The sequence below is a fragment of the Pseudomonas sp. BE134 genome (genome assembly GCF_031456105.1).
Lineage (GTDB): Bacteria > Pseudomonadota > Gammaproteobacteria > Pseudomonadales > Pseudomonadaceae > Aquipseudomonas.
Window position 1 is genome coordinate 112,589 of the sequence record NZ_JAVDUA010000003.1, and the last position, 56,499, is coordinate 169,087.

Sequence of the window (56,499 nt, forward strand, 5' to 3'; positions counted from 1 at the left end):
ATTTTCCGTGAACACCAGGTAGAGCCTGCTGATATCGCCGCGCTTTCTCGATTGCACTGGCATAGTGATATCGGTAACCCTATACGCATGCCGGCATGAATAAGCGATTCGCCGGACTCGATTGAAGATGACGAATCGGGCTTACCAGCCTTGCATTACGTCAAGCTTGTTGTTTGAACGAGTCCACGCGAAGCTCGCGGTACCGGCACCATTCATAAGTTTGGAGAAGAAATGCGTTTATCTGCTCTTGCGCTCGCAGGCGTTGTCACTGTTTCCGTTATTTGTCAGGCCGTTGCCGCTGATATGGAGACCCAAGGCTATTACCAGGTCAACTCAAAGGAAGGTCACATTGAAGTCACCCTTACCGAAGCCGCGGCGAAAGAAAAAGGCCCGTTTATTGGTGACATTCTGATAGTGGATGGTCCGAAGATCACCGCCACTTTCGGTAAAGATTGCGTGCTGAGCTTCCGACCCTCGACACTGGGCGTTCTGACGGTTGAGGACACTACAGCTGGCTCAGGAACCTGCCCACTTTCACCTATACCAAGGGCGCTTCACGTTAAACAGTGACATTGACGAGGAGGCGCGGTTTTCGCGTCCTCAGTTGAAAAGGAGTGTCGATTATGACAACAGAAGACCCAGCTCAGTTGGTAAAACGGTTGGAGCAGTTGTGCCAGCAACTTGAGAATAACTTGGCGGTGAGTGAGGGAGTACCGATGCCGCTTGCAGAAAAAGCGGCTGTATATGTGCTCGGTTACGTCAATGGAATGAAGGCGGCTAAGCCAGATGTCATTCCTGAAACCCTCTACGAGAAGTTGATGAGCTCGATCGGCAAGCAAGCAGGTTTGGATGCGGAGCTTGATTGGTTATTGCTGCCGTAGCAGGCCTTGGCCTAGTAGTCATGGATACTCCCGCCAGGCGCACCACAAGCCCAGCCGGGCGCCCATTTATCCGATGCTCACCACCGGCCCTTGATTGGGCCTTTGCTTCTCCAACTGTGTTGGAGCACTTAAGGACTATCGTGAAAAAGAAGCTTTTGATCACCGTCGGCGCTGGCGCCTCTCTTGATTTCGGACTTCCCTCAGTAGGTGCCGTGGACAAGCTGCTCGATGACCACGCAAAGCAGTTGTTTCCACTTGCCCATAATCCCGAGCGCAACCTCTACAGCCATATCCGCGATGAGCTCAATGCGTATTACGCCAAAAACCCCAAGGAGGGTCTGCGCAAGTGGGCAAACTTCGAGGATGTGATCTATCAGGTGAACGTGCTGGCATCTTTGTTTTCTGACAGTGGGTTTGAGAACGGTGCTAATGCACTCTTGCGCGCGGAGGAGTTACCTGATGTTCTTCTATACGGCCGGGAAGTTTCCGCAGTTAACTCTAGCGTTCTCATCGACCTTGCAGGAAGAATGCAGGACATCATCGTTGAGCACTTCATTGAGGTATGCGCGGCCCTTCCTGACACCCAGCGGGAGAATATCGCTCATCTCAAATCAATGCTCGATGCCCTAAGCGCCGAGTTCGACATTGGTGTCGTGACTCTGAACTACGACAACGTTTTCAGCTTGGCGCGCCCAGACTTGTACACCGGATTCAACGACGTGACGGGCGCATTTGAGCCCCTTGCTGTGCTCAATCGTACCGAGTGGAATTTTCTGTATCACGCCCACGGCTCTATCCATTACGCGATGGATATGACTCCGTCCGACATGCACCGCATCGAATGGCGCAAAACGCCCCAGAAAGGGCACGCCAGCCAAGCCAGCGGGCGTAATGGGCAGAGCACGACGGAGAGCCTGCGGTTTCCTACATCAGTCATCATTGCCGGATATGGCAAGACTCAACAAATGCTCCGGCAGCCCTTTCGAACCTTCTTCGCCCAGATGAATAAACTGGTTCTGGAGTCCGACGCACTTCTCTTCATCGGTTACGGGTTTGGCGACCTGCACCTCAATGCGACGTTCTCTGAGGCGACCGACAGGCGTCGACCAGCTGCGGTGATCACATGGGGGGACGCAAAGGACGATCCGTTTCAGTTCCGCGCGGATGCTTGGTCTACGAACCTTCAAGCTACAGTGCCGACGCGTACAAGATCAATGAGCGGTCCGGGGTCTACATCGCCATGGAGTATTGGCAAACTGAAAACAGCTGCTGAGTTTGAGGTCTCAAACGACGAAGACTTCAAGCTTGCGATTTGGTATGACGGCCTGATGTCCAAGAATCTGGATGTTACGAAACTCATTTCGCACCTTCGCCTTTCTCCGCTGGAGACGTCTCCAGCCTAAGGGTACAGCCCTTCATGACGGACAGAAATCGGCCATAAAGCAGCCGGCACTCTGTCTTGGCTTTCTGGCATCAACTCTAGGCATAAGCACGTGTGACTATTGCCCTATCGCGGCGACTCCAAAGGAGCACGAAATGGTAGATGTATTCCATGACCATGAAGAAGATTCGGCGAAACCGGGAGGGCAATAATGGAGCAGCAAAACGACGAACTGCAGATCTGTCACCAGTGTGTGGGTGAGCAGTTTCTTTCCCGCGAGATCAAGACTACTGGCAAAGCGGCCAAGTGCAACTACTGCGAATCCGAAAGCTTTTGCTGGACCATTGAGGCTCTTGCCGATCGGATCGAGCAAGCATTCGCGGAGCACTTCATTCGCACATCTCCTGAACCGGATAATTGGGAGCAGAGCCTTCTAGAAAACTGGGCGCCAGATTACACATGGGAGCGACATGGGGAACCTGTCCTTTGGGTTATCGGCAATACGGCCGAGATACCTGACCAGGCAGGCGAGGACGTGCTAGACATGCTCAGTCGTCGGCACGATGATTTTGAAATGAAGACAATGGGAGAAGAATCGGAATTTGCTCCCACTTCTCACTACGAGCCGAAGGATCTGAACGCCTACGTCTGGCAACAAGAATGGCGGAACTTTGAAAGGACATTGCGAACCGAAGCCCGATACTTCGGGCGAGCAGCTACAGCTCATCTTGCAGCGGTTTTCGGGGGGATAGATCGGCTCTCTACTTCGGACGGCAAATCTCTGGTAGTGAGTGCGGGGCCCGGCACTTCGATCGAGGCGCTATTCAGGGCAAGGGTTTTCCAGGCAGACAAGCCCCTGAAAGAAGCACTTTGTCGACCAGATCAACACCTTAGCTCACCTCCTGCGCGGATGGCGTCAGCAGGTCGAATGAATGCTCGCGGCATATCGGTATTCTATGGAGCTACTGCCAAAGTCGTTGCACTCGCAGAGGTCAGGCCCCCGGTCGGCAGCTACGTCGTGCTAGCTAGCTTCAAGGTCATCCGACCTCTCCGTCTCTTAAATTTATCTGCCCTTGAAAATACACATGATGATGGCAGCCTCTTCGATCCAGCATTACTCCCGCGGCTTGAGCGAGTAGCCTTCCTACGCACTCTTGGAAGAAAAATGACCCGCCCAGTGATGCCCGATGATCAGGAGTTTGACTACTTGGCGACCCAGGCAGTCGCTGATTTTCTGGCAACTGAAAATGCCCCTCTCCTGGACGGCATCATCTTCGAGTCAACGCAATCAGATGAGGGAGCAAACATCGTACTGTTCCATAGCGCATCTCGTGTGGCGATCATGGACCTGCCAGAAGGCACAGATATTAGTGCCAGTACGGTCAGTCATGACGAAGATGGGGCCTACCCAGACTATTGGGTCAGGGAAGAGGTCCCTCCAGCGAAAGAGGAAGAACCCGCTCCCAAGCCAGGTATTTGGCCTCTGATTGGCATGCTTGCAGATCCCCAGGTGGATCATGATGCACGACAGGAAACGCTTGATATCTTGCCGGACACAATTGAGGTGCATCACATCAAAAAGGTGAGGGTTGAGAGTGACGCTTACACTGTGGTGCGCCACCGCTACCAAAAGCGAGAAAACGCGCACTTTTAGAGAACATGCCGGCGCTGATTGAGCATCCACTCGGTTAGCTATGGGTCGGTTGTATCCCTTGGTGACAGGCAGAGATCGGCCAGAAGCGGACGCTTGAGATCCGAAAATGCTCGACCAGAAGCGAATACTCACTCGCGGTGTCCCTTAGAAGTCCGCCCATCGTTTGTGCGACGGCCAGGCAAGGCTGTTCAACGACTCGTAACTGGAGGTAATGTCGATGTTCATGGCCTACGCGCCCACTCGTCACATCTCTTTCAAATTACGGGTGTTCATCGACTGAATCGTCGAGTTGATGACAGAGGGGGCATCGACGATGCCCCCCCGATCCGCGCTACGCTTTCGGCTGGCAGATGTAGTTGCCGCTTCGCAGGAAGGTTTCATGCTTGTTCGGCGAGTAGACGCTCAAGGTGCCCTGCTCGTTGGCCGCGAAGTGCTTCCAATTGCCTTCTTCGAGTACCAGTTCCGCAAAGTTTTCTCCTGTCTGGCTCACGTAGAGCGCCTCTCGCCCCCAGCGTGTCGTAAACAGACTGACATCTCGCAGATGGGCGCTGGCATTGATGCGAATGTCTTTGGATTGAAGCTTCCACTCATAGCCTTTGTCGGACGTCATGACACGATCCGAGTAGAAACACATCACAGTCTGTCCCATACGCGTGATGAGCGGTGCATCGTAGCTGTCGTCTTCGCTCGCCCAGGTGCAGGTTCGCCAGCCTTTACCGGCAACGTAATAGCTGACGAACGAGGCCGCGTTGTTCTTCTTCTTCAGTGACTTGAATACCCAGTTGTACTTGCAGAATGCAAGTAAGCTGCTTCCATCGGGCAGCGGCTGGATGCTTTCTACTTCGATTCCCTCCGAGAAGTTCGGTGCGTCTTCCCAGCGCAGCCATGGGCCGTCGAGGTCGGCGGTGCAGAAGATGGCGACCTCGTCGTAGCTGCCGGTCTTTGTAGAGTCGAAAATCAGCCCTTTTTCGACGTAGGAGTACTCCTTGCGCTCCTTGAATCTCCATAGCCACAGGCCGTTGAACCGGATGACCTCTTCAGTTCGGGTGAACTCCCAGCCCTGCGCATCCGGGAAACGGCTCTGTTTCCAGTTCTGCGCATCGCGGGAGTAATAGAACCCGTCGTTGTAACCCGCTATGGCAATCCATATTCCACCCACGAAATACAGCTGGGAGATGGCGGGTGCGTTGTCGGTGGCGCTGAGACGCACGTTCTGCCAGTGCTCTCGATCCAGGCTGCGATACACCCGGTTGTCGTGGTCGACGATCAACCACGTGATGCCATCGGTCTTGATGTACTGGATTTTCTCGGGGTCGCAGGGAGGGTGCTGTACCTGACCCCACTCGATGCTGAACAAATGATCCCGGTCATCTTTTTCGATGACGACCGACTGTTTGGCCAGCTTTTCCTGCTGTTCCTGATGAAGTCGCTCGGCACGCTGCTTTGCTTTGCGCTCAACCACGGAGTCGTCGAATCGACCTTCCATGAATTGCGCGAGCTGTTCGGCTACGTCCGCACAGGCATTTGAAAAGGCACTGAGTGTGTCGTCGAGCTGGCGTTCGAAGTGATTGAACTGGTCGTACCAGTCTCCGTTAGCTGCGGAGTTGTCCAGCTCGAAATCGGCATAGCCGGATTCGTCCTTGAAGGAGATCGTGGGCAGGCCCCAGCGCGCCAGCATGCGATTACCCTGGTTCAGCGTGCTGGAATGTCCGGAGATGAACTCGCTGATTTTCTTGCGCATCTCGTTCAGCGAGGACAGGCAGGAACCACGGCCAAGAGTGTAAGCCGTTCCCTCCACTTTGCTGCTGACCTTGCTCAGGAACGAGTCGTCCCATGCTTCCATGAAGAACGAATAATCAGAGGCTTTCAGGGTCGCTTTCGTCAGATCGAACGAAAGACTGCTGGCCTCATGACCGACCGTGCGCAGTCTGGCGCGAGCCTCGGTGAAGGTCTGCTCAAAACGCAGCTCGCGGTAGCGAACGATGTTTTTCCAGCCGCTGGTCTGCTGCTGCAACTTCTCGGCAGCCGCAAGCACGTGCTCTTCATCCTGTTCGGTACTGATCACCAGCCCACGGGCGAAGTTTTCCTTGAACTGTGCGGGCTTGAGCGCGTTCAGGATACGCAGCACATGAGGACCTTCGATCTGTTTCTGGCACAGCGTCAGCAGGTAGAACGCATCGAGCAGCCAGGTGTAGGTCCTGTCGTCGCCTTTGAGCAGATCCTGCAGGATCGGCAAGTAGTCCTGAACCTTGCGGGGGTTGTCCGCCAGTACTGCGATTTCAATTGGCGCCTGCGGGCACCCGGCCTTGTGCGCCAGCAACTCGAGAAACTCCCGGCCCTGTCTGTTCAATGACGCCGAGTTCTCGATGCACAGAGCGAACAGCAACAGGTAGTTGTGTCGGGCGTCAAGATCGTCAGTGGTGTCGAAGAAGGTGTGGGAGTGGATGTCCGGCAACGACGACACCAGTGCAACCGGCTCGGCTTGGGCATCTTCGGCGGGTTCGTCGGGCAAGGCGTTAAGACCGTGCTGATCCTTGTAAACCTCCAGAGTCAGCAGGCTGCCGCCGATGATTTCCTCTATCAGGTCGCGCATCCGGTACTGGGTATAAAGGCCGGAAAACGCCTTGCCAAAGAATCTGGAAATGATTCGCTCGCGCTTCTCGTCGCTGTCACAGACCTCGCCGTCCGAGATCATGTCGATGATGCGGTCGTACTCGTCGGAGAGGTAATACAGCGAGTTGAACGCCAAACCCGAGATGTTTTTCTGGACGAAGTACGAATCGACGACGTGCTCTTCGAACGATAGCTCGATGACCGAGCGGTAGCGTTCGATGCTGGTGGTTTCGATCTGATCGATCAGGTCGATGATGAAACTCAACAGCTGGACTTCTTCGTCACAGTCCACGTCCAGCTTTTCCAGCGTGACGATCAGGTGGTTGATGTCTTGCGTGGTCAGCATGACGCCGGGGTGGCTGCGCATGAAGTCATACGCCAGGTTGAGCACCAGCAGCCCCTTGGGCATCGATTTGTAGCGACGTTTGTTCGCTTCGATGTTCAGCGACCATTGGTGAAAATTGGTGTTGTTCTCAACCCGGATCAGGCGGCGATTGATCTTGTCGACCGCCACCAAGACGAAATTACGGGTTTCGATGATGTATTCGTTCATCGTGCCCAGGTTGTTGCGGATCACCGCAATACTCTGGGCGTTGATCAGGTTCTGCTGCTGCAGTTGCTTGAGGTAGTGCCATGCGAATTTCTGCATGTGCAGCGCGTCAACCTGGTTCTGCAACTGGTTCTGGCGATTCTTGCCGCTGAATGCACCGGCAAACCGCTTGAAGAATCCGCTCTCGGCTTGTTGTTTCAGGCGTTCCTCGCTGCACGTGACCAGCCGTGAAGCATCCACTGCCAGTTGCTGGGTCAGCGCTGCGTTGTTCTGGTGCTGGGCAACGAGTGCCTCAACCGCTTCCTGCTCCGAGGCGTTCAGCGGTTGATTGAAGATTTCCTGGGGTGCTGCTTCGACCGTTTCGCTCATTGAAAATATGCCTTAAAGATTATCGATCAGGTTCTTCAACTGTGTGCTTTGGGCTGCCATGGTCTTGACCTGGCCAGCAAAGTGGCGCTCGGACAAGTAGAGGCCCTTGTGAAATTCGGCATAGAACGACTGCGACATCTGCAGGTATTCCAGCGAGTCATGCATGATCATTGCGTTACCCACCACGTGTTCGGTGGCGGTCAGCGTCAACCGGAAACTTTTCTCGATTTGGTTGTCGATAGCGATGCTCATGGCCATCGTGGTGATCAGGCCGCCGATAATGCCGCCCACCAGCGCACCGATCGGTCCACCGAGAGCGCCCACTGCAGCGCCCACCGAGCTGCCGACGACAGCTGCACCAGTCTGCAGTAAATTGTGGCCCGTTCGGGTTTCCAGCTCTTCGCTTGTGATCTTGCCCGCGGCAAACAGCACCACGTTCTGCACCACGTCCACGGCACATACCGCAGCAGCAGCCACACCATTGTTGGCGAAGGTGCGCTTGAACGCCGAGCCCGCGAATAGGGCAGGCAAGTTGCGTGCTGTGATGCTGACCGTCGCAGTCGCGATGCCTGCCTTCAGCGCGCTGTCACCGGCGGCGATTGCGGTGTTTTGGAGAATCTGGAAAGTCGCTTGCTCCACCGTGATTTCGCCGTCGCGGACTTGTTTGATCGACTGGAAAGTATTGATACTGCCCGCGATCACCGTAGTGATGACAGCTGCCGAACCTGCCGCGTGAAGGCTTTGTTGAACGGTGGCCTTGTTCAGGTAACCGTTCTGCATCTTTTCATGCAATTGCTTGCCTGCCTCGGTGCCGCTGCCCAGATGCTCGGCGTCCCGTTTGCCCAGAGGCGTTGACTGAACGCCCTCGACATCGAGGTTGCCCGTCGTCTTCTCCCGAACCTTTTCGGCGGCATTGGCCACTTCCGGCCGCGTTTGCTGGTTTCTCTGCATGTCTCGTTTGGCCGCTTCCTTGATCTGTTCGATCTGATCTGCAGGCCCGATGAATGCATCACTGTCCTGATACTGATGAATGCCGTCTTTGGTGGATCTGAATGCCTTCTGCGTGGCATCGCCATTCTTGAAATATTTCAATTGCGCTCCGAGCAGTTGCTCGTCGCCCTTCATGACCACGATATCGTGGGTGGTGTGATTCTTCGCTAACGGGGTGTTGGTGAAGTTGTCAGTGAAGGCGCGGACTTCCTTGTCCTTGAGGATCGCGTCCAGGTTGAATGATTCGGCGTGCCATGTCTCTGCGGCGAACCCACCTTTGATCGCGCTGTTTTGCGCGGTTCCGGCAATCTTGTCGATGATGGCGTTTGCGTGATTGATTTCGCCCAGCATGTGGCCAATCTTTTCCGACGCCTGGGTGGGCCAGATCGGGCAGAGGCTGACTGAGCTGTTCAATGCCTTTTTACGTTGGTTGTCCATGGAGCTTCCTTGGCATCATCTAGATACAGAGCGTTGATCGGCGCGCTGTCGGGCATCAGGTGCTTGTTGAGACGGCGTCGCAATAGAGGGTTCGCAAGTTGTTCAGCTTCTGGCTGATCTCATCGACCCAGACCTGTGGCGCATGGACCCGAATGTTGTCGTTGAGCCCAAAAATCCACCAAAGCGTGTCCCGGTCTAGCGACACTTGAGCGTGCAAGCGTTTCCAGCTGTGGTCAGGGAGGTCGCTGAGGCTCTGCACGCTGCTCAGCGGTGTCTCACTGAGCAGGGCGGCGATCTGCGGGTGAACGTCGGCGACCAGTTCGACCTGCGCATCGGCTTGTCGATGGTTGAAAATCCCTGTGTCGATGTAGTCGTCGACGTCGAACGTGGCGTGCAGCTCCGCCACTTCATCCAGCACCCTGACCTCGCGAATGCGATGCAGGGCGAACTGGCGAAGATCGTCGTAGCCGTCAACCGATGCCACCAAGTAGCTGATGGCGTGTCGCGACACCAGTCCGGCGGGGTGCAGACGGAACTGCTTGAGTTCGCTTTTGCTGCGGCTCTGATACGTCACTTCCAGTTTCCGGCGCTCCAGCAAGCCGGTTGAAACCTCACTCCAAACGTGGGGTGCAATGCTGGCAGGCAGCAAGGTTTTGCCGTTGGGAACCGTTCGGACCCGCTTTGCCCAATCCGCCAGGCCGTTGTTACCCAGATCGCCCAGAAAGTTTCGGGCGCGCCTGAATTGGGGGCCGAGTTGGTCCAGCACCGCTTGCGGGAGCAGGGTGGTCAGATGTCGTTCGGAGAGGTAGAGCGCCAGCGCTGTCGGGGTGTCCATGTCTTCCAGTTTCAGCGGCGCGTCGCGAGTGAAACTCCAGCGAAAGGGAGTTTCACTGTCGTTGCACTGCAGCGAGAAGGGAATGGACAACCGGCTCAGATCGCGCTGAACGGAGCGCAGCGTTACGGAAAAACCCTTGTCCCGGAGCTTTTCCAGCAGTGTCGATGTAGCAATGCGCTGCGGCTCCGTGGGTATCAGACGCAGCAATGCGAACAGCCGCAGCAGCGTATCCTTCGCTTGAGACATGGCAATTACCTTGTAAGCCTATTCAATGGATGGTCGCCATTTTGGCGCCAACTTGGCATCGATGCTACGAGATTGGATGGCTTAGTGCCATCTTTCTGTATTCCATAAAACTAAAGTCTAGACATGTGCAATTGTCTGCGCCTGCTCAACCGGGGGCACGCCGGCTCTGGGCATCGCGTTTGAGATCGCTGTATTCGCGATAGAACGCGTAGCCTTTCTGCAGAACGACAAATAATCCGATCACTGCAAGCAGGTTTTTCATAAGTGGCTCCTTGATTTGCAGTCATTGTCTTCAGTGGGGCGACAAGGTATGTCGCGCTCTATCTTGTTCAGGACCAGAAATTCTTCCAGCCGCGCCTTGAGCACCTCTTTGTGGGTCGCCTCCCGGTATCCGAGCGGCAAGTCATGGCAAGCCGGGCAGCTTATGGGAGGCGGCAAAACGCTCGGTCTTGAATCACAACAAGGCAAGACGGTCGTTTTCCAGAAGCATTCGGGACAGACAAAGGTGAGAGGGAGTGACATGAGCATGGCGACCACGTGCAATCTTCGGTGCTGCAAGATTGCTTTGCGGGAGCGACAGCACATGTCGCTCATCTGCAGGCGCTGAGTAGGAAAGGAGACGGAACGGACTATCTATATTGGGTCGTTCACTGCCGGCCAGGTTTACTAAGGGGGGGCAAATCTGGCGCAGATGGCTGGTCAGGTCGAATGCAAATGGGTGGTCAAGTCAGTGTAATTGCCCAAGCGTCAGCGGATGTGGAGAAGTGGCTCGAGCCAGCGGCGAGATCAGCTAGTCTTCTCGCACCAGTTACTCAAGGACGATACCCATGTCAGATAACTCTGAAGCCAACATAGCCACAGCAGACGCGCTCACACTGCTCCTACACAACCAGCACGCCATATGTGCCGCCATTGAGGAGGTGACCAAGTGGCTTTCTGAGAATGGAGTGGGGAACGTTGCCGCTAACGCAATTGCGGCCATGGAAACGCTGGACCGGAATGCTCAAGACATCACAGGCGCCATCATGCGACTACGGCAGTTATAGGTATGCCTTAGCTGATACGCGCACATTTAAATTTATTTGCCCTTTCCGCTTGATAAGTGACACTCATAGTGCAACAGTATTAGTGGAGCACCCTAACTGATACGGAAGGCATATCATGTTCGTCCGCGCATATCTCCGAGCATCCACCGAAGAACAAGACGCCAGTCGCGCCCAAGCCTCGCTTGACCAGTTCGCCAGCGAACATAACAAGGTCATCGCGAGCGTGTATTTGGAGAATGCCAGCGGCGCCTCCGCAGACCGGCCCGAGTTGCTGCGTCTGCTCAAAGATGCGCGCAAGGGTGACGTGCTGCTGGTGGAGTCGATAGACCGCCTTTCCCGCTTGCCGGTGGAGGACTGGCAGAAGCTCAAGGCCACGATTGATTCCAAGGGCCTGCGCATCGTCGCGCTCGATCTGCCGACCAGTCACCAGGGAATGCAGGACACGAAGGGCGACGAGTTCACCGGGCGGATGCTTGGCGCTATCAACTCGATGCTGGTGGAAATGATGGCCGCCATTGCGCGCAAGGATTACGAGCAACGCCGCGAGCGTCAGGCCCAGGGTATCGAGAAGGCCAAAGCTGCCGGTAAGTATCAGGGCCGGCCGATTGATGAAGATCTGCACAAGCGCGTTACGGAACTGCTCGGTGCAGGCCTTGGCATCCGCGCAACAGCCAGGCACGCCAACTGCTCAACCACCACCGTCCTCAGGATCAGGGACTTGGCCAGCGCCTGAATGCGAATCCACGGTCGATTTCTGCCTGTAGCCGCTGTCAGCTATGGGGCGTTCTCTCGCCCCTCGTAACAGGCAGAAATCGGCCAATCTCTGCCCTTCACGAAGGGCTGCTTTGGGTCCAGGCCGTGTGAAAACGTTTTTGGTCGTCACTGCGAACCCGAATCGATTGAAAAATCGCGTTCCTACGCAAATTTACGGTCCTCTGAACTGCTGACCGTCAATAGATTTCGCGTAGCAACGCAGACTTCAAAACGGCGTATGCGTTTTCACACAGCCTGGGTCGTTTTCTGCCTCTTGCGACTGGCAGAAAACGGCCATTATAGGTGGCGATGCATAACAATTTCAGCAGCGGCTTTTGTCTACCCGCAATACCAAGAAATATGGTAGGTTTAGACCCAAGTTGAATTTCGGACTTTTTATTAACATACGGGCTTATAGTCAGATTGCTGGCGAACACCTTATAAATCCTTTGGCGAGAAGGTCACTCTGCGCTCTTTGTACTTCTGAGCGTATTTCTTAGGGTCGATTTGTAAAACCTCACAAATCACTACCGCTTCTTTCACCGCATTGGTCGTTGATAGATCGAATGCAGTATCTCCGCTCGAATTTATTACGCTTACATCCAAGATTTTTCCGTCAGGTAAAATCTTGACTAACAGTTCTGCCTGCATCCCGTTACGGGCAGAAGGCGGCCTTACCCAGAGTCTACTAACTTTTTCAATAAAGGCAGCGTCCGCGTCATCAGTTGAAATATAATGGCCATCCCGACGAGGCTTGCCTGATAACTCGGACGAGCATCCACCCGCTACAGAAACATCCTTCATTAATTGGCGCTTGTTTTCTATTACATTTTCGGAGCCTGGGTTGACCTTGGTAGTTTGATCACGGGATGCACCAAACACAAAAAACACAACAGCAATAAGTACAACGACAATGCCTGCTATCAGTTCCGGGGTAAATACAACTATTGAAATATTCCTTTCGCCGCAATTCGGGCACTTTAAGGAGCGCTGCTTACCTCGTGGATACCATGTATAAAAACAGTCTTCACATTTATTTTGGGGTCTTTTCGTAGACATTTTTTTGCTTCTACCGTTTTTAATACTTCAGCTGTCTGGGCATCATATGTCTCGTTTACAAACTTCGACATTATAATTCATGGCGCCTGAATGTTGGCTCATCAGGAAGGGACATCGTGCCTTGATCAGGCTACGAAGCCGGACAGCCACTCAGCCTTGAAAATCGAAACGGGATCTAGCGTTTTTACACACTCTGGGCCAAGAGCTGCCTTTCGGCAGCTTCTTTTTTAACAAGGTATGGCTAGGTCAACTACTCGACAAACTTAATAAAGTCGCCGTTGATCGAGTAATCCGCCACTTCGGTCTGAATCACGGTGCCACCAAAGCCATTCTTTCCGCGGAACTTACAATACACACGGATGTAGCTGCCTTTGTCGGTGTAACGTGTTTCGATGTGATCGTAGCTTGAAGGATCGTTCATATTCTTTTTGATCAGTCGCTCAAACTGGCGATGTGCGCCGTCCCAGCTACTGAACTGATCTTCAATTTTCTTCTGGTGATTGGCCTTGGCTTCACTTTCACGTTGGGCTTTTTCAGCCTTGGCCACTCGCGTTTCTTCGGCCTTGGTGAAACGATCCATTGTCTGCTTATACCCTTTGTTCGAGGGATCAAGGCTCGACAACTCGGTATAGATGGCAATGGCCTGCCCGTAATCGGTTGCCCCCAGCGTTTTAGTATTAGCCAGCAGTTCCGAGATACGGTCTTTCCGAGCCTGTTCCTTCTTCTCCTGTTCAACCTGCACCTTCAAGACTTGAAGGCGACTATCGATGGCGGCTAACTCAGGATCTTGCGCAAACTGGGCGTACTGTTGCTGCATCTGATCGGCTTTTGAGACATCCCTGGCGTCGATGGCGGCGGAAAACTCAGCGAGCACTTCATCACGATGTTCTGCGAAGTAGGCTTTAAGGGCGGCAGTTTGCTCCTCTGCTTCGCGTACGCGTTTTTCTTCAGCTATGCGAGCGTTTTCCTGTGCCTGGAGTTTTTGTTCCTCAGCGGCCTCTTGGAGACGCTGCGTCACCTGGTCGTTGAACACATACGTCGAGCCCGCTAACGCGAATAGGACGATCAGAACCCTCAAATGCAGAGAGTCGCCCGACTTCATGTACGCCAGCACTCGGCTGTAGCAGTAGGGGCTGATCAGTGCGGTGGCGGCCAGAAGCATCAAGCCGGCCTTCCAGCCCTCTGTGAGGACGTAGACGCCTAACAGGCCTAGCGCAATGGTCACAACCCACCACAGGTTGTTTACATCGCTATCAGTGATGCCCGTCGATTTGCTCATGCTGTGTTACTCCTTGTTGTCGAGGGTGGCGATACCGCAGTTCAGCTCAAAGCCTTTACCCGTTTTCCAAACCGATTTGGTCAGAAACACGTGATAGCCTTCAAACAGCGCTTCGAACGGTTTGCCTTTCGCGACCTTGTCCTCGAAGTCTGAGGGTTTAGAACCCGTCAGCGCCTTCACCATTTTCCCGCACACCGAAGCCAGCTCTTTGGTGTCTTGAGTGGCTCGGCTTTTTACGTTGACGTTCAACATGATTTTGACCCGCGTAACCTGATCACGGGTGCCTCGGCCATACATGGCGAGGTTGTTCGGAAGGTCTTGGGAACCCAGCATTTTGTAGGGCGTCCCACACGAATAAGTGTCGGTTTCAAGCTCGGTATAGCCGCTGGCGTTGGGCTGGAAGCCGTCTTCATCGATCAACGCATTGCAGGCCTCCAGCGGGGTAAACGCCTCGCCATTGCTCGCATAGGTGTGATCCGACACGGAGAACGTGCCCAGGGTCAGTAGTACCAGTGCAAAGCGGGTGAGCACGACCTTTCCAGGGACAAATCTATACTGCGTTGAAAGGAAGGACACGGCGTCCCCATCGCCCTCAATGACGCGGATGGCCTGCTTGAGGTCATAGGTCTTCGGCATCGTCGGGTTGGCGACAAGCGCACGGACAAAATGCCAGGTAAAGGTCGAAAAACAACGACTAACCGGCAGGTGATCCTTGATGCGCTGGCGCGTGCTCTGATCCAGACGTGGGGTCACAACGTTGGTGATAAAGGTTTCGAGCGTTTGTCTCCAGGCGGAGTCGTCGGTTATTTTGAAGCCCTTGTCCACGACCTGGCTGACGCTCTTTTCCTTCAGCTCTGCGAAGTGCTCGCCGACAGACGCGAACGCGGCTTTGGCGAAGGCGGCGTAATCCTGGTGGCGGACATGCCGGGTATGCAGCGCCCTATAGAAAAAGATGGCAAAAACTGCCCATGCAAGAGTGATACAAACCAACAGCTTCATCATAATTACCCTGCTCCCATCCTTAAGTTAGCCCAGCTATCGCGAGTTAATCGTTGTGTCTTCCAGGTATTTTGACGCTCGACCAGCTGTGGCCAAGGCGATTCTGGGCCCCGCCATGGCCCTTTTCGGCGGTGTTGCGGTACCAAGTCACTGCCAGCTGGTAGCCTTGTGCAATGCCTTGGCCCTTGGTGTAGCTGTCAAGACTGCCAGTGAGTTGTTCTACGCGCACTGAAGGTTATTCGGCCCGGCATTGCACCGGCCGGACGAACCGGCGGATAGCAGAGCTTGCCGCATATCGGAGGAGGAGTTTATAGACGGTAGAACTGCCGACCTTTCATTTAGCGACAGCGCTTTATCACTTCATGACAATCCATGACCTTTGATCTGGGTTTTCCCATAACGTTGACCGTCCGCTTCTACGTTCTTTGGTGGCGAACGCTGCTCGCGATTTCGCCCTCGGAACAGAATTACTTGCGGGCTGCATTCTTGCCTCGCTGAACGACTGCAAAGGGTCATTCTTTGCTGGTCAGGACCACGAAGAGTGCTGGTCAAGTCAAATGCAAATGGCCGATTGCAGTCAATCCGGCGCCATCATCACCGCGAGCGTCATCCTGATGAATTCCTCATTCTTGTCGATGATTTCCAAGGCACCGCGCATTGTCGGCGACACTCTGCCGAACGTGAGGAGTCCTTTTGGCATAAAACAAGCGCGGGAGCCAACCCAGCAGTGAAGCGAGGTGCCGGTCAAAAAGTATCTGCCGCCAGCTCCAATAAACAGAGAAGCTGTGACCAAAGCTGTGACCATATCGGGCATGAAACCCCAGAAACAAAAAAGGCCCACCTTTCGGTGAACCTAAGTTGTTGATCTATATGGTGCCGGCACCAGGAGTCGAACCCGGGACCTACTGATTACAAGTCAGTTGCTCTACCAACTGAGCTATACCGGCGTGTTGGGCGACGATTATAGCGATTGGATTGGTTCTGTAAACCCCTGAATTCAGACTATTTTTGCGCAGGCTTCTGGTCAGGCGCGAAGCAGGGTTTTCTTGAGTTTCTGAATGGCTTGCCAGGTCCGGCTGTTTTGCATTGCGCGCAGCTGTGCTTCGGCCTGTTCAGCGCGTTGCAGGGCGGCGGCCAGCTGTGGCTCGGCATCGCCGACGGGGTGGCTGAAGTTGTGGCCTTTGCAGAACTGAAATTCGTCCAGGTTGCACGGCGGGATGTCGAAGGCGGGTTTGAGGTTCAGGTGTTCTTCGGCGAGGTAGTAGGTATTGATGCCGTCGAACAGGATGGAATGGTAGCCGGCGCCGGTGACGAGGGTTTCCCAGGTCTGGTCGCGCGCCCAAGGAGTCTCTATGAGGATGATCCATGGTCGCCATTGGCTGAAGTCCATACCGCGCAGGACGGTTTCTTCGTGGCCTTCGACGTCGATTTTCAGGAAGTGTATAGGGCGGCCCTGGACGTGTTCTTCGCAGACGGACGTCAGGGTGCGCGATTGCACGGTTTGGCTGCGCACGTCCATGCCGGCGGCTTTGTGCAATTGCGCCATGGCCGGGTCGGCGGTCGAGAGGCCGGTGCCGGCAATGCCGTAGAAGGTCAGGCTATCGGCGCTTTCACCGGCCACGCATTGCAGATTGGTGTCTTTGGGGCGTTGCTGGCACAGGGCTTCATAATAATTGGGCATCGGCTCGACGTTGATGCCGCTCCAGCCGTGGTCGTAGAACGCTTTGGTGACGGAGTCATGGGTGGGATCGTTGGCCCCGACGTCAATATAGAAGCCGTTTTCGACGGTTTTGAGGGCGCGCCAAAGGCGTATGTCTTCGAAATTCTGTGCGTAAGAAATGAACGTCACTGTCGCATCCTGTCGGTCGAATTTTCTTGTTCGTGGCCGCGCTGTCGGCGCCCTTGCGTGTTTGTATAACAAGAGTCGGGAAACGGTGCAATTTTCCCTCTGAGACGTCCGGATTTAGGCGCTTATGTCCTTTGTGTTAAATGCTTATGCACAACGGAGCTGGTGCAATGCCTCGTTCATTACTGTTTTTGTGGGCCCGTTCTCATTTGTTCGCAAATCGCTGTTTTTCCAGTTTTTTTTGCAGGTGTACAAAAATTGAACAGTGTCGTTTCACCCATGAAACAGGCGCGGGCATTGGATCCACGAAAATTCCATCAACAGAGTTATCCACAGGCTGTGGCTTTTATGGACGTTCCGCTAAAAGCAGGAAATTACGGGGCGTGAGCGGGGTTTCGCAGAAGGTGCCGAGGCGAACGGTGTAACCCTGATCTGCAAGGAAAAGTGCCCGGTCGAGTACCAGCCATAGCTCCAACGGGCGTCGGAAAAGTCCGCGTAGTAGCTCCAGATTTCGTACTTGCGCCAATCGTTGCCAACCGGCTGCTTCGAGTGCGGGCCAGTCTTGCAGGCCGACTGTGGATAACTCTTTCAGTGCGGCCAGATGATGGCAGTAATCGGCATAGGATCTTTCCAGCCAGGAACTCGGCAGGGAAGGGCTAGGCAGGTATTCATCAACACCGCGCAGTTGCCGTTGCAGCAGGTCGAAACCCAGGCGCCGGGCCATCGAGGTATCACGCTGACGTCGCACACGGGCACCTGCGGTGACGGTTTCGCTCATGGGAAGCGCGAGGTCGTCGAGGGAAAGTTGTAGGGTAGAGCCTTTGGCGGCCAGGGATATCGGTGAATACTCGGTCAGACCGATGCGGTTGTAGCAGCACGGCGCGATAGCTAGTTGTTTGCAGCCTGCCGCGCTGGCGAGCTGGATCAATCGCACATGCAGATCACCGCAGGCGTGCAGGGCTACAGGGGTGTGATCAGCATTCAATAAACAAGCCGCGCCAGGAGCGAGCACATCTTGCTCAACATGCAGCGCCTGCAGTTGATGACGCTGACTGAGTGCCTGTCCGCTGGCCACCAGCGCCGGGTCGTACTCCAGGCAGGTCAGTTGTTGCCCGGTTTGCAGCAAACGCCGCCCCAAATGGCCCTTGCCCGAACACCAGTCCAGCCAATGCTTCGCCGGTGCAGCAAACGACAGGCGACTGGCAAACGCCTCTATCTGTTGCCACTTGCGCCCCGGCACATCGACATTCAGCCGATGCCCGGCGGCTACCAGCGTATGTGCCGGCAGCTCACCTAACGCGCTTAGCTCAAGCGATAACGCCGCCAATGAAGCAAACGGCTCCGGCGCATTCAGTAAACAAGGTTGGTTATGACTGTTTTCTGCATCTTCCAGCGAGCGCCCGCGTAGCCAAAGCGCCAATTGCGGGTAGGACGCTTCCCAGGGAAGTTGCAGAAGAGTAAACGGACGTGGCTTCCACAGCGCCTGATGCTCAATCAGAAAAGCATCCAGCGCGATGAAACGGGCGAGCAGGTCCTCGCCCGTCAGCACGCTGGAGGCATCAACGTCCTTGGCAGGCATCGACGCGCAGCCAGCGCTCCAGCAGCTTGAAGCCGCGCACCAGCACGTAAGCCATCAGCAGATAGAACATCCCCGCGGCGAAGAAGATCTCCACCGGCAGGTAAGTCCGGGCAATGATGGTGCGGGCCATGCCGGTGAGTTCCAGCAAGGTCACGGTACTGGCCAGGGCGCTGGCCTTGAGCATCAGGATCACTTCGTTGCTGTACGCCGGCAAGCCGATGCGCGCGGCACGCGGCAGCATGATGTAGAAAAGTGCTTTGGCGCGAGACATGCCCAAGGCACGCGCCGCTTCGATTTCACCCGGCGGAATTGCCTGGATCGCGCCGCGCAGGATTTCGGCGATATAGGCCGCCGTGTGCAGGGTCATGGTGGCGGTGGCGCACCAGAACGGATCGCGCAGGTATGGCCACATCGAGCTGGTACGCACTGCATCAAACTGCGCCAGGCCGTAGTAGACCAGGAACAGCTGAACCAGCAACGGCGTGCCACGGAAAAAGAAGATGTAGCCGTAGGGGAAGGCCCGCACGTACCAGAGTCGCGACGAACGCGCGATGCCCAAAGGGATCGCCAACAACAACCCGGCGATTACTGCGATGGCCACCAGCTCCAGGGTCAGTGTTGCGCCTTGGGCCAGCTTCGGTAGCCACTTGATGATGACTTCCCAGTTCATTGGGTGCTCCTCGCGAAGCCGCGAGCGGCACGTCGTTCCATTAAGTGCATGCCGCTCATGGCGAGCACGGTCAGGCCCAGGTACATGAACGCGGCCACCATATAGAAGGTGAACGGTTGCTTGGAGACGGTCACGCCGATTTGCGCGTGGCGCATGATTTCTTCCAGGCCGATGACCGATACCAGCGCGGTGTCTTTCATCAGGATCATGAACAGGTTGCCAAGGCCCGGCAGGGCGATGCGCCACATCTGCGGCATGATCAGTTTGGTGAAGATGCGAAATTTCGACAGGCCCAAGGCCACGCCCGCTTCACGGTGACCTTTGGGGATCGCCAGAATCGCGCCCCGGAACACTTCGGTGGCGTAAGCGCCAAAGCACAGCCCCAGCGCGATCACCCCAGCAGCAAAAGCATTGAGTTCGAGGTCGGGATTGCCGAAAAACTCGCCCAGGGCACGCATCAGGTTGACGGTGCCGAAGTAGATCAGCAGCACCCAGAGCAATTCCGGTATGCCGCGAACCAGTGTCGAATATGTACCGCCAAGCCATTGCAACGGCTTGTACGGGGACGTCTTGGCCAAGGCGCCGAGCAAACCGAGCACCAGCCCGAGACACAAGGCCGAGAGTGCCAGTTTTACAGTCATCAGCGCGCCAGCGGCGAGCGCGGGGCCGAATCCGTAGAGATCGATAGTCATGGGTTTCTTTTCAAATCGCGGCAGGCAATGCCATGGACTGGCGCCGTTAGCGTACGGCGCCGGTCCGGCAGGTCAGAATCAATAGATGCTGAACGGGAAGTACTTGTCGTTGATTTTTTTGTAGGTGCCGTCAGCGACGATTTCTTTCAATGCGATGTTCAGCTTCTCGCGGATTGGATCGTTTTTACGCACGGCAATACCGATCTTGTCGCTTTCTTCCACTGGGTCGCCCTTGAATTCGTACGACTTGCCGGCGTCGCTTTTCAGCCACTCGTAGTTGACGTACTTGTCGGCGAGGATGCCGTCCAGGCGACCGGAAGTCAGGTCCAGATAAGCGTTTTCCTGGGTGTCGTAGAGTTTGACTTCGACGCCGTCCATGTTGTCTTCCATCCAGGTGCCGGCGAGGGTTGCACGTTGTGCGCCGATCACTTTGCCTTGCAGGGAAGCCTTGTCGGTTTTGAAGTCGACGTTTTTCGGTGCTATGAATTGCAGCTTGTTCGAGTAGTACGGGTCGGTGAAGTCCACCGCGCCCTTGCGCTCATCGGTGATCGACATCGAGGAGATCAGGAAGTCGAACTTCTTGGCGTTCAGGGCCGGGATGATGCCGTCCCAATCGGAAGTGACCACGGTGCACTCGACTTTCATCTTCGCGCACAGGGCATCGCCGATTTCTTTGTCGAAGCCGACGACATTGCCACTGGCATCTTTATTGTTGAACGGCGGGTAGGCCGCTTCGATGCCCATCTTCAGGGTTTCGGCCATGGCACCGGCGCTGAACGCCAGGGTGACGGCGGCAGCCAGGAAGACCTTTTTGTAGTTCTGCATGCGGGAAGCTCCGTTAGCGGTTGCTGGACATGAATTGTTTGCAGCGCGCCGAAAGCGGGTTTTCGAACACCTGCTGTGGCGATCCTTGCTCTTCTACCAGGCCCTGGTGGAGGAACACCACCTCGCTGGACACCTGACGGGCAAAGCCCATTTCATGGGTGACCAGCAGCATGGTGCGGCCTTCTTCGGCCAGTGCGCGGATGACATTAAGTACTTCCTGAACCATTTCCGGGTCAAGGGCGGAGGTGGGCTCGTCGAACAGGATCACCTTGGGCTGCATCGCCAGGGTACGGGCGATTGCTGCGCGTTGTTGCTGGCCGCCGGACAGTTGCGCCGGGTACGCGTGACGCTTGTCGGCGATACCGACCTTGGCCAGCAAGGCTTCGGCGACTTCGATGGCTTCGGCTTTGCTTTGACCGAGCACGCGGCGCGGCGCTTCGATGATGTTGTCGAGCACGCTCATGTGCGGCCAGAGATTAAAGTTTTGAAATACAAAACCAATCTCGCTGCGCAGCCGATTGATCTGCTTGCCGTCGGCAGCGACCAGTTCGCCGTTCTTCGCGGCTTTGAGTTTGAGTTCTTCGCCGGCCACCAGGATCTGGCCCTGATGCGGGTTTTCCAGCAGGTTGATGCAACGCAGGAACGTGGATTTGCCGGAACCGGAAGAGCCCAGGATCGAGATCACGTCGCCGTCGCGGGCGGTCAGCGAAATGCCTTTGAGCACTTCAAGCTGTCCGTAGCGTTTGTGCAAATTGCGGATTTCAAGCGCGGGCGCGGCCTCAGCCATGTGCGTTCCTCATAGTGTTTCACTCCTGCTGTTGGCGGCCTTCCTGGCGAGGCGGCCAAGCTAGCATAGCGTTTGAATGGCAGCCAACAGCGCTACGGGCGGTAAACGGAAGTGACGTGGCAGGTTGTCGCATCGCTACAGCAGACTGTCGCGCTGCTATCAACCGAACAGCCGTTTGAACCAGTTGCCCGGCGGGTGTCGCGTAAAAAAAGGCGCGATGTTGCCAGCTTTGGCGGGGTGTTGGAAGCGCTAACCGGCCAAACGTTCCTGATCTGCACATTTATTGTGCGTCGAGCATTTTCCGGGTGTGTTTCCGGTGCGCGCATTCGTTCCCAAAGTGAGTCGCAGGGTAACGCTCTGGCAAAGTGCCATTGATTTCAATGGCTTGCGATGACTGTCCGGTCAGGTCCAGATCGCCGTAATAGAAGGGTTTGAAATATTTTGGCGTAATTATTGCGTACAGAATCCAGAACGCCCTGTTGGTTTCTTTTTACGAGAAAGAAATCAAGACGGGTTGCACGCATTCGCTTTTCCTTACAAAGGTAGTTTCAATGAGCAGCACCCCAAGCTCCAATGGCCTCGAACAGGGGCTCAAACCGCGTCATGTGACCATGCTGTCGATTGCCGGTGTTATCGGCGCCGGCTTGTTCGTTGGCTCCGGTCACGCCATCGCAGCGGCAGGTCCGGCCGTGCTCTTGGCATACGCAGCCGCCGGTATGCTGGTCGTGCTGGTGATGCGCATGCTCGGCGAAATGGCCGTTGCTTCGCCGGACACCGGCTCCTTCTCGACGTACGCCGATCGCGCGATCGGTCACTGGGCCGGTTTCACCATCGGCTGGTTGTACTGGTGGTTCTGGGTTTTGGTTATCCCGCTGGAGGCCAATGCCGCCGCGACTATCCTGCATGCCTGGTTCCCTGGTGTGGACATCTGGGCTTTCGCCCTTGTCATCACGATGCTGCTGACCGTGACCAACCTGTTCAGCGTGAAGAACTACGGTGAATTCGAGTTCTGGTTCGCCCTGCTCAAGGTTGTGGCGATCATTGGTTTCATTATTCTCGGCGTTCTGGCGATCTTCGGCTTCCTGCCGAACAGTCAGGTCAGCGGCGTTTCGCACCTGTTCGACACCCAAGGCTTCCTGCCAAACGGCATGGGCGCGGTATTGGGCGCGATCCTGACCACCATGTTTTCCTTCATGGGCACCGAGATCGTGACCATTGCGGCCGCTGAATCGAAGAACCCTGGCCAGCAAATCTCCAAGGCCACCAACTCGGTGATCTGGCGGATCGGCTTGTTCTACCTGGTTTCGATCTTCATCGTCGTGGCCCTGGTGCCATGGAACGACCCGATTCTGGCCAGCGTCGGTTCGTACCAGACCGTGCTTGATCGCATGGGCATCCCGAACGCCAAGATGATTGTCGACATCGTGGTACTGGTCGCCGTAACCAGCTGCCTGAACTCGGCGCTCTACACGTCGTCACGCATGTTGTTCTCCCTGGGCAAGCGCGGTGATGCGCCAGCCGTTTCCACTCGCACCAACAAAAGTGGCACGCCTTACTGGGCAGTTATGTTGTCCACTGGCGCAGCGTTTCTGGCGACATTCGCCAACTACGTGGCTCCGGCAGCGGTGTTCGAATTCCTGCTGGCCAGCTCCGGCGCCATCGCTCTGCTGGTATACCTGGTCATTGCGATCTCGCAACTGCGCATGCGCAAAAAGCGCATGGCGCGCGGCGAGAAAATCGTCTTCAGCATGTGGCTGTTCCCGGGCCTGACTTACGCGGTGATCGTATTCATCGTCGCGGCCCTGACCATCATGCTGTTCCAGGAAGCGCATCGCGTGGAGATTCTAGCGACGGGCCTGCTGGCCCTGCTGGTGGTAGCGGCAGGCTTGCTGGTAGCTCGCCGTCGTCGTAATGAGAAGATGAGCGCAGTGTTGGCGAGCTGAGGGTTCAGACTCAAGCCAATTGTTGTTGATACGAAAACGGCCGCTGTCAGTGATGACAAGCGGCCGTTTTTGTTTCGTTAGTGGTGTCCGGTTTAAATGGGATGAACCCAGTCTTCTACCCGTAGTCCTGGAACTCGTACGAACTCGCGCACGTTGTTCGTTACAACAATGAGCCCGCGTGAGCGCGCATGTCCGGCAATCATGTGGTCATAGGGGCCAATGGGAGTTCCAGCCTTTGCCAGCTCTGACCGAATCATTCCGGTGTGTGCAGCGGCTTCGTTGTCGAAAGGCAAGACCTCAAGACGTGCGGCGAAGCCCTCGATCACAGCGAGATTTTTTTCTGGAGTCGCAGATTTTTCGGCGCCGTAGATCAACTCCATGAGCGTTACTGCGCTGATGCACAGCTGACCGTCATGAAGGTTGAAGGCCTCTCTTACTATTTGCGGTTTGTTTTTGACGGTGAAGATGCAGATGTTGGTATCGAGCATGAATTTGATCATCAGAACGACTCACGCTCCTGATCAGCAGGCTGGTCGCGATTGGTCATAAAGTCTGTGCTCACACCATCGCCGTCGAACCAGCTGTCCCAGGTTTCGTCTGCCGGGGTAATGATGCGAGCCCTGCCGATGGCGACTACGTTGACTCGTTTCACATCGCTTGGCATTGCCACGGCTTTCGGAAGTCGGACAGCCTGGCTTCGATTACTCATGAAAAGGGTGGTCTGTTCCATTTCTGGCCTCCGGCGTTTCTGCGCGTGTAGTGAGTCCAAAGAATAGATTCGTGGAGGGATATGTCAATGGGATATACATCCTTCACTGACGAGAGGTAGCACGTTGATCTTTTTGGGTGGCTTGCAAAAACGGCCGCTGTCAGTGATGACAAGCGGCCGTTTTTGTTACTGGCAGTAGCGTTTATTCGCTCTTTGCTTCCTGCGCATCCAGTGCCTGACGATAGCTGTCCAGCGCAGCGCCGAAGTCGCTGATGAACTGCGGATCGGTCAGCCAGGCCTGAGCCGTTTCCCGGTCCATGCCATCGGCCCACATGCGGTAGTCGATCAGCATGTCGGCGGCCAGGTGGGTGGCTGCCATGGCTTCGTTGTCGGCGTTTTCCATGTCCAGCAATTCTGGATGGTCGCTGATGATTCCGGCGAGGTCTGACAGCAGGATTTGAAGCATGTCGCTGCGGCTGTTGGCTTCTGCGTCACGCATCTTGCTGAACATCGCCAGGGTGTATTCCGGGATCGGCTCGCCGATGTCTTCCAGGTCATCGTCCAGCGCGGCGGGTTTTCTGCCGTGGATGTTGATTTGCCTGGCTTTGGCCTTTGCGCGCTTGGCGCGTTTCTGTTGCTTGTTCAGGGATGCCATGGGAACTCAGTTTGCTTTCTGTTGGGTTTGGGCGGCGATGATATCGGACGCTGCCACATAGTCAGCCTGGAAGGCCGGTGATTCGATCCACGCCAGGGCGCCGGCTTCGTCCACTTCGGTCGACCATTGGCGGTACTCGATCAGTGCGGCGAGGATGAAGTCCATCGCGCCTTCTTCGCCTTCCTGCTCATAGACCAGCTCCAGCAGCGGGTCTTCCAGGAACGCCACGCACATCGCTTGCTGGCTGGTCTTTTCGGCGTCGATCATTTTCTTGAACAGTTCGGTCAGGTCCACCGATTCGAAGTCGATGCGATCATCGTTCGGGTCCAGCTCGACCGGCGCAGCGGCCCGTTGGGTGCGGTTCTGCTTGGCCTTGGCTTTGGCGCGGGTGGCGCGTTTTTGCTGTTTGTTGGCGGAGGCCATGGGTGTCGTTCCGTATTCGTTGAGAGGGCTCAGCTGCGCGGGACTTGCCGCCCGGGTGTGTCGGGGGCCAGCTCGGCGTTTTGCAGCCAGGACAATGCAATGGGCCATAGTGTGGCTTGGTATGCGCTGCGAAAAAAGGCGAAATGTCCGACTTCTGCTTCGCCGATGTCTTCGGGGGCGATTCGCAGGTGGGTGCTGGTGCTGTCGGTGAAGTAGCCGAGCAGGCGTTCGATGGCTGAAATCGTACCGTAAGGATCGTCACTGATGCTGATCGCGAGGATTTTTGCGCTGACGCGCTCAAAGGGCAGTCGGCCGGTTCCACGATGGAGGCGTCGACCGCTGGGGCGCGTTTCATAACGGGCGGTCGGTGTAGTCCAGTCGCGAACTACGCCGGCTGGTGTGTCCTCCAGCCAGCCGAGGCGCTTGCCGGGGAAGTAGCCGTGGAACATCGTCATCAACGGCATCACCACATGCCACTTGCCAAACATCCGCCAGCGATGGGCGGGCGCATAATCGCGCCAGTAAGCGAATTGCGCGCCGACTGTCACCATTCGTCGAATGATATGCCCGGACGCTCCCAGACCCGCTGCACAGCCGCCAAAGCTGTGACCCACGACGTCGATGGGCTGGCCGGGGAATTCACGCTCAGCGCGCTTGAGCATCGCCTCAAAGTCCAGCGCGCCCCAGTCGGTCCATGAGGCGTCGAGGTCTTTGAGCGAGGCGGGACGTGATTCACCGATGCCACGGTAATCGTACGTGATGACATCGAACCCGTTGGCGAACAGGTAATCGGCGAAACGTGAGTAATGCCGGCAGCGCACGGAGGTGGCGGCGTTGATGATCACGACGGGGCGTGCAGGGGCCTGCGGAGTGTGCCGCCAGGTGAAACCGCCGAGGATGAAGCCGTCTGCGGCGGGCTCCTTGAAGGGGTCGCCGGGTGCGGTTGCAGGCAATGGCAGCTCGATCTGAGCAGGCGCCAGTGCAGGCGTGTCATTGAAATTCATCGGTGACGGACCTTTGCGCGTAGCTGCCAACGATAGTCTTCATGACGGATTCGGACAATCCGCCCATTTTTATCGGCGATTCTGATTGAGCAGCCGATCTTCGAGTAGCGCTCGTTCTCGATCCAGCTCCGCTCGAAGTTCCTCCTCACTCGGTAACACCAGTTTGTATTTGCTGGCGAACAGTTGTTCATTGCCCTCCAGCACGGAATAACGAACCACCGATTCATCTTTCTGTGCGCAAAGAATGATGCCGACAGTGGGGCCATCCTCCGGTCCGCGTTTGAGGTCGTCGTACATGCGCACATACATGTCCATCTGGTCGACATCCTGATGGGTCAGTTCCCCGCGTTTGAGATCGAAGATGACAAAGCATTTGAGCAGGTAGTTGTAAAACACCAGATCGATGTAGAAGTCTTTGCTTTCGGTGCTGATGCGTTGCTGGCGGGCGATGAAGGCGAAGCCTTTACCCAGTTCGAGCAAGAAGCTCTGAAGGTGGTTGATCAACGCTTGTTCAAGTTCGGTTTCCAGGATCAGGCCCGCATTGGGCAAGCCCAAAAATTCCAACACCACCGGGTCCCGAATAAAGTCTCTTGGGCTGGTGACCATTTTCTGAATATTGGTGGCGGCTTCCTCCTTGACCGCAGGCCGGTCGCGACTTGCCAGCAAGCGTTCGTAATAGAGCGTATTGATCTGACGCTCCAGAGCGCGACTCGACCAGTTCTGGAGGGCTGACTCGTTCATGTACCACTGACGTGCATGGTCGTTGTCGACGCGCAGTAATCTGCGGTAGTGGGTCCAGCTCAATTCGTGACGCAGTGCGTCACAAATTGGGAAGGCTTGATAGAACTGGCGCATGTATCGAAGGTTGGAAGCGTCAAAGCCTTTCCCGAACTCGGCTGTCAGAATTTTCGCCAGTGTCGCCAACAACTGCTTCCCATACCCCGCTCTACGAGCCCCCTCCTGCTCGAACTCAACAATATGCCGCCCGATCTGCGAGCTGGTTTGTACTTGAGCGGTATCAACCGCTCGAAGCGCTTTCAGGCGTGCCTGGCGGATCAGTTCGCCAAGGCTACCCACCAGAGAGGCAAGTTGTGGATCTTGAGTGTTATCGGTTTTGACGATGGTCATGAAGTCTTCCGTGGCTGGAGGAGCAGGCGGAAGAGGATGGCAAGAGAGCATGGGGCGGCGATGCAGTACGACGCTGGAAAGTCGGAAGGAATTGCCGGATTCGTTTGGCAGGACCAAGCCGACGGCGGGGCGTATTTGTGGAATACAGGGTGTAGTCCGTTTCGCAGTGAACCCAAGATCGAATCAATCTAAAACTTGACCGGCGTCCGGAAAATCAAAAAATTAGGAAACGATAGGCTTCTGCGGAGCCCGGGAGTCGTCATCATGAAATACGTGCGTGCATTCATGTTGTCCCTTGTTGCTGTCGGCGCCCTGGCGTTCCCGGCGATGCTGAATGCGGCCAGCCTTGAGCCCGTCGACAGTTCAGGTGTGCAGATTCAGCGGCAGGAACAAAACGGAATTGCTTACTTGTCCGGTGGTATTGGCGAGGATGAAGCGAAGGCCATCCAGCAAACAACTGGTTATAACCTGCGCATGACTTTTTCTGTCGGGGTGGAAGGCAAATACATTCCGGACGTTGATTTGATTATTCAGAACGCTCAAGGGCCAGTGCTGACGCTGAGTCAGGCAGGTCCGTTGGTTTACGTCCAGTTACCTCCTGGCAAGTACACGGTCGTGGCAACGCGCAATGGTGAGACGAAACGTGACACGGCAGATGTCGCCAGTGCTGGTGCGAAGAATCTGGTGTTTAACTGGAACACTAGCGAGTGAAGGGGGTGGGTTTCAGGTCGGAAGGGTGGCCCCGTGGTCGCGATTCTTGATCGTTAACAAAACCAAAGCATAAAAAGACCCTGAATCTTGTGATTCAGGGTTTCGTTATCGGGTGCCAGAGACGGAATCGACCGCCGACCCTGCGCAGGGTCGGGGCGGCTGCTATCAAAGTTGAAGGCAAGAACAGGTCAGCGCCGCACCGGCAATCAAAGCGAAGCCAAAGTCCGAAGGAGCACGACACGCAGGGGATTGCTTTCTACGCTCATCAGCTTGATGGCCAAGGCGCAGCAGACCACGATACATGGGTTTGATCAGCCGTGGACCAACGCGAACAGCGGCACGTGCACCCAATTGAGCGCCGATGAAGGCCGCCAGAGCCATGGCTATGGCAATCGGCCAGATAATCACACCCTTGGTAATAAAGACCGACAAAGAACCCAGGTTGCATGAGGCGTTGGCAAGTTTGGTAAAACTCATGGCCCGCATCATGCCCAAGCCGCAGAGAAGTACAAACCCGACAATAAAGAAAGAGCCCACACCGGGGCCAAATATACCGTCGTAAAAGCCCAGGATCGGCGCGACGGTAAACGAAAAAAGCAGAATGCCGATTCTCTTGCGTCGATCTTCATTGGCCAGCTTGGGAGAGAGAGCAAAATAGATGGCCACCAGAATCAGCATGACAGGCACGGAAACTTCCAGATAGTGCTTATCAATAGAGCTGACCAGCAAGGCACCACTGGCGCCACCAATAAATCCGCAGATCACCAGGAAACGGCCTTCGCGCCACTCGATCATTCCTTTGCGAGCAAAAGCTACAGTTGCCGAGACAGTTGCCGAAGCGGCCTGGAACTTGTTCGTTGCAATTGCACTAATCGGATCTACACCGGCCAGAAACAATGCAGGTAAGGTGATCAAGCCACCACCACCGGCAATCGCATCAAAAAAACCGGCGAAAAAAGCGACAAGCGCCAATATGCCCATTAAATCCCAAGACATTTCATTCCCTCTTTTATAGTTATTGGCCAGTAATCACATGACTGGTCGTTCAGCAGTTTGAACACTTAAAAAATCAACCCTGCAGCAGCAACGGATCCTCTGAAATAACGACAGGGGAAGAAAATTTTGAAAGCCCGAAAATACGTACCAGGACCCGTCTGTTGTCTTTGATGACATCGCGACAGTGCAGGGATCGGACGTTATTGATGACCATGGCCGACTCTTGCGTCAGTGGGTAGTCGAGTGGAGTTGCTTCGCTTAGCAGTTCGCATTGGTCTTTCGAAAACGAGAACTTTAATTAGGTGGCTGCCAGCGATGCTTTGGAGTTGGCGCCTGGTGCCTGCGGCCCGCCGATGGCGGCCAGATCTTCGGCGAACCTGTGAAGCCATGTTGACTGCCGAATATCAAAGCTGAAAATTCTGATGTCCTGGCCAGTAAGAAGCTCAACGTTTTCGACATTCCGTTTGATGGCGTCAGTCATTGTCTACATCCCTGTTGCGAATCTGCTCCCGGTTATGCGGCAGCTCCTCCCACGATTCTGCCCAAGCCGATGATCAGGGTATGTCATCCACTTCCGTTAAAGCCTTCGGAGCGTTCCGACAAACCCGAGAGATTGCGAGAAGGGCTGTTCACCAATGCTTGATGCCTCTCCGGACTCGGCTTCGGAAGGGGGGGCAGGTGCTAGCTGGCGTGGCGCGAGGAGGTGGGGGGGATGCTTCGTTTGGCGCTTTGAGGGTGACTGGAACAGTGCTTCATCAAATCCCGGGCATAAAAAAACCCTGAATCTTGCGATTCAGGGTTTTCGGTATTTGGTGCCCAGAGACGGAATCGAACCGCCGACACGGGGATTTTCAATCCCCTGCTCTACCGACTGAGCTATCTGGGCAACGGGGCGCATTAAACTGGTTTTTCAGGGGGTCGTCAAGAAAGTTTTCAAAAAAATTTTAATTATTACCGTCGCTTACGATCCGACCCCCGAGAAATCGGGATTATTCAGCTGGCGGAACGTAGCCGTCAGCCTTGGCGTAATCCTCGCCGGAGAAGTACTTGTCCATCTCGCCCTGCAGATATTTGCGATCTTCGGCGTTCATCATGTTCAGGCGTTTTTCGTTGATCAGCAGGGTTTGGTGTTTTTGCCAGTCGGCCCAGGCCTTGGCCGAAACGTGGTCAAAAATGTCCTGACCTTTTGCGCCGGGGAAGGGGGCGCGTTCGAGGGCGGGCAATTCTTCTTTGTACTTGCGGCACATGATGGTGCGGGTCATGACGACTCTCCTGCGTTCAATACGGCGGCCGCGCGTTCGAGCAAGGTTTTGACCGGGGCGGCAAGGCCCAGGCGCGGCGGGGTGGCGAGGTTATACCAGAGCCAGTCGGCCTCGGCCACGTGGTGGCCGGACTCCTGAACCCGGACCAGCCAGGGTTCGATGGACAACTGAAAGTGGCTGAAGGTGTGCACCAGGCTCGGCAGCGCTTGTTGGCTGTCCAGTTCCAGTGAGTGCTGCGAGGCCAGATGTTGCAGATCGTCGAGGTCATCGAGCTCCGGCAAACTCCAGAGACCGCCCCACAGGCCCGTGGAAGGGCGCCGGTAAAGCAGAATCGCGCCTTTGCCGTTGGCGAGCATGGGCATCAGCGTGCGCTTCTGTGGCACGGTTTTACGCGGTTTGGGGACGGGGTAGCGGGTTTCCAGGCCGAGCATGTGCGCTTCGCAGCCTTGTTGCAGGGGGCAGAGCAGGCAACTCGGCTTGCTGCGGGTGCAGAGCGTGGCGCCCAGGTCCATCATCGCCTGGGTGTAGGCGTTGACCCGATCATGCGGCGTAAAGCGCTCAGCGTTGGCCCAGAGCTGTTTGGCGACCTTCGGCTCCCCGGGATAACCCTCTTGCGCGGTAAAGCGCGCCAGGACGCGTTTGACGTTGCCGTCGAGGATCGGCGCCCGCAGGCCCATGCTCAGGCTGGCGATTGCACCGGCGGTGGATAGCCCGATGCCTGGCAGCTCAACCAACTTATCCACATCCCGGGGAAATTCACCGCCGTATTCGCAGACGACAATTTTCGCGGTCTTCTGCAGATTGCGCGCCCGGGTGTAATAACCCAGGCCGGTCCACAGGTGCAGCACTTCGTCTTCCGGCGCGGCGGCCAGGGCTTCGACCGTTGGCAGCGAGGCCATGAAGCGGTCGAAGTAATTGAGCACGGTGCTGACCTGGGTTTGCTGCAACATGATCTCCGAGACCCACACCCGATACGGGGTGATCCCCTGTTGCCAGGGCAAGTCGTGGCGGCCATGGCGGTCATACCAGTCCAACACCGCCGATGAAAACTGCTCGGCTCTCATCGCTTGAACAGCCCCTTCAATGCGTCTTTCAGTTCAGGACTGACTTTGTCGCCCAGCTTCTCGTCGATTTTTTCGCTGATCTTGTCGCCTGCCAGTTTGCTCGCCACCTGGCCCATGCGTTCGTTATCCAGACGGCAGGCCTTGGCGCCGAGCTCCAGCGGTCCCCGGCAACGCAGCGGCCAAACGATACCGACATATTTGTCGCCGACCTGGCAGGCCGGGTCCGGCATGGCACTTGTATCGCCTTCGATGAGGATGCCAACGCGGTAGTCCATGCCCAGCACGCGCAGATCGACGTCGCCGTCGCCATTCACGGTCATGCCCGGGATGCGCACTTTCAGGTCCGGGTTGCTGGCCACGCCGTTACGGAAGGTCAGGTTGCCCTTGAGTTCCTGGAATGGCGTGTCCTTGCCCCGTGGCTCGCCGCTGAGGGTTTTGCGGTTCAGGGTGGCGATGCCTTTGCACAGCTGTTGTTCAAGGTTGGCATTGAGCAGCACGCCATTGTTGATGACGAAACTGGCATTGCCGTTGAGACTGTCGATCAGCGCTTTCTGGCTGTTGCCGCTGGCGGTCAGCGCGCTGTTGAGCGTCACCAGGCCTTTGACCGGCGGGTTTTTGCCTTGGCTTTCGAGGACTTTTTCTACCGGTACTTTGTTGAGGGTTGTCTGCAAGCTCAGCGCGGGTTCTGGCTGGCGCACGTCGAGGGTGCCCTTGGTTTCGAAGTTGCCGTCGTACAGATCGCCGCGCAGGTTCTCCAGGGTCAGCAGGCCGCCCAGGCCCGTGGCCTTGAACGCAGCGTTGTGAATCGGCAGCTTGTCGAGGGTCAACTGGCCAAAGGTCAGGTCGGCGTCCACGTCGAGTTTGCTCAAGCGTTCAACCGGCAGCAGGCGTGCGGTGCTCCACGCCTCCTTGGTTGGCGACTCCGGCAGTGGTGTGCTGCCCGCGCCGGCCATTGCATTGGCCTCGGTGCTGGCGACTTCAGCCTGGCGCACCTGTGTCGCGCTGCTGGCTTCGGCGGATTTGGGTGGCAGATAGCGGTCGACATTGAACGTGTCGGCCTTCAGGGCTGCGCGCAGCGACTGTTTGGCGAAATCCTCGACGGCGATGCGACCACTGAAGGTGCTGTCATCGACTTTCAGGTTGATGTTATCGAACGAAACGCTGGTCGGCGTGCCGGCAACGCGGCTGACCAGTTCGACTTTGCTCAAACTGCCTTCGGCCATGGCCGGAAGCTTCTGGCCAATACTGTCGACGAATGTCGCAAGGTCGAATTGGGCAATCGAAATGCCGCCGCTGATCTGCGGCGTCTTGTCCAGGTCGTTGACCTTGAGTTCACCCAGTGCGCGCAATTGGTTGGCGGAGATCTTGATACCGGTCCATTCGGCGACGTTCGCGGCTTTATCCAGTAACAATTGACCATGGGCAGCGAAGGTCATGGTTTTACCTTGCAGCGGATCACCCGCGACTTCGCCGGACATTTTCATGTCTTCGAATTTGTAGCGTTGGAGTGCGCGCTCGAAACGCAACTCACCGGTGAGCTCGGTGCGCACCCGCAAAACCGGCTGGTTGGTGCCGAGGAACGCGGTGAGTTTGACCGGGATGTTGGTCGAGTCATGCACCGGGCCTGTGCTCAGCTGGATGCTTTCGGCGCTGAACTGCCGACCAGTTTTCTCGTCGCTGTATTCAACGCGGGCGTTGTTCACGGTCAGGCTGTCGATGTCCAGCCGAATGGGCTGGGCCGGTTTTTCTACCTGGACGGTGGTTTCCGGTGCGGGTGCAGTTTCGCCAGGAGTGGCCGGTGGCGTGGTCGGGGTGGCTGGCGTCGGGACCTTCCCGACATCTTCCCAATTACCATGGCCGTCCTTGTCGCGGTTGAGGCGCAGGTTCAGGCCTTCTACACGGACATCGCTCATCTGTACTTCACGGCGCAGCAGCGGCAGCACGCGCACTGACAGGCCAAGCATTTGCAAGTCGGCGAACGGTTCCGTCGGCTTGGCCAGGGTCGCGACACTGGCCTCGTGCAACTCCAGGCCCAGCCACGGGAACAGGCTCCAGCCGATATCGCCATTGAGCGTCAGCTCGATGTGGGCCTTGTCGCGGGCAATCTGGCGAATCTCGTCTTTATAGTCGTTGGGATCAAACAGGTGGGTCAGGGCAAAGCCCAGCGCCACAATGATCAGCAACAGCCCGAGAAGTACCAGACCCAGGATTTTGCCGAACGCTTTCATGGGCGAGTCCTTGTAGATAGTCGAATTCGAAATTTAGCCCGGGAGTATAGCGCTCTGAAGGGGACGACCGGTCAGGCGATATCTGCCGGCATTACATCCAGTGGCAGTTTCAGCTTGGCTGCAAGCGCCTGGGCTTCAAGGTGCCCGGCGGGGGCCAGCAAGCGAAGCGTGGCGCCCGACTCAGAGGCCATTTTTTGCGCTTCGTTCACCAAGCGTTCGGCGACACCACGCCGACGGGTAATTTTTCGTACGCAAAGTTGGGACAAGTGCCAGACGTCCTGATGCTGTTGCAAACGGGCCGCGCCGAGCAGTCGATCGTTGAAGCGTCCGGCGATCAGTGAACCGTCCCGCAAGCAGCCTTCGATCAGCTGTATGCCCCCTGAAAACGGGGCGTACAGCCAGTCCGGGGCGTCGCGGTAAATTTTCTGCAGGTCTTGCTGATCCTGATAAGTGGCCTCGGTCAGCGTTTCGACAAAGATCGGCATGGCGTCTCCTTTAGAGATACGAGAGCGGAAGACTTACAAAAGGTGATATCACTTTGGCTTTTCTGTCTCGCTGAAATGGTAACCTTTGCCCGTTCGTCCGTCCTGCTGCGACGAGATGCCGCACAAAAAGCAGCTTCGCTCAATAAAACAGTCATGCGTGCGCATAGAAGCTGGGGGTGAAGAGTGGCTGGCGAACCCTACTAATAATTGGGGGATACACAATGACCACGAGCATCACGGCGGACGGCCTCGTAGCCGGCCAGCCTGCGTTCCTGTCCAAGGAGCGCATCATCGCCAAGCCCGGTTTCAACCGTTGGCTGGTACCGCCGGCCGCGCTGGCCATCCACCTTTGCATCGGCATGGCCTACGGATTTTCGGTGTTTTGGTTGCCACTGTCCAAGGCGCTGGGTGTGACCAAGCCGGTTGCCTGCGCGCCGGACATGAGCTTCGTTTCGCAAATTTTCTCCTCGCAATGCGACTGGCCGATCTCGATGCTCGGCTGGATCTACACCTTGTTCTTCATCTTCCTCGGCTGCTCGGCAGCGATCTGGGGTGGCTGGCTGGAACATGCCGGACCACGTAAGGCTGGCGTTGTATCGGCGCTGTGCTGGTGCGGTGGTCTGCTGATTTCAGCACTGGGGATCTATACCCACCAGATCTGGCTGATGTGGGTCGGCTCCGGGGTTATTGGGGGTATTGGCCTGGGGTTGGGGTATATCTCGCCGGTATCGACCTTGATCAAGTGGTTCCCGGACAAGCGCGGCATGGCGACCGGTATGGCGATCATGGGTTTTGGCGGTGGTGCGATGGTCGGTGCTCCGCTGGCCGCAGCCCTGATGAGCCATTTCGCTTCGGCAGATAGCGTGGGCGTATGGCAGAGCTTCCTGGTGATGGCCGCGATCTACTTCGTGTTCATGATCGGTGGCGCATTGTCCTACCGCGTTCCGCCAACCGGCTGGAAGCCTGAGGGCTGGACCGCTCCGGCGAAAAAAGCCGCGAACGCGATGATTACCCACCGCCACGTTCATGTGAACGTCGCCTGGAAAACTCCACAATTCCGTCTGGTGTGGCTGGTGTTGTGCCTGAACGTTTCGGCTGGTATCGGCATCCTCGGCATGGCGTCGCCGCTGTTGCAGGAGGTGTTCGGCGGTAAATTGATTGGCGTGGACCTGCCATTCGGTCAGCTGGACGCCGGGCAACTGGCTTCGATTGCGGCGATTGCGGCCGGTTTCACCGGTTTGCTGAGCCTGTTTAACATCGGTGGCCGGTTTTTCTGGGCCTCGTTCTCCGATTACCTGGGCCGTAAAAACACCTACTTCGTGTTCTTCGCCTTGGGCTTTGCCCTGTATGGACTGATCCCGAACCTTGGTCATCTGGGCAGCGTCGCGCTGTTCGTGGCTGCGTTCTGCATCATCCTGTCGATGTACGGCGGTGGTTTTGCGACGGTTCCGGCTTATCTGGCGGATCTTTTCGGTACGCAAATGGTTGGCGCGATTCACGGTCGCCTGTTGACGGCGTGGGCGGCGGCGGGCGTGTTGGGTCCGGTGTTGGTGAACTACCTGCGTGAATATCAGCTGAGCATCGGCGTTGAGCGCGCTGCCGCTTACGACATCACCTTGTACATTCTTGCAGGCCTGCTGGTGCTGGGTTTTCTGTGCAATCTGCTGGTGCGCCCGGTGGCTGACAAGTACTTCATGACCGACGCTGAACTGGCTGCCGAACAGGCGCTGGGCCACGACAAAGGTGCTGACAGCAGCACTGTGCTGGAGTGGAAAGCGGGCGCGGGCACCAAGCCGTTGGCGGTGGCTGCGTGGCTGGTGGTGGGTATTCCGTTGGCGTGGGGTGTTTGGGTGACCCTGCAGAAAACGGCGATCCTTTTCCACTAAGTTTACTGATACCTGATCGTTCCCACGCTCTGCGTGGGAATGCCTCCCGTGACGCTCTGTGTCACATTCGAAGAGGACGCGGAGCATCCGGGGCTGCACTCCCACGCAGAGCGTGGGAGCGATCAGCGCACTCTCGATGCTTGTATGGACATGTCTATCCCCGACAGCGCCGGGTTCAGCCCGTCAGGGATATTACGTATCGTGTTTCTGTTTCCGCCCCGCGCCCCTATAATGGTTGCCTTTTTCGCCCAATGATTTTGCGGAGCTGGTGATGGCCGAACGTATGGCGTCAGTCGAGCGCGACACTCTGGAAACCCAGATCAAAGCCTCGATCAACCTGGATGGCACCGGAAAGGCCCGATTTGATATCGGTGTTCCTTTTCTTGAGCACATGCTGGACCAGATCGCCCGTCACGGGCTGATCGACCTGGATATTGTCAGCAAGGGCGACCTGCATATCGACGATCACCACACTGTGGAAGACGTCGGTATCACTTTGGGTCAGGCTTTCGCCAAAGCCATCGGCGACAAGAAAGGCATCCGTCGCTACGGTCACGCCTATGTGCCGCTCGATGAAGCGCTTTCGCGCGTGGTGATCGACTTCTCCGGCCGCCCAGGCTTGCAGATGCATGTTCCCTACACCCGCGCCACTGTCGGCGGCTTCGACGTTGACCTGTTCCAGGAATTCTTCCAGGGCTTCGTCAACCATGCGCTCGTTAGCCTGCACATCGACAATCTGCGTGGCACCAACACCCACCACCAGATCGAAACCGTGTTCAAGGCCTTCGGCCGCGCACTGCGCATGGCCGTAGAGCTCGATGACCGCATGGCCGGTCAGATGCCATCGACCAAAGGCGTTCTGTAATGCAGACGGTCGCGGTTATCGATTACGGCATGGGCAACCTGCACTCGGTGGCCAAGGCCCTCGAGCACGTCGGTGCCGGCAAGGTCTTGATCACCAGCGATGCCGATGTGATTCGCGAAGCCGACCGGGTGGTTTTCCCCGGTGTCGGTGCGATTCGCGATTGCATGGCGGAGATCCGTCGCCTGGGCTTCGATTCGCTGGTGCGTGAGGTCAGCCAGGACCGTCCGTTCCTCGGCATCTGTGTCGGCATGCAAGCCTTGCTCGACAGCAGTGAAGAGAACGATGGCGTCGACTGCATCGGCCTGTTTCCGGGCGCGGTGAAGTTCTTCGGCAAAGACCTGCATGAAGACGGCGAACACCTGAAAGTCCCGCACATGGGCTGGAACGAAGTGAAGCAGAAGGTGAGTCACCCGCTGTGGCACGACATTCCGGACCTGGCGCGTTTCTACTTCGTGCACAGCTACTACATCGCCGCCGGCAACGCGCGGCAGGTGGTGGGTGGCGGTCACTACGGTGTCGATTTCGCTGCGGCGCTGGCCGAAGGCTCGCGTTTTGCCGTGCAGTTCCACCCGGAGAAGAGCCATACCCATGGCCTGCAATTGCTGCAGAACTTCGCTGCGTGGGATGGTCGCTGGTAAATGGCTGTCAAGAAAACGAAGCCGCCGATCCTGACCCTCACTCCCGAACAGGAGAACGAGGCCAATCACAAGATCAAACGCTTCATGGAGGATCGCTTCGAACTGGACCTGGGTTCTTTCGAAGCGGCCGAAATCCTTGAGCTGTTTACCCGTGAAATTGCTCCGCATTATTACAACAGGGCGATTTTCGATGTGCAGACGCACCTCAAAGAGAGGTTCGAAAGCATCGAAAGCGACTTGTGGGCGCTCGAGAAAGAATAGGAGCAGCGGCAAGCTTTAAGCTGCAAGCTGCAAGAAGTAGAAACGCGTGCGTGCTTGCAGCTTATAGCTTGCAGCTTGCAGCTCTTTGACGAAGGAAAAGCATGCTAATTATTCCCGCTATCGATCTCAAAGACGGTGCCTGTGTTCGTCTGCGCCAGGGCCGCATGGAAGATTCCACGGTGTTCTCCGATGACCCGGTGAGCATGGCTGCCAAGTGGGTGGAAGGCGGTTGCCGTCGTCTGCATCTGGTCGACCTGAACGGCGCTTTCGAAGGCCAGCCGGTCAATGGCGAAGTGGTCACCGCGATCGCCAAGCGCTACCCGCACCTGCCGATCCAGATCGGCGGCGGTATCCGCTCGCTGGAAACCATCGAGCACTACGTCAAAGCCGGCGTGAGTTACGTGATCATCGGCACCAAAGCCGTGAAAGATCCGGCCTTCGTTGCTGAAGCCTGCCGCGCGTTCCCGGGCAAAGTAATCGTGGGTCTGGATGCCAAAGACGGTTTTGTCGCCACTGACGGCTGGGCAGAAATCAGCACCGTTCAGGTGATTGACCTGGCCAGGCAGTTCGAAGCCGACGGCGTATCCGCGATCGTTTATACCGACATCGCCAAAGACGGCATGATGCAGGGCTGCAACGTACCGTTCACCGCCGCGCTGGCCGCTGCCACGCGTATCCCGGTGATCGCGTCCGGTGGTATTCACAACCTGGGTGACATCAAGTCGCTGCTCGACGCCAAGGCGCCAGGCATCATCGGCGCAATCACCGGCCGCGCGATTTATGAGGGCACGCTGGATGTGGCAGAAGCCCAAGCTTTTTGTGATGGCTACGCGGCCAGCTCCAAGTCATAAGCTGCAAGCTGCAAGTTAACAGCGCGGCCGCGATCCGCTCCTACTTGCAGCTTGAAGCTTAAAGCTTGCAACTCTTAATCGGAGATTAAGCCCATGGCGTTAGCCAAGCGCATCATCCCTTGCCTGGACGTGGATAACGGCCGGGTGGTCAAGGGCGTCAAGTTCGAGAACATCCGTGATGCCGGCGACCCGGTGGAAATCGCCCGTCGCTACGACGAACAGGGTGCGGACGAGATTACCTTCCTCGACATCACTGCCAGCGTCGATGGCCGCGACACCACGCTGCATACCGTCGAGCGCATGGCCAGCCAGGTGTTCATCCCGCTGACCGTGGGCGGCGGTGTGCGTACCGTGCAGGACATTCGCAATCTGCTGAATGCTGGCGCGGACAAGGTTTCGATCAACACCGCAGCCGTGTTCAATCCCGAGTTTGTCGGCGAAGCGGCGCAGCATTTCGGTTCGCAATGCATTGTCGTCGCCATCGATGCCAAGAAGGTTTCACTGCCGGGCGAAACCCCGCGCTGGGAAATCTTCACCCACGGTGGTCGCAAGCCTACCGGTCTGGACGCCGTTGAATGGGCGAAGAAAATGGAAGGCCTCGGTGCCGGTGAAATCCTGCTGACCAGCATGGACCAGGACGGCATGAAAAACGGCTTCGACCTCGGCGTGACCCGTGCCATCAGCGATGCCCTGGGGATTCCGGTGATCGCTTCCGGTGGTGTCGGCAACCTGCAGCATTTGGCCGATGGCATCCTCGAAGGCCACGCCAGTGCGGTATTGGCGGCGAGTATTTTCCACTTCGGTGAGTACACGGTGCAGGAAGCCAAGGCCTACATGGCGCATCGCGGCATCGTCATGCGCTAAACAATCAATACAGGCCAGTGGACATCATGGCGGGCTCAAGGCACTCTTGGGTACGCCATGGATTTCGGTAGCCAGACATGCTCAAACGCCTTCTTCTAGTCCTCGCCAGTGCCTCCCTGTTGTTTATCAGCGGAGCGCATGCCGCAGAAAGCCCCGATACCGACCTGGTGTTGCTGACGGAAAATTTCCCGCCATACAACATGGCGAAGAACGGCAAAAATTTCGCTCAAGGCGAGAACATCAATGGCATCGCCGTGGACATTGTCCGCGAAATGTTCAAGCGTGCCGACATCACTTATAGCCTGACGCTGCGTTTTCCTTGGGAGCGAATCTACAAACTCACCCTGGAAAAACCCGGTTACGGCGTGTTCGTGATGGCGCGCTTGCCTGATCGCGAGAAGCTCTTCAAGTGGGTCGGTCCGATTGGCCCGGATGACTGGATCATGCTCGCCAAGGCCGACACCACGATCACCCTCGAAACGCTGGATGACGCGCGTAAATACAAGATCGGCGCCTATAAGGGCGATGCGATTGCCGAGACACTCGCCAAGCAGGGATTGAATCCGATCGTTGTGCTGCGCGATCAGGACAATGCGAAGAAACTGGTCAACGGCCAAATTGATTTATGGGCCACCGGTGATCCGGCCGGGCGCTATCTGGCGCGGCAGGAAGGCGTGAATGGTCTGAAAACGGTTCTGCGCTTCAATAGCGCCGAACTGTACCTGGCGTTGAACAAAGACGTGCCGGACGAGATGGTGGCCAAGCTTCAGGCTGCGCTGGATCAACTGCGCATGGAAGGCAAGGTGGACGAGATCATGGCGCGGTACCTGTAGCAATTATCTCGACATTGCCTGAGACGGAACATCTGGCGTCGCGCTCAAGTACACGGCCCGCGTGAACACGTTGTTTAATTTCGCGCGGGTCAGGTGCTGTTGCCGGGAGCCGACGCCGATAATGCAGAGTGCATGCGCGCCGTTGGGTGGCCCGATTTCAGCATTGATGTAAGCGTCTTCAGTGCTGATGGCGGTGCTGTAGTTGTCGGTAGACTTGCAGTCTCTGGCGTTACGGACAGTTTTGTAGCGAAAGAAGGGCGCCTCAAGGGTGAACCTGAAGTCCCAGGTGGGTAACAGGATCTGTCCCGCCGCACTTTGCGTTCTATGAACGTTTGACTTGAGATTCCAGGGTTCCATGACGGTCAGTTCGACCGGTTCCAGAGAACAGTTCGGTCCGTCATTAGTGAATACACCCTCGATAAAGCAGTAGTGCAGAAAGTCGGCGGTGTAGCTGTAGTTGAAACGTGCTGCCTTGCAGGATGACGAACTTTCACATTCTGGGGTAACCGGCACATTGCGCAGAGCTGCGACCTTACTGACGATGCCGGTGATTTCGTTGGTGTGACGGTTCAACATCGGGCTACCGGAGCTGCCAGCATAAAGGTCGCAGCTGTTTTTCATGGCCAAAGGGAACACCCCGGGATGGTCGATGAAGGTTGCGGCGGTTTGTTCAGCGCAGGCACTCAATCGAAGCCCTTGTTCGGTAAAGCCGCCCGGCGCGCCAATGTTAAGCGCATCATGACTCTCGTTGGTTTGATGGGTCGCCAGCTTGAGCGGGTTGACCCCGGCCTGTATCAGCGACGCCAATGTTGCGTCGACTTCCAGTACTGCAAGATCGGTCCCGACCAGACTGCTCCAAAGGGCAGTCCGGATGGAGTATCGGCGCCTACGCTGAGGCATGTCATGAAAGTAGTGGAAAGTGACGCTGGCTTTCAAAGGCAGATTGGTCCGCGCCGAGCCGTACTGAAACAACACGCAATGACCGCTGGTGAGCAGGTAAGCAGGGCCGGTGGCTCGGCCTTGCCTGTTTCGCGTATCCAGTAGAACGGCGCTGCAGGTCTCGCCCGATTGAAGAATGAGTCGTCCCACGCCGCTCCAGAGTTCATAAAAATGTTCGCTGTTTTGCAGTGCCCTTGAGGGTGAGTCGTTGACTGCGCCTTCGCCCAGGTCGCGGGCCTGCACGGCGGATATAACCAGCAGGCCAATCAGGCCCGCGAAGTAAAAGAAGCTGAGGGATTTCATGTCCATTCCTTGGTGATGAAATTCAGGGTGAGCGCTATCGTGGCACGCGGTGGTGTACCGGCAGGTATAAATAGTTATCGCGAAAATGGAGTGGGCTGCGAGGAATTATCGGGCAGTCGGGAGGCGGTACTGGCCATCCTTGCCGTGCGCTGCCGTTGCACGATTGCCGCGCAAGCTGATCATCTGTTTGATGTCGATCCAGTCAATGCCCTGGGCTTTGAGCTTGGGCAATTCACGTTCAAGCACCGCTAATGTCTGTGGATACGGATGCCCGATCATCACCGCCGAACCCTGCTTGCGCGCCAGGCTGATCGCTGTTTGTAGCTGGGTGAAGATGGCCGCTTCGGTGCGCTCATCATCCAGAAACACATCCCGCGAAACGCTGGCCAAGCCAATCTTCTGCGCCTGCGCGGCGGCAACGGTTTGCGCGCTGGTGCGGCTGTCGACGAAAACTTTGTGCCGCTGCTGCAAGTCCGCCATCAACCAGGCCATGGCGGCCGGCTGGGCGGTCATTCGGCTGCCCATATGGTTGTTGATGCCCGCGGTATAGGGCACGACCTTGAAGGCCGCATTCAGGCGTTTTTCCAGCTCTTCGATCGGCAAGTCCGGGTGCCAGGCGAACGGCCCCGTGGCCGGGTCCATGGGCATGTGCAGGATAACGATCTTGCCGGCGCGATGGGCTTCGCGGGCGAACTCAGTGGCGTGGGGCGTGTCGGGCATGATCGCCGCGGTCACCGGGCCGGGCAGGGTCAGCACGCGGCGATCCCGGGGCAAGTTCTGCCCCAGGTCATCGATGATCAGGCTGAGATAGGCTTTTTGCGGGGCCGCCTCGACGGGCGCTGCGTGAGCAGTACCCGTCAGGCTGAGTAACAAACCCAGGATGAACCGCTGGAGCATCTCAGCGGCCGGACGTGATGTTCAACCCTTTGAGCAGACTCAAGGCCTGGGCCAACTGGTAATCATCATCTTGCGGCATGGCCTTAGCCTTGGCTTTGCCGCTGGAGCTGGTCGGCTTGTCGGCGCCGCCGTTGCCGTTGCCCAGGTGCCCCTGCAAATCGGCTTCCTTGAAGTACTCGCTGTCCTGCTCGGTGGTGATCTTGGCCTTGCGTACTTCGATGTCCGGGACGATGCCCTGGGCCTGAATCGAGCGGCCGTTCGGGGTGAAGTACAGCGCGGTAGTGATCTTCAGGGCGCGGTCGTTGTTCAGTGGCAGCACGGTTTGTACCGAGCCTTTGCCGAAACTGGTAGTGCCCATCACCACGGCTCGTTTTTGATCCTGCAAGGCACCGGCGACAATTTCCGATGCCGAGGCACTGCCGCCGTTGATCAGCACAACCATTGGCACGGCTTCACTTTCATCCTTGCCGGTCGCGTTGAAGCGCAGCTCGGAATTGGCGATACGGCCTTTGGTGTAGACGATCAGGCCCTTTTTGATGAAGTGATCGACCACTTCCACCGCAGCCTGCAACACACCGCCCGGGTTGTTACGCAGGTCGAGGATGATACCTTTGAGCTTCTTGCCGTTTTCCTTGCGCAGCTTGGCCAGGGCCTGGGAGACCTCTTCGCCGGTCTTGACCTGGAACTGAGTGATGCGGATGTAGCCGTAGCCATTCTCCAGCAACTGCGCTTTCACGCTCTTCACCTGAATGGTGGCGCGGGTCAGGGTTACGTCGAAGGGTGTACCGCCGTCGCGCACCAGGGTCAGGGTGATTTTCTGGCCGATCTTGCCGCGCATCTTGTCCACGGCTTCGGTCATGGTCTGGCCGCGAGTCGGCGCGCCGTTGATTTTGACGATGAAGTCGCCAGCCTGGATGCCAGCCTTGGAGGCCGGGGTGTCATCGATGGGCGAAACCACCTTGATGAAGCCGTCTTCGGCACCGACTTCAATGCCCAGGCCGCCGAATTCACCGCTGGTGCTTTCCTGCAACTCTGCGAAATCTTCCGGGCCCAGGTAGGCGGAGTGCGGGTCCAGGTTGCTGAGCATGCCTTTGATGGCGTTTTCCAGCAGGGTCTTGTCATCTACGGGCTCGACATAGGCAGCCTTGATCCGGTCCATGACCTCGGCAAAGGTGCGCAACTCATCCAGAGGCAGCGGTGCCTTGGTCGTCGCGGCAGTGCCCGCAGGCGCGACAGTCGTCGCTGGTTGAGCGGCGAACGCCAGAGGCGCGCCGATCACCAGGGCGATCGTCAGGGCCAGCGAGGTAAGGCGGGACAAATACAGCATGTCGAACGAACTCCTGAATTAGATGGCGTGCTTATCCTTGCACACGACACCATTGCGCCGGATCACTCGGGTGACCCTGCTGACGAATAGCGAAATACAGTGCTGGTGTGTCCTGCCCGCCACTGTTGCCGACAGTGGAGATGGACTCGCCGGCTTTTACTACGTCACCCGCAGACTTGAGCAATGTCTGGTTGTGACCATAAAGACTCAGAAAACCGTTGCCGTGGTCAAGAATCACCAGCAGCCCGGCACCACGCAACCAGTCGGCAAACACCACGCGACCGCCATGCACGGCATGCACCTGGCTGCCGGCGGAGGCGCTGATCATCACGCCATCCCACTTGGTGCGGGCATCGTCGCCACGGGACTCGCCAAAGCGTGCCAACAGTCGACCATCAACCGGCCAGGGAAGTTTTCCCCGGGTTGACGCAAAAGGGCCGCCAAAGGTTTCGCCTGAACTTGAAACCAGTGCGCCAGGCGTCGATCTGACGGGTTTGCGTGGGGCGTCAGTGGTATCAGCATCTGCTGCCGCCTGGGCCTCACGTAAACGCTTTTTTTCGGCTTCCTGCTGGGCGATCAGCGCTTTTTGCCGCGCTTCTTCTGCCTCACGGGCCTGGCGAGCCAAGGTTTCTTCAATGGTTTTAAGGACTTTAGACAGGTCTGCCTGATCCTGCTCGCGGGAGGCCAGTTTCTGGTCGCGAGCCTTTACGTCGTCGTTAAGCTTGGCCAGGACTTGCTGGCGCTCCTTGCGGACTTTTTCGAGTTCGTCGCGCTGGCTGTCGAGGCTGCTTTTCTGTACCAGCAATTGTGCCTGCTGCGAGTCGATGTCTTTTTCGACATTGGCCAGTTGGCGCAGTGTTTCATTGAAATTCTTCAGCTGCTCCAGTCGTGCCTGGCTCAGGTAATCGTAGTAGGTGAGGGTGCGGGCGAACTGTTCCGGGTTCTGCTGGTTCAGCAGCAGCTTCAGGTACTCCTGACGGCCGTTTTGATAGGCCGCGCGGGCCTGAATGGCGATCAGTCGTTGCTGTTCAATGCGCGCGCTCTGGAGTTTTTTTTTCTCGGTATCGAGTCGCTGCAACTCGGATTCGCTTTTTTTCAGCTCTTTTTGCAGGGCGTCGACCTGTTTCTCGAGCTTGCCCATTTCAGTCTCGGTGCCCTTGAGCTCTTTTTGCACACCGGATTTTTCTTCCTGCAGCTTGCCCAGCAGTTTTTTCAGCTCGGCAATATCCTGACGCGTGGCGTCCAACTGTTGTTGGGTTTGCTCGCGCTCGTCAGCGAAGGCCGGTTGGAGCAGGCAAGTCAGTGCTAGGGCTATCAGGACGCGGAGCATAGAGGCGGGCGGCACCAGGGAAAGGGACGGCCTAGTATGCCCGCCAAGCGTGGCAAAAAAAATGCCCAATTGGGGCTGTGTGATAACTGGCCCCAAAAACACCGCAAAACCAATGTGGGAGCGGGCTTGCTCGCGAATGCGGTGTGTCTGGCACCGTTGATGTCGACTGACTTACCGCATTCGCGGGCAATCCCGCTCCCACAGGGTTTCGGTGGTGTTTGACGGGGCGGGTTACACCAGAATCGAAGTCCCGGTCATTTCCGCCGGTTGTTCCAGGCCCATCAACATCAGCATGGTTGGTGCCACATCCGCCAGCACGCCGCCTTCACGGACCTTGAGGTCACGTTTGCCGACATAGATGAACGGTACTGGCTCGGTCGTGTGAGCGGTATGCGCCTGGCCGGTGGTTTCATCGGACATTTGCTCGACGTTGCCGTGGTCGGCCGTGATCAGCGCTTCGCCGCCGACTTTTTCCAGGGCTTCGACGATGCGGCCGACACACTGGTCCAGGCATTCAACGGCTTTCACCGCCGCTTCGAACACGCCGCTGTGGCCGACCATGTCACCGTTGGCGTAGTTGACCACGATCACGTCGTAGCGCTGGTTATCGATGGCGTCGACGATGCGGTCGGTGACTTCCGGTGCGCTCATTTCCGGCTGCAAGTCATAGGTAGCGACTTTCGGCGACGGGATCAGGATGCGCTCTTCGCCCGGGAACGGTTCTTCACGACCGCCGGAGAAGAAGAAGGTCACGTGGGCATATTTCTCGGTTTCGGCGATGCGCAATTGCGTCTTGCCGTTTTTCGCCAGGTAATCGCCCAACACGTTTTCCAGGCTGCCGGCGGCGAACGCCGAAGGTGCGGGAATGCTGGCGGCGTATTGAGTCAGCATGACGAAACCGGCCAGCTTCGGCTGGCGAGCGCGTTCAAACTCATTGAAACCGTCTTCGACGAACACGCGAGTCAGTTCGCGGGCGCGGTCGGCGCGGAAGTTCATGAACACCACGGCGTCGCCGTCTTCGACCTTGACCGGCTCGCCGATGGAGGTGGCTTTGACGAATTCATCGCTCTCGCCGCGTTCGTAAGCGGCTTGCAGACCTTCCTGGGCGGTGGCGGCATTGAATTCGCCTTGGCCATCGACAATCAGATTGTAGGCTTGGGACACGCGGTCCCAGCGGTTGTCGCGGTCCATGGCGAAGTAACGGCCGATGATGCTGGCGATACGACCTTTGCCCAGCGCCTGGAAGCTGGCGTCGAGCAATTCGATGGACGACTGTGCGCTTTTCGGTGGGGTGTCGCGGCCGTCGAGGAACGCGTGCAGGTAGATTTTCTCAGCGCCGCGTTTGAATGCAAGTTCAGCCATGGCGATCAGGTGGTCCTGATGGCTGTGAACGCCGCCATCGGACAGCAGGCCCATGAAATGCACGGCTTTGCCGGCTGCAACGGCTTTATCCACGGCGGCGCAGATGGTCGGGTTCTCGAAGAACTCGCCGTCGCGGATCGACTTGGTCACGCGGGTGAAGTCCTGATACACCACGCGACCGGCGCCGAGGTTCATGTGGCCGACTTCGGAGTTGCCCATCTGGCCATCGGGCAGGCCGACGTCCATGCCGCTGCCCGAGATCAGGCCGTTCGGCACGGTGGCCCACAGGCGGTCCAGCACGGGCTTCTTGGCCGCATAAATGGCGTTGGATTCAGGGCTTTCACTGTGACCGAAGCCATCGAGAATAATCAGGACCAAAGGTTTAGGCGTGGTAGTCATGGATTCCACTCGTGGCTGAGTTAAAAGAGGGCGATTAAAAAGGGAGTGGCAAGTTTAGGACGTGTTGACCCTCAATTGCGAGTCGCGTTTGCCCTGTGAGCGTGCCAGGCAAGGCGCGGGACGTGGGTAAGGGTTGTTTCCTTGCCGAGTCCCGCAACGCAGCATGGCGCGCTCACAGGGCAAACCCGGAGGGCCACGCCCCGTAAAGCGCAATCCGTCGTTATTCGTCGTTCATTTGAAACGCCAAACCTCACTCCTCATGCCTAGTCTTGCGATTTACGGGGCGCGGCGCGACTCGCAATTGAGGGTCAACACGTCCTACAGCTAAGTTCCGGCCACGTCACCGCCGGACGGGGTTTGGCCCACCATAGTGGCTGTGTATACTGGCCGACATTTTAACGCCCTGGAACCTCCTTCGATGGTTGCTCACCTGATTGAATTTGCCACTAACCACTACATTCTTGTCGGTATCTTCGTCGTACTGCTGGCGGCGCTGATTGCCTATCAAATGCAAGGCGGCGGCCGTAGCCTGAGTACCGGTGAACTGACCGGGCTGGTCAACAAGGACGCAGGCGTCGTGATCGACATTCGTTCGACCAAGGACTTCGCCGCCGGTCACATTGTTGGCGCGTTGAATATTCCTCACGACAAACTGACCGCTCGGGTCGGCGAACTGGAAAAGCACAAGGCCAAGACCATCATCCTGGTCGACGCCATGGGCCAGACCGCCGGTACGCATGCGCGCGAACTGATGAAATCCGGCTTCACCGCCGCCAAGCTCGCCGGTGGTATTTCCAGCTGGAAAGGCGACAACCTGCCGCTGGTGAAGTGATATGAGCAACGTCGTCGTCTATTCCAGCGATTACTGCCCTTACTGTTCGCGAGCCAAGTACTTGCTCGAAAACAAAGGCGTGGCCTTCGAAGAGATCAAGGTCGATGGCAAGCCGCAGGTGCGCGCCGCCATGGCTCAGAAAGCCGGACGTACGTCCGTGCCACAGATCTGGATCGGCAGCACCCACGTGGGTGGTTGTGATGATTTGTTTGCCCTTGAGCGCGCCGGTAAGCTCGACGCGATGCTCAAGGCCTGAATACCTTCCCTATAAGACCCCAAGATCAGAAAGGATCTGAGATGACTGACCAACAGAACACTGCAGCTAGCGAAGAAGAAACCGCACCGCAATTCTCCTTGCAGCGCATCTACGTACGTGACTTGTCCTTCGAAGCCCCGAAAAGCCCGGCGATTTTCCGCCAGCAGTGGGAACCGAGCGTGGGCCTGGATCTGAACACCCGTCAAAAGGCCCTGGAAGGCGACTTCCATGAAGTCGTGCTGACCTTGTCCGTGACCGTGAAAAACGGTGACGAAGTGGCATTCATCGCTGAAGTGCAACAGGCCGGGATCTTCCTGATCAAGAATCTGGACGATGCCTCGATGAGCCACACCCTCGGTGCGTTCTGCCCGAACATCCTGTTCCCGTACGCTCGCGAAACCCTGGACAGCCTGGTCACCCGCGGCTCGTTCCCGGCCCTGATGCTGGCCCCGGTGAACTTCGACGCGCTGTACGCACAAGAACTGCAACGCATGCAGGCGGCTGGCGAGACTCCGACCGTTCAGTAAGCGTTAGAAGCACCAAAGCAATTTCAATGTGGGAGCGAGCCTGCTCGCGATTGGGAGTGTCAGATGACATCAATGTCGTCTGACACACCGCTTTCGCGAGCAGGCTCGCTCCCACATTTGTTATGCGGTGTTATTTAAAACCGAGCTGGCGCCAGCCTTCGTACACGGCAACTGCGACGGTGTTCGACAGGTTCAGGCTGCGGCAGCCTTCACGCATCGGCAAGCGCAGGCGTTGTTCGCCGGGCAGGGCGTCGAGCACTTCTGCCGGCAGGCCTCGGCTTTCCGGGCCGAACAGGAAGGCGTCACCCTCGGCGAAACTGGCATCGTGGAACGGTCGCGAGCCCTTGGTGGTGAAGGCGAACAAGCGAGGATGGCCAAGGCTCTCCAGGCAACTGGCGAGATCGGCGTGGCGTTGCAGGGTGGCATACTCGTGGTAGTCGAGGCCGGCCCGGCGCAGGCGCTTGTCGTCCATCTCGAAGCCCAGCGGCTCGATCAAATGCAGGTGGCAGCCACTGTTGGCGCACAGCCTGATAACGTTGCCGGTATTCGGCGGAATTTCTGGTTGAAAAAGGATGACGTGAAACATGCACGGCTCCGAAGGTAAAGATGACGGGCATTCTACGCCGCCAAAGGACCCGCGTTCGAAACTATTCCCGCGCGTGCTCGGTTCATTGGCAATTGTCGGGATGATGGTGGGGCTGATGATCGGTCGCCTGACCGCGCCCGACCCGACTGTCTTGCAGCAGGTCGACGTCACCAGCGACGGGCTGGTGGTGTGGTTCAACAATGAACCCAAGAACCATGGCGAGTTCGTGGACGGTAGCCTCGCGTTGCTGTTCGAGGCCGAAGGCAAGGCGCAGAACGGCCAGCTCAAGCTCAGCGACAAAACAGTCAACTGGCGGGTGCGTTTGAGTGATGGGGGGTTGTTGCTGTCGGTGGTAGCGGCCCGGCCGCTGCAGGGCGAATGGGCCGGTAGTGAGGTCGATGACCGCTGGCGGCTGGAGATCCATCTCCGAGAGCAATAAAAGAGGGAATCCCCGGCCTGCCTGTACCAAGGCTCCCAAAACGGCGGGGCTCACGCATTGCGTCGTGAGCCCGGTGTAAAGAAGGAACCCCTGACCTGCCTGTATCAAGGGCCCCAAAACAGGGTGGGCTCGTCGCGTCAGCGGTGTGAGCCCGATGTAAAGAGGGGAATCCCCGGCCTGCCTGTACCAAGGTCCCCGAAACCGGGTAGTGAACTGAATCACTGAATGGACTATTGCAGGGGGCGTGCCAGGTTTTAACAAATTGGTACAGAAAGTTGCTTTCAAACGCCAGAAGCCCCGTATTTCGGGGCTTTCGTGTTTTTTCATTAGGGTTTCGATTGCGAATACAGGCGGGGTTTTGAATGTGCTTTTGTGCGCGATTGCGGTTCACGGTGCATTGCTGCGGTGCACAGAGCTCGAAATGTAGGAGCGAGCCTGCTCGCGAAAGCGGTGGTTCAGTTTGATCGTTCCCACGCTCTGCGTGGGAACGCAGCCCGGGACGCTCCGCGTCCCCAGTTGAAGCGGACGCAGAGCGTCCATTGAGGCATTCCCACGCGGGAGCGTGGGAACGATCAAGTCTGCTTAGCTCTCATCCCCCTCCTCATCATCCCCGCCATCCACCTTCATCCCCAATTCCTTGATCTTGCGCGTCAAGGTATTACGCCCCCAACCCAGCAAGACCGCAGCATCGCGGCGGCGGCCGGCGGTGTGTTTGAGCGCAGTCTCGATCATGATCCGCTCAAAAGCCGGCACCGCGCTGTCCAGCAGGCTCGACTGGCCACGTGCCAATGCTTGATCGGCCCACTGGCGCAGCGCTTGCTCCCAGTTGGTTACCGGGGCCGAATCCTGCGGCAGGCTCAGCAGCTCTGGCGGCAGGTCGCTGATGTGCACTTCGCGACCCGAAGCCATCACCGTGATCCAGCGGCACGTGTTCTCCAGCTGGCGCACGTTGCCGCCCCACGGCAGGTTCTTCAGGTATTCCTCGGTTTCGCTTTTCAGCAACTTCGGCTCGACCGCCAGTTCCTGCGCGGCACGGGCAAGGAAGTGCTTGGCCAGGGTCGGAATGTCTTCGCGACGGTCCGACAGCCGTGGGATGTGGATGCGGATCACGTTGAGGCGGTGGAACAAGTCTTCGCGGAATTTTCCGGCGTGTACCAGGGTTTCCAGGTTCTGGTGCGTTGCAGCGATGATTCGCACATCGACCTTCACCGGCACATGACCGCCAACGCGATAGAACTCGCCGTCAGCCAATACCCGCAGCAAGCGGGTTTGTGTATCGGCCGGCATGTCGCCGATTTCGTCGAGGAACAGCGTGCCGCCGTCAGCCTGTTCGAAACGCCCGCGACGCAGGTTGGCCGCGCCGGTGAACGCGCCTTTCTCATGGCCGAACAGTTCGGACTCCATTAGATCTTTTGGAATCGCCGCCATATTCAGTGCGATGAACGGCGAGGCTGCTCGTGGGCTGTGACGGTGCAGGGCGTGGGCCACCAGCTCTTTGCCGGTCCCGGATTCGCCATTGATCAGCACGGTAATGTTGGAGTGGCTCAAGCGCCCGATGGCGCGAAACACTTCCTGCATCGCCGGTGCTTCACCGATGATTTCCGGGGTGCGGGTCAGGGCGACCGGGACTTCCAGGCCCTGCTGTTCCTGGGCGTGCTGGTTGGCGCGTTTGACCAGGGAGACCGCTTCATCGACATCGAATGGCTTGGGCAGGTATTCAAACGCGCCACCCTGATAGGACGCGACAGCGCTGTCCAGGTCGGAGTGAGCCGTCATGATGATGACCGGCAGCCTCGGGTGCTGTTCGCGAATCCGTGCCAGAAGCTCCAGGCCGCTGGCGCCCGGCATGCGGATGTCAGAGATGATCACGTCTGGTTGCTGGCGCGCCAGGCGGCTCATCACGCCATCGGCGCTGTCGAAGCTTTGCGTGGTCATGCCTTCCTGTTGCAAGGCTTTTTCCAGGACCCAACGGATAGAACGGTCGTCATCGACGATCCACACGGTTTCACTACGGCTCATGTCGATGTGGCTCCTTGTTCCAGGGGCAGAAAGATCGAGAAAGTGGTGTGGCCTGGGTGGCTGTCACATTCGATCAAGCCCTGGTGCTGGCTGATGATGTTCTGGGTAATGGCCAGGCCCAGCCCGGTACCGTCCGGACGACCGCTGACCATTGGAAAGAAAATGGTTTCCTGGAGTTCTGCAGGAATGCCCGGACCGTTGTCGATGATTTCGATCTTGGTCACCAGGCGATGGCGCACGTGGCCGATGGTGAATTGGCGCATGGCGCGGGTACGCAGGCTGATGCGACCCAGGCGCAGTTCGTTTTGGCTGCTGATGGCCTGCATCGCGTTGCGCACGATGTTGAGCACCGCCTGAATCATTTGTTCGCGGTCGATCAACACGTCAGGAATGCTGGGGTCGTAGTCGCGCACCAAGGTGATGCAGCCCTGGCTTTCCGCTGACACCAGTTGGCAGACACGCTCCAGTACCTCGTGGATGTTACACATGGCCAGCGACGGCAACTTGTTCGAGCCGAGCATGCGGTCGACGAGGTTTCGCAAGCGATCGGCTTCTTCAATGATCACGTTGGTGTAATCGCGCAGGCTTTCTTCCGGCAGTTCGCGGGCGAGCAATTGTGCGGCGCCGCGAATCCCGCCCAGCGGATTCTTGATTTCGTGGGCGAGACCGCGCACCAGCATCTTGCTGGTCTCCTGCTTCGACAATTGTGCCTCTTCCTTGGTGATCCGCAGCAAGCGGTCACGGGGGTGGACTTCCAGCAACAGCATCGTGCCGCCGTTGACCAGGATCGGCGTTACCGCGTAGTCGACGGTCAGGGTCTGGCCGGTGAGGGCGGTGAGCATCGCTTCGCGCTTGGTGAACGGATGTGCCTGCTCGACCGCCTGACGCAGGGAATTCAATGCTTCGGTGGACTCGGTGAACAGCTCGCTGATGAACTGCCCATGGCTGCGCTGTCCGCTGATGGCCAGCAACATCTCTGCCGCCGGGTTCATGTACTCAAGGCGCAGTTCGGCATCGAGCAGGATGGTGGCAGTGGTCAGGTTGTCCAGTAGTAGTCGATGCAGTGCGTCATTGATGGTCATCAGGACCTCTTTTGGAGCAGGGCGCGCGCAAGAACCAAGCGCTGATGCTGGGAAAATGCAAAAACCAAACCAAGGCTCCGAAAAGAAGCGTTAAAGGCCTTAAACGGGCGTTTTACGCTCGTTTGCGTGACGTTCTGCCAGCTTTCGCGGGTACTTTCGAACCAAAATGGGTTGTGATATGGGTACGGTGCAACCTATCGCACCAATATAGGGCGCAAAGCTGAACGGCGTTAGAACAAACGCAAGAAAGGATTTTTTTCCTCTTCCGGCTTGTCGGTGAGCGGGCATCCCGGTCGTTGTCCGTAGTCGGCGAGGGCGCAGGGTTTGACCTGGCGCTTTTGCGCGAGGGATGTGCTCAACATGTGGAATGGCTGATTGGCCGTGCGTTCGACGGTGCGGTCCTGTTCGTCGAGGATTTCAACGGACTGGCTTATGCACCCTTTGTAAGGTGAACGTTACGCGCGGACTTTGCTGAAGAACGTTCTCGCCTTCGATCACCTGCACCGCCAGGCTGTGCTCGCCACGGTCGATGTTTACCAGTTGCAGGATGGGCACATTGCTCGACTGCCCGTACGGTTGGTCATCCAGCAGCAACCGCAAGAGGTGCGGCGCTTGTAAGCGAGGCTTGATCAGGACGCTGACGGTGAAGCTGCCGTTATTGGCGCGCAGGGCTTCCCCGGTGGGCAGGCCAGTCAGCTGCAGCAGCTCGTAGTCGCTGTGCGGCGGCTCATGACGGGGGCTTTCGAAGGAGGGGGCGGGAGTAGGCCGGGGTTGCACGCTATTCAGCGGCGGCAACTCAACCGGCTGTGCCGGCACACCATCGGGGGGTTGATTGCTGTAGGCGGTATTGCCATCGGCGTCAGTGTATTTATAGATCTGCGCTGCGGCGGGCAGGGCGATCAGCAACCACATCAAAAGAAAACCACGACCCATAACATCGACCGGAAACAAAAGCGTTGGGGTGCAGCATAGGTCAGGGGAGGTGATTGACCCAAGCCGTTAACATTTCGGCATGATTTACAAATTCCCCCAAACACCACAAAACCCCTGTGGGAGCGAGCCTGCTCGCGAAGGCGGTGTGTCAGTAACATTCATTTTGAATGAGAAACCGCTTTCGCGAGCAGGCTCGCTCCCACAGGGTTCTTCATTGGTCGTTAAATCGCGGGCACAAAAAAGGCCTTCCGAAGAAGGCCTCTTTTTTGTCACGCCGCGTGCCGCAGCGCTACCGGATCAGCAGCTGTAGTACAGCTCATATTCCAGTGGGTGTACGAAGGTACGAACCTTGATTTCTTCTTCGCTTTTCAGGGCGATGTAAGCGTCGATGAAGTCGTCGCTGAAAACGCCGCCTTTGGTCAGGAACGCACGACCTTTGTCCAGCTCTTCCAGGGCTTCTTTCAGGCTGCCGCAAACTTGTGGGATCTCTTTCGCCTCTTCAGGCGGCAGGTCGTACAGGTTTTTGTCAGCTGCGTCGCCAGGGTGGATCTTGTTCTGGATGCCGTCCAGGCCAGCCATCAACAGTGCAGCGAAGCCCAGGTACGGGTTAGCTGCTGGATCCGGGAAGCGAGCTTCGATACGGCGAGCGCGAGGGCTGGACACGTAAGGAATGCGGATCGAAGCGGAACGGTTGCGAGCCGAGTAGGCCAGCATTACTGGAGCTTCGAAACCTGGGACCAGACGCTTGTAGGAGTTGGTCGACGGGTTGGTGAAGCCGTTCAGTGCCTTACCGTGCTTGATGATGCCGCCGATGAAGTACAGAGCGGTGTCGGACAGGCCGGCATAGCCTTCGCCAGCGAAGGTGTTCTTGCCATCTTTGGCGATGGACAGGTGAACGTGCATACCCGAACCGTTGTCGCCATACAGAGGCTTAGGCATGAAAGTCGCGGTGCGGCCGTAAGCAACTGCAACGTTGTGTACGCAGTACTTCAGGGTCTGAACTTCGTCAGCCTTGGCAACCAGGGTGTTGAACTTCACACCGATTTCGTTCTGGCCGGCAGTCGCCACTTCGTGGTGGTGAACTTCGATGGTCAGGCCCATTTCTTCCATGGCGTTGCACATGGAGGTACGGATTTCGTGGTCGTGGTCGAACGGTGGAACCGGGAAGTAACCGCCTTTGATACCTGGACGGTGACCATGGTTGCCGCCTTCGATGTCCTGGTCGGACATCCACGAACCTTGTTCGGAGAAGATTTTGAACATCGAGCCAGAGATGTCGGACTTGAACTTCACTTGATCGAAGATGAAGAACTCAGGCTCCGGACCTACGAATACGGTGTCGCCGATACCGGTCGACTTCAGGTATTCCTCGGCGCGGTGGGCGATGGCGCGTGGGTCACGGTCATAGCCTTGCATGGTCGAAGGGTCGATCACGTTGCAGACCAGAATCAGCGTTGGGTCTTCGGTGAACGGGTCGAGGACGGCAGTGCTGTCGTCCGGCAGCAGGATCATGTCGGAGGCTTCGATGCCTTTCCAGCCGGCGATGGAGGAACCGTCGAACATTTTGCCTTCTTCGAAGAAAGCTTCATCCAGCGCGTCGCGAGCCGGCATGGTCACGTGGTGCTGAGTGCCTTTGGTGTCCGTGAAGCGCAGATCAATCCATTTGACGTCATGATCTTTGATGAGTTGAACCGACTTCGACATAGTGTCCTCCGGGTGGCTTCGGGCTTAGTAGTGGATGCCCTTGGAATGTGGGTGATGCCGGCGCGAATACTCTGCCAAGGCAACCTGCCTCACAAGGGAGCAAATTGCATGCCAGTGCCCCACCATGGGTTTTTTGCCCCATTTTCACGCTTATAAAGGTACAGACGGTCATTAGACGGAAAATCGCGCCCTACAATGTGGCGCAAAAATCTGCAAACGACCTGTTTTGGTGCGCGAAAAACCTTCTGCATATTAACTGGTTAAACCTTGAGCAATTTCCGCTATAATCCGCGCCCCCCTTTTTCGGCTGGCCCAGCGCGCGCTGTTTTCATGAAACTAATCGTAAAAGTCTTTCCCGAGATCACCATCAAGAGCCGCCCGGTACGGATGCGTTTCATCCGCCAATTGGCCAAAAACATCCGCACCGTGCTCCGCGATCTGGACCCGGCCGTGGTGGTGAACGGTGTGTGGGACAATCTCGAACTGGAAACCCGCGTCAGCGAGCCCAAAGCCCTGAAGGAGATGGGCGAGCGCCTGAGCTGCATGCCGGGCGTCGCGCACTTCCTGCAGATCGACGAATACCCGCTGGGTGATTTCGATGACATCGTTGAAAAGTGCAAGCAGCACTACGGTGATGCACTGGCCGGCAAGATTTTCTCGGTGCGGTGCAAACGCGCCGGCAAGCACCCATTTAGCTCGATAGATATTGAGAAATACGTCGGCAGCCAGTTGCGCCGTCAGTGCGGTGCCGCCGGGATTGACCTGAAAAAACCTGAAATCGAAGTCCGAATCGAAGTTCGCGACCAACGGTTGTTCGTGATCCATAGTCAGCACAACGGCATTGGCGGTTATCCGCTGGGTGCACTGGAACAGACGCTTGTACTGATGTCCGGCGGCTTCGATTCCACCGTGGCGGCGTACCAGATCATGCGCCGTGGCCTGATGAGCCATTTCTGCTTCTTCAATCTGGGCGGAAGGGCCCACGAACTGGGCGTCATGGAAGTCGCGCACTTCATCTGGAAGAAGTACGGAAGCTCTCAGCGCGTGTTATTTGTCAGTGTGCCGTTCGAGGAAGTTCTGGGAGAAATTCTCGGGAAAGTCGATAACAGTCATATGGGCGTAGTTTTGAAGCGTATGATGTTGCGCGCTGCTTCCCGTATTGCTGATCGGTTGCAAATCGAAGCGCTGGTCACCGGTGAAGCGATTTCCCAGGTGTCGAGCCAGACGTTGCCGAACCTGTCCGTGATCGACTGCGTGACCGACAAG

54 protein-coding genes, 2 tRNA genes and 1 pseudogene (1 of these 57 running past the window's edge) are annotated in these 56,499 nt (G+C 57.1%); 20 read left to right on the forward strand and 37 right to left on the reverse strand.

The annotated features are described in order from the left end of the window. The first annotated feature begins 231 nt into the window (after positions 1-231). From J2Y56_RS04080 to J2Y56_RS04095, 4 genes are all read left to right on the forward strand, one after another. Positions 232-570, forward strand: coding sequence for a hypothetical protein (locus tag J2Y56_RS04080; protein ID WP_310348767.1), 339 nt, complete (start codon positions 232-234; stop codon positions 568-570). A gap of 53 nt (positions 571-623) precedes the next feature. Further along, positions 624-881: a hypothetical protein gene (locus J2Y56_RS04085; RefSeq protein ID WP_310348769.1), complete on the forward strand. Its 258-nt coding sequence runs from the start codon at positions 624-626 to the stop codon at positions 879-881. 140 nt (positions 882-1,021) lie between these two features. After that, on the forward strand, positions 1,022-2,284 hold the full coding sequence (locus J2Y56_RS04090; protein ID WP_310348770.1) for an SIR2 family protein: 1,263 nt from the start codon (positions 1,022-1,024) through the stop codon (positions 2,282-2,284). A 189-nt stretch (positions 2,285-2,473) separates the two neighbouring features. Beyond that, on the forward strand, positions 2,474-3,916 hold the full coding sequence (locus J2Y56_RS04095) for an RES family NAD+ phosphorylase (protein ID WP_310348772.1): 1,443 nt from the start codon (positions 2,474-2,476) through the stop codon (positions 3,914-3,916). Between the two features lie 331 nt (positions 3,917-4,247). On the opposite strand, the gene J2Y56_RS04100 is transcribed toward J2Y56_RS04095, so the two are convergent. From J2Y56_RS04100 to J2Y56_RS04110, 3 genes are all read right to left on the reverse strand, one after another. Beyond that, a complete protein-coding gene (locus tag J2Y56_RS04100; RefSeq protein WP_310348773.1) occupies positions 4,248-7,448 on the reverse strand; it encodes a hypothetical protein in 3,201 nt (1,066 codons plus the stop codon). A 12-nt stretch (positions 7,449-7,460) separates the two neighbouring features. Further along, a complete protein-coding gene (locus tag J2Y56_RS04105; protein ID WP_310348775.1) occupies positions 7,461-8,789 on the reverse strand; it encodes a hypothetical protein in 1,329 nt (442 codons plus the stop codon). Between the two features lie 142 nt (positions 8,790-8,931). Then, positions 8,932-9,957, reverse strand: coding sequence for a WYL domain-containing protein (locus J2Y56_RS04110; protein ID WP_310348780.1), 1,026 nt, complete (start codon positions 9,955-9,957; stop codon positions 8,932-8,934). An 827-nt stretch (positions 9,958-10,784) separates the two neighbouring features. On the opposite strand from J2Y56_RS04110, the gene J2Y56_RS04115 reads away from it, so the two are divergent. After that, positions 10,785-11,003: a hypothetical protein gene (locus J2Y56_RS04115; RefSeq protein ID WP_310348783.1), complete on the forward strand. Its 219-nt coding sequence runs from the start codon at positions 10,785-10,787 to the stop codon at positions 11,001-11,003. A gap of 115 nt (positions 11,004-11,118) precedes the next feature. Beyond that, positions 11,119-11,736: a recombinase family protein gene (locus J2Y56_RS04120; RefSeq protein WP_310348786.1), complete on the forward strand. Its 618-nt coding sequence runs from the start codon at positions 11,119-11,121 to the stop codon at positions 11,734-11,736. 458 nt (positions 11,737-12,194) lie between these two features. Here the strand turns inward: J2Y56_RS04120 and J2Y56_RS04125 are convergent, their stop codons facing one another. From J2Y56_RS04125 to J2Y56_RS04175, 11 genes are all read right to left on the reverse strand, one after another. Continuing rightward, positions 12,195-12,815, reverse strand: coding sequence for a cell envelope integrity protein TolA (locus J2Y56_RS04125; RefSeq protein ID WP_310348789.1), 621 nt, complete (start codon positions 12,813-12,815; stop codon positions 12,195-12,197). Positions 12,816-13,065: 250 nt separating this feature from the next. Then, positions 13,066-14,094, reverse strand: a complete 1,029-nt coding sequence (locus J2Y56_RS04130; protein ID WP_310348791.1) for a hypothetical protein — start codon at positions 14,092-14,094, stop codon at positions 13,066-13,068. A gap of 6 nt (positions 14,095-14,100) precedes the next feature. After that, positions 14,101-15,096, reverse strand: coding sequence for a hypothetical protein (locus J2Y56_RS04135; protein WP_310348794.1), 996 nt, complete (start codon positions 15,094-15,096; stop codon positions 14,101-14,103). A gap of 574 nt (positions 15,097-15,670) precedes the next feature. After that, the gene (locus J2Y56_RS04140; protein ID WP_310348797.1) at positions 15,671-15,907 is read right to left on the reverse strand and encodes a hypothetical protein; all 237 of its coding nucleotides are present in this window, start codon (positions 15,905-15,907) and stop codon (positions 15,671-15,673) included. A 57-nt stretch (positions 15,908-15,964) separates the two neighbouring features. Then, a tRNA-Thr gene (locus J2Y56_RS04145) sits at positions 15,965-16,040 on the reverse strand. 77 nt (positions 16,041-16,117) lie between these two features. After that, complete coding sequence (locus J2Y56_RS04150; protein WP_007949065.1) at positions 16,118-16,942, reverse strand: FkbM family methyltransferase; 825 nt, start codon at positions 16,940-16,942, stop codon at positions 16,118-16,120. A 343-nt stretch (positions 16,943-17,285) separates the two neighbouring features. After that, complete coding sequence (locus J2Y56_RS04155; protein ID WP_310348801.1) at positions 17,286-18,518, reverse strand: methyltransferase; 1,233 nt, start codon at positions 18,516-18,518, stop codon at positions 17,286-17,288. Beyond that, positions 18,499-19,188 (reverse strand): ABC transporter permease, encoded by a 690-nt coding sequence (locus tag J2Y56_RS04160; protein WP_007949062.1) that lies wholly within the window; start codon positions 19,186-19,188, stop codon positions 18,499-18,501. The genes J2Y56_RS04155 and J2Y56_RS04160 overlap by 20 nt, the downstream gene beginning before the upstream one ends. After that, the gene (locus J2Y56_RS04165) at positions 19,185-19,880 is read right to left on the reverse strand and encodes an ABC transporter permease (RefSeq protein WP_027922191.1); all 696 of its coding nucleotides are present in this window, start codon (positions 19,878-19,880) and stop codon (positions 19,185-19,187) included. Before J2Y56_RS04165 ends, J2Y56_RS04160 begins: the two co-directional genes overlap by 4 nt. A gap of 78 nt (positions 19,881-19,958) precedes the next feature. Beyond that, a complete protein-coding gene (locus J2Y56_RS04170) occupies positions 19,959-20,705 on the reverse strand; it encodes an ABC transporter substrate-binding protein (protein ID WP_007949060.1) in 747 nt (248 codons plus the stop codon). A gap of 13 nt (positions 20,706-20,718) precedes the next feature. Continuing rightward, positions 20,719-21,492: an ABC transporter ATP-binding protein gene (locus J2Y56_RS04175; protein WP_007949059.1), complete on the reverse strand. Its 774-nt coding sequence runs from the start codon at positions 21,490-21,492 to the stop codon at positions 20,719-20,721. A gap of 551 nt (positions 21,493-22,043) precedes the next feature. Between J2Y56_RS04175 and gabP the strand changes: the two genes are divergently transcribed. After that, a complete protein-coding gene (gene gabP, locus J2Y56_RS04180; RefSeq protein WP_007949058.1) occupies positions 22,044-23,435 on the forward strand; it encodes a GABA permease in 1,392 nt (463 codons plus the stop codon). Between the two features lie 92 nt (positions 23,436-23,527). Here the strand turns inward: gabP and vapC are convergent, their stop codons facing one another. From vapC to J2Y56_RS04210, 6 genes are all read right to left on the reverse strand, one after another. Next, on the reverse strand, positions 23,528-23,935 hold the full coding sequence (vapC, locus tag J2Y56_RS04185; protein ID WP_007949057.1) for a tRNA(fMet)-specific endonuclease VapC: 408 nt from the start codon (positions 23,933-23,935) through the stop codon (positions 23,528-23,530). Next, positions 23,935-24,165 (reverse strand): type II toxin-antitoxin system VapB family antitoxin, encoded by a 231-nt coding sequence (vapB, locus tag J2Y56_RS04190; RefSeq protein ID WP_007949055.1) that lies wholly within the window; start codon positions 24,163-24,165, stop codon positions 23,935-23,937. The genes vapC and vapB overlap by 1 nt, the downstream gene beginning before the upstream one ends. Positions 24,166-24,346: 181 nt before the next feature. Beyond that, positions 24,347-24,799: a hypothetical protein gene (locus tag J2Y56_RS04195; protein ID WP_310348804.1), complete on the reverse strand. Its 453-nt coding sequence runs from the start codon at positions 24,797-24,799 to the stop codon at positions 24,347-24,349. Between the two features lie 6 nt (positions 24,800-24,805). Then, positions 24,806-25,222 (reverse strand): hypothetical protein, encoded by a 417-nt coding sequence (locus J2Y56_RS04200; protein WP_007949053.1) that lies wholly within the window; start codon positions 25,220-25,222, stop codon positions 24,806-24,808. Between the two features lie 29 nt (positions 25,223-25,251). Beyond that, complete coding sequence (locus tag J2Y56_RS04205; protein ID WP_007949052.1) at positions 25,252-26,226, reverse strand: alpha/beta fold hydrolase; 975 nt, start codon at positions 26,224-26,226, stop codon at positions 25,252-25,254. A 69-nt stretch (positions 26,227-26,295) separates the two neighbouring features. After that, positions 26,296-27,354, reverse strand: coding sequence for a PDDEXK nuclease domain-containing protein (locus tag J2Y56_RS04210; protein ID WP_310348806.1), 1,059 nt, complete (start codon positions 27,352-27,354; stop codon positions 26,296-26,298). A 264-nt stretch (positions 27,355-27,618) separates the two neighbouring features. Here J2Y56_RS04210 and J2Y56_RS04215 point away from each other — a divergent pair, with 264 nt between their 5' ends. Continuing rightward, positions 27,619-28,065, forward strand: coding sequence for a carboxypeptidase regulatory-like domain-containing protein (locus tag J2Y56_RS04215; RefSeq protein ID WP_310335838.1), 447 nt, complete (start codon positions 27,619-27,621; stop codon positions 28,063-28,065). A gap of 206 nt (positions 28,066-28,271) precedes the next feature. Here J2Y56_RS04215 and J2Y56_RS04220 read toward each other — a convergent pair. The 7 genes and pseudogenes from J2Y56_RS04220 to J2Y56_RS04250 all read right to left on the reverse strand — a co-directional run bounded on the left by J2Y56_RS04220 (position 28,272) and on the right by J2Y56_RS04250 (position 34,100). After that, positions 28,272-29,061 (reverse strand): annotated as a pseudogene (locus tag J2Y56_RS04220) (TSUP family transporter). Positions 29,062-29,359: 298 nt separating this feature from the next. Further along, positions 29,360-29,542: a hypothetical protein gene (locus J2Y56_RS04225; protein ID WP_310348808.1), complete on the reverse strand. Its 183-nt coding sequence runs from the start codon at positions 29,540-29,542 to the stop codon at positions 29,360-29,362. A 329-nt stretch (positions 29,543-29,871) separates the two neighbouring features. Beyond that, a tRNA-Phe gene (locus J2Y56_RS04230) sits at positions 29,872-29,947 on the reverse strand. 103 nt (positions 29,948-30,050) lie between these two features. After that, positions 30,051-30,323, reverse strand: coding sequence for an oxidative damage protection protein (locus tag J2Y56_RS04235; RefSeq protein ID WP_007949047.1), 273 nt, complete (start codon positions 30,321-30,323; stop codon positions 30,051-30,053). After that, a complete protein-coding gene (mutY, locus tag J2Y56_RS04240) occupies positions 30,320-31,387 on the reverse strand; it encodes an A/G-specific adenine glycosylase (RefSeq protein ID WP_310348811.1) in 1,068 nt (355 codons plus the stop codon). The genes J2Y56_RS04235 and mutY overlap by 4 nt, the downstream gene beginning before the upstream one ends. Continuing rightward, the gene (locus tag J2Y56_RS04245; protein WP_310348814.1) at positions 31,384-33,615 is read right to left on the reverse strand and encodes an AsmA family protein; all 2,232 of its coding nucleotides are present in this window, start codon (positions 33,613-33,615) and stop codon (positions 31,384-31,386) included. The genes mutY and J2Y56_RS04245 overlap by 4 nt, the downstream gene beginning before the upstream one ends. Positions 33,616-33,686: 71 nt before the next feature. Continuing rightward, a complete protein-coding gene (locus J2Y56_RS04250; RefSeq protein ID WP_007949044.1) occupies positions 33,687-34,100 on the reverse strand; it encodes an acetyl-CoA sensor PanZ family protein in 414 nt (137 codons plus the stop codon). Between the two features lie 221 nt (positions 34,101-34,321). On the opposite strand from J2Y56_RS04250, the gene J2Y56_RS04255 reads away from it, so the two are divergent. The 7 genes from J2Y56_RS04255 (at position 34,322) to J2Y56_RS04285 (ending at position 40,298) form a co-directional block, all read left to right on the forward strand. Then, positions 34,322-35,986 carry an OFA family MFS transporter gene (locus J2Y56_RS04255; protein ID WP_007949043.1) on the forward strand — a complete coding sequence of 555 codons (1,665 nt, stop codon included), beginning with the start codon at positions 34,322-34,324 and terminating at the stop codon, positions 35,984-35,986. A 271-nt stretch (positions 35,987-36,257) separates the two neighbouring features. Beyond that, positions 36,258-36,851, forward strand: a complete 594-nt coding sequence (gene hisB / locus J2Y56_RS04260; RefSeq protein WP_007897437.1) for an imidazoleglycerol-phosphate dehydratase HisB — start codon at positions 36,258-36,260, stop codon at positions 36,849-36,851. Next, positions 36,851-37,489: an imidazole glycerol phosphate synthase subunit HisH gene (hisH, locus tag J2Y56_RS04265; RefSeq protein ID WP_150778873.1), complete on the forward strand. Its 639-nt coding sequence runs from the start codon at positions 36,851-36,853 to the stop codon at positions 37,487-37,489. Before hisB ends, hisH begins: the two co-directional genes overlap by 1 nt. After that, positions 37,490-37,750, forward strand: coding sequence for a DUF2164 domain-containing protein (locus J2Y56_RS04270; protein ID WP_007949039.1), 261 nt, complete (start codon positions 37,490-37,492; stop codon positions 37,748-37,750). 101 nt (positions 37,751-37,851) lie between these two features. Next, positions 37,852-38,601 carry a 1-(5-phosphoribosyl)-5-[(5-phosphoribosylamino)methylideneamino]imidazole-4-carboxamide isomerase gene (gene hisA, locus J2Y56_RS04275; protein WP_310348818.1) on the forward strand — a complete coding sequence of 250 codons (750 nt, stop codon included), beginning with the start codon at positions 37,852-37,854 and terminating at the stop codon, positions 38,599-38,601. A 93-nt stretch (positions 38,602-38,694) separates the two neighbouring features. Continuing rightward, entirely contained in the window at positions 38,695-39,465 is a 771-nt protein-coding gene (hisF, locus tag J2Y56_RS04280; protein WP_007949037.1) for an imidazole glycerol phosphate synthase subunit HisF, read from the forward strand. A gap of 77 nt (positions 39,466-39,542) precedes the next feature. After that, on the forward strand, positions 39,543-40,298 hold the full coding sequence (locus tag J2Y56_RS04285) for an ABC transporter substrate-binding protein (RefSeq protein WP_007949036.1): 756 nt from the start codon (positions 39,543-39,545) through the stop codon (positions 40,296-40,298). A gap of 3 nt (positions 40,299-40,301) precedes the next feature. On the opposite strand, the gene J2Y56_RS04290 is transcribed toward J2Y56_RS04285, so the two are convergent. The 5 genes from J2Y56_RS04290 to gpmI form a co-directional block, all read right to left on the reverse strand. Beyond that, positions 40,302-41,540: a serine protease gene (locus J2Y56_RS04290; protein ID WP_007949035.1), complete on the reverse strand. Its 1,239-nt coding sequence runs from the start codon at positions 41,538-41,540 to the stop codon at positions 40,302-40,304. A 105-nt stretch (positions 41,541-41,645) separates the two neighbouring features. Further along, entirely contained in the window at positions 41,646-42,437 is a 792-nt protein-coding gene (locus J2Y56_RS04295; protein ID WP_310348825.1) for a divergent polysaccharide deacetylase family protein, read from the reverse strand. A gap of 1 nt (position 42,438) precedes the next feature. Further along, on the reverse strand, positions 42,439-43,764 hold the full coding sequence (locus tag J2Y56_RS04300; RefSeq protein ID WP_007949032.1) for a S41 family peptidase: 1,326 nt from the start codon (positions 43,762-43,764) through the stop codon (positions 42,439-42,441). Between the two features lie 31 nt (positions 43,765-43,795). Beyond that, a complete protein-coding gene (locus J2Y56_RS04305; protein WP_007949031.1) occupies positions 43,796-45,094 on the reverse strand; it encodes a murein hydrolase activator EnvC in 1,299 nt (432 codons plus the stop codon). Between the two features lie 231 nt (positions 45,095-45,325). Continuing rightward, entirely contained in the window at positions 45,326-46,855 is a 1,530-nt protein-coding gene (gpmI, locus tag J2Y56_RS04310; protein WP_310348828.1) for a 2,3-bisphosphoglycerate-independent phosphoglycerate mutase, read from the reverse strand. Between the two features lie 418 nt (positions 46,856-47,273). Here gpmI and J2Y56_RS04315 point away from each other — a divergent pair, with 418 nt between their 5' ends. Genes J2Y56_RS04315 through secB form a run of 3 tightly spaced genes read left to right on the forward strand, consistent with a single transcriptional unit; the run spans position 47,274 to position 48,470 of the window. Next, a complete protein-coding gene (locus J2Y56_RS04315; protein ID WP_007949029.1) occupies positions 47,274-47,687 on the forward strand; it encodes a rhodanese-like domain-containing protein in 414 nt (137 codons plus the stop codon). A gap of 1 nt (position 47,688) precedes the next feature. Then, positions 47,689-47,943 (forward strand): glutaredoxin 3, encoded by a 255-nt coding sequence (gene grxC / locus J2Y56_RS04320; RefSeq protein ID WP_008149430.1) that lies wholly within the window; start codon positions 47,689-47,691, stop codon positions 47,941-47,943. Between the two features lie 41 nt (positions 47,944-47,984). Next, positions 47,985-48,470 carry a protein-export chaperone SecB gene (gene secB / locus J2Y56_RS04325; RefSeq protein ID WP_007949026.1) on the forward strand — a complete coding sequence of 162 codons (486 nt, stop codon included), beginning with the start codon at positions 47,985-47,987 and terminating at the stop codon, positions 48,468-48,470. A gap of 130 nt (positions 48,471-48,600) precedes the next feature. Here secB and J2Y56_RS04330 read toward each other — a convergent pair whose 3' ends face one another. After that, positions 48,601-49,056 (reverse strand): tRNA (cytidine(34)-2'-O)-methyltransferase, encoded by a 456-nt coding sequence (locus tag J2Y56_RS04330; protein WP_007949025.1) that lies wholly within the window; start codon positions 49,054-49,056, stop codon positions 48,601-48,603. Between J2Y56_RS04330 and J2Y56_RS04335 the strand changes: the two genes are divergently transcribed. Next, positions 49,055-49,495, forward strand: coding sequence for a hypothetical protein (locus tag J2Y56_RS04335; protein WP_310348831.1), 441 nt, complete (start codon positions 49,055-49,057; stop codon positions 49,493-49,495). The two genes, J2Y56_RS04330 and J2Y56_RS04335, sit on opposite strands and share 2 nt — an antisense overlap. 582 nt (positions 49,496-50,077) lie before the next feature. Here J2Y56_RS04335 and ntrC read toward each other — a convergent pair. The 4 genes from ntrC to glnA form a co-directional block, all read right to left on the reverse strand. Continuing rightward, a complete protein-coding gene (gene ntrC, locus J2Y56_RS04340) occupies positions 50,078-51,514 on the reverse strand; it encodes a nitrogen regulation protein NR(I) (protein ID WP_007949021.1) in 1,437 nt (478 codons plus the stop codon). Next, on the reverse strand, positions 51,511-52,596 hold the full coding sequence (gene glnL, locus J2Y56_RS04345) for a nitrogen regulation protein NR(II) (protein ID WP_007949019.1): 1,086 nt from the start codon (positions 52,594-52,596) through the stop codon (positions 51,511-51,513). Before glnL ends, ntrC begins: the two co-directional genes overlap by 4 nt. A gap of 417 nt (positions 52,597-53,013) precedes the next feature. Next, positions 53,014-53,529 carry a DUF4124 domain-containing protein gene (locus J2Y56_RS04350; protein WP_310348834.1) on the reverse strand — a complete coding sequence of 172 codons (516 nt, stop codon included), beginning with the start codon at positions 53,527-53,529 and terminating at the stop codon, positions 53,014-53,016. A 297-nt stretch (positions 53,530-53,826) separates the two neighbouring features. Continuing rightward, positions 53,827-55,233: a type I glutamate--ammonia ligase gene (gene glnA, locus J2Y56_RS04355; RefSeq protein ID WP_007949016.1), complete on the reverse strand. Its 1,407-nt coding sequence runs from the start codon at positions 55,231-55,233 to the stop codon at positions 53,827-53,829. Between the two features lie 330 nt (positions 55,234-55,563). On the opposite strand from glnA, the gene thiI reads away from it, so the two are divergent. After that, on the forward strand, positions 55,564-56,499 hold the 5' portion of the coding sequence (gene thiI / locus J2Y56_RS04360; protein WP_007949015.1) for a tRNA uracil 4-sulfurtransferase ThiI. Its footprint extends 519 nt past the window's final position; the window shows 936 of its 1,455 coding nt (coding positions 1-936); its start codon is at positions 55,564-55,566; its stop codon lies off the right edge, out of view.

Bases quoted from the DNA above. Each gene is read 5' to 3' on its own strand.
- glnL (WP_007949019.1), bottom strand. From the start codon at position 52,596: ATGACCATCAATGACGCACTGCATCGACTACTACTGGACAACCTGACC.
- J2Y56_RS04215 (WP_310335838.1), top strand. From the start codon at position 27,619: ATGAAATACGTGCGTGCATTCATGTTGTCCCTTGTTGCTGTCGGCGCC.
- J2Y56_RS04095 (WP_310348772.1), top strand. From the start codon at position 2,474: ATGGAGCAGCAAAACGACGAACTGCAGATCTGTCACCAGTGTGTGGGT.
- hisB (WP_007897437.1), top strand. From the start codon at position 36,258: ATGGCCGAACGTATGGCGTCAGTCGAGCGCGACACTCTGGAAACCCAG.
- hisA (WP_310348818.1), top strand. From the start codon at position 37,852: ATGCTAATTATTCCCGCTATCGATCTCAAAGACGGTGCCTGTGTTCGT.
- J2Y56_RS04250 (WP_007949044.1), bottom strand. From the start codon at position 34,100: ATGCCGATCTTTGTCGAAACGCTGACCGAGGCCACTTATCAGGATCAG.
- J2Y56_RS04305 (WP_007949031.1), bottom strand. From the start codon at position 45,094: ATGCTCCGCGTCCTGATAGCCCTAGCACTGACTTGCCTGCTCCAACCG.
- secB (WP_007949026.1), top strand. From the start codon at position 47,985: ATGACTGACCAACAGAACACTGCAGCTAGCGAAGAAGAAACCGCACCG.
- J2Y56_RS04125 (WP_310348789.1), bottom strand. From the start codon at position 12,815: ATGTCTACGAAAAGACCCCAAAATAAATGTGAAGACTGTTTTTATACA.
- J2Y56_RS04210 (WP_310348806.1), bottom strand. From the start codon at position 27,354: ATGACCATCGTCAAAACCGATAACACTCAAGATCCACAACTTGCCTCT.
- J2Y56_RS04140 (WP_310348797.1), bottom strand. From the start codon at position 15,907: ATGCCCGATATGGTCACAGCTTTGGTCACAGCTTCTCTGTTTATTGGA.
- J2Y56_RS04270 (WP_007949039.1), top strand. From the start codon at position 37,490: ATGGCTGTCAAGAAAACGAAGCCGCCGATCCTGACCCTCACTCCCGAA.
- J2Y56_RS04120 (WP_310348786.1), top strand. From the start codon at position 11,119: ATGTTCGTCCGCGCATATCTCCGAGCATCCACCGAAGAACAAGACGCC.
- J2Y56_RS04170 (WP_007949060.1), bottom strand. From the start codon at position 20,705: ATGCAGAACTACAAAAAGGTCTTCCTGGCTGCCGCCGTCACCCTGGCG.
- J2Y56_RS04110 (WP_310348780.1), bottom strand. From the start codon at position 9,957: ATGTCTCAAGCGAAGGATACGCTGCTGCGGCTGTTCGCATTGCTGCGT.
- gabP (WP_007949058.1), top strand. From the start codon at position 22,044: ATGAGCAGCACCCCAAGCTCCAATGGCCTCGAACAGGGGCTCAAACCG.
- J2Y56_RS04195 (WP_310348804.1), bottom strand. From the start codon at position 24,799: ATGGCATCCCTGAACAAGCAACAGAAACGCGCCAAGCGCGCAAAGGCC.
- J2Y56_RS04350 (WP_310348834.1), bottom strand. From the start codon at position 53,529: ATGGGTCGTGGTTTTCTTTTGATGTGGTTGCTGATCGCCCTGCCCGCC.
- grxC (WP_008149430.1), top strand. From the start codon at position 47,689: ATGAGCAACGTCGTCGTCTATTCCAGCGATTACTGCCCTTACTGTTCG.
- hisF (WP_007949037.1), top strand. From the start codon at position 38,695: ATGGCGTTAGCCAAGCGCATCATCCCTTGCCTGGACGTGGATAACGGC.
- J2Y56_RS04160 (WP_007949062.1), bottom strand. From the start codon at position 19,188: ATGAACTGGGAAGTCATCATCAAGTGGCTACCGAAGCTGGCCCAAGGC.
- J2Y56_RS04235 (WP_007949047.1), bottom strand. From the start codon at position 30,323: ATGACCCGCACCATCATGTGCCGCAAGTACAAAGAAGAATTGCCCGCC.
- ntrC (WP_007949021.1), bottom strand. From the start codon at position 51,514: ATGAGCCGTAGTGAAACCGTGTGGATCGTCGATGACGACCGTTCTATC.
- J2Y56_RS04245 (WP_310348814.1), bottom strand. From the start codon at position 33,615: ATGAAAGCGTTCGGCAAAATCCTGGGTCTGGTACTTCTCGGGCTGTTG.
- J2Y56_RS04315 (WP_007949029.1), top strand. From the start codon at position 47,274: ATGGTTGCTCACCTGATTGAATTTGCCACTAACCACTACATTCTTGTC.
- J2Y56_RS04100 (WP_310348773.1), bottom strand. From the start codon at position 7,448: ATGAGCGAAACGGTCGAAGCAGCACCCCAGGAAATCTTCAATCAACCG.
- J2Y56_RS04330 (WP_007949025.1), bottom strand. From the start codon at position 49,056: ATGTTTCACGTCATCCTTTTTCAACCAGAAATTCCGCCGAATACCGGC.
- J2Y56_RS04200 (WP_007949053.1), bottom strand. From the start codon at position 25,222: ATGGCCTCCGCCAACAAACAGCAAAAACGCGCCACCCGCGCCAAAGCC.
- J2Y56_RS04135 (WP_310348794.1), bottom strand. From the start codon at position 15,096: ATGATGAAGCTGTTGGTTTGTATCACTCTTGCATGGGCAGTTTTTGCC.
- J2Y56_RS04080 (WP_310348767.1), top strand. From the start codon at position 232: ATGCGTTTATCTGCTCTTGCGCTCGCAGGCGTTGTCACTGTTTCCGTT.
- mutY (WP_310348811.1), bottom strand. From the start codon at position 31,387: ATGAGAGCCGAGCAGTTTTCATCGGCGGTGTTGGACTGGTATGACCGC.
- vapB (WP_007949055.1), bottom strand. From the start codon at position 24,165: ATGGAACAGACCACCCTTTTCATGAGTAATCGAAGCCAGGCTGTCCGA.
- J2Y56_RS04295 (WP_310348825.1), bottom strand. From the start codon at position 42,437: ATGCTCCAGCGGTTCATCCTGGGTTTGTTACTCAGCCTGACGGGTACT.
- J2Y56_RS04290 (WP_007949035.1), bottom strand. From the start codon at position 41,540: ATGAAATCCCTCAGCTTCTTTTACTTCGCGGGCCTGATTGGCCTGCTG.
- J2Y56_RS04285 (WP_007949036.1), top strand. From the start codon at position 39,543: ATGCTCAAACGCCTTCTTCTAGTCCTCGCCAGTGCCTCCCTGTTGTTT.
- J2Y56_RS04105 (WP_310348775.1), bottom strand. From the start codon at position 8,789: ATGCTGGGCGAAATCAATCACGCAAACGCCATCATCGACAAGATTGCC.
- J2Y56_RS04085 (WP_310348769.1), top strand. From the start codon at position 624: ATGACAACAGAAGACCCAGCTCAGTTGGTAAAACGGTTGGAGCAGTTG.
- glnA (WP_007949016.1), bottom strand. From the start codon at position 55,233: ATGTCGAAGTCGGTTCAACTCATCAAAGATCATGACGTCAAATGGATT.
- hisH (WP_150778873.1), top strand. From the start codon at position 36,851: ATGCAGACGGTCGCGGTTATCGATTACGGCATGGGCAACCTGCACTCG.
- J2Y56_RS04300 (WP_007949032.1), bottom strand. From the start codon at position 43,764: ATGCTGTATTTGTCCCGCCTTACCTCGCTGGCCCTGACGATCGCCCTG.
- vapC (WP_007949057.1), bottom strand. From the start codon at position 23,935: ATGATCAAATTCATGCTCGATACCAACATCTGCATCTTCACCGTCAAA.
- J2Y56_RS04115 (WP_310348783.1), top strand. From the start codon at position 10,785: ATGTCAGATAACTCTGAAGCCAACATAGCCACAGCAGACGCGCTCACA.
- J2Y56_RS04155 (WP_310348801.1), bottom strand. From the start codon at position 18,518: ATGCCTGCCAAGGACGTTGATGCCTCCAGCGTGCTGACGGGCGAGGAC.
- J2Y56_RS04175 (WP_007949059.1), bottom strand. From the start codon at position 21,492: ATGGCTGAGGCCGCGCCCGCGCTTGAAATCCGCAATTTGCACAAACGC.
- J2Y56_RS04255 (WP_007949043.1), top strand. From the start codon at position 34,322: ATGACCACGAGCATCACGGCGGACGGCCTCGTAGCCGGCCAGCCTGCG.
- J2Y56_RS04225 (WP_310348808.1), bottom strand. From the start codon at position 29,542: ATGACTGACGCCATCAAACGGAATGTCGAAAACGTTGAGCTTCTTACT.
- J2Y56_RS04205 (WP_007949052.1), bottom strand. From the start codon at position 26,226: ATGAATTTCAATGACACGCCTGCACTGGCGCCTGCTCAGATCGAGCTG.
- J2Y56_RS04165 (WP_027922191.1), bottom strand. From the start codon at position 19,880: ATGACTATCGATCTCTACGGATTCGGCCCCGCGCTCGCCGCTGGCGCG.
- J2Y56_RS04130 (WP_310348791.1), bottom strand. From the start codon at position 14,094: ATGAGCAAATCGACGGGCATCACTGATAGCGATGTAAACAACCTGTGG.
- J2Y56_RS04335 (WP_310348831.1), top strand. From the start codon at position 49,055: ATGCACGGCTCCGAAGGTAAAGATGACGGGCATTCTACGCCGCCAAAG.
- gpmI (WP_310348828.1), bottom strand. From the start codon at position 46,855: ATGACTACCACGCCTAAACCTTTGGTCCTGATTATTCTCGATGGCTTC.